Raw genomic sequence first — 57,671 nt, 5'->3', positions numbered from 1 at the left:
GACCATGTACATCGTGCTGGGCGTGCTCTACGAGAGCTACATCCACCCGATCACCATCCTTTCGACCTTACCCTCGGCCGCGGTCGGCGCGTTGCTGGCGCTGATTCTGAGCGGCAATGACCTGGGGATGATCGCGATCATCGGCATCATCTTGCTGATCGGTATCGTGAAGAAAAACGCGATCATGATGATCGACTTCGCCCTCGACGCTGAACGCAACCAGGGCATGGCCCCGCAAGACGCGATTTATCAGGCGGCCCTGCTGCGTTTTCGCCCGATTCTGATGACCACACTGGCGGCGCTGTTTGGTGCTGTGCCGCTGATGCTGGCGACAGGTTCCGGGGCTGAGCTGCGCCAACCACTGGGTCTGGTGATGGTTGGCGGCTTGTTGGTGAGTCAGGTATTGACCTTGTTTACGACCCCGGTGATCTACCTGTATTTCGACCGACTGGGCCGCCGCTGGCGGGGTGACAAGGCTCCGGCTGAGCAGGCTTCGGCATGAACCTGTCCGGCCCGTTCATTAAACGCCCGGTGGCGACCATGCTCCTGAGTCTGGCAATTATGTTGCTGGGCGGGGTGAGCTTTGGTTTGCTGCCGGTGTCGCCGCTGCCGCAAATGGACTTTCCGGTCATCGTGGTGTCGGCCAGTTTGCCGGGTGCCAGTCCCGAGGTCATGGCGTCTACCGTGGCCACGCCGCTGGAGCGATCTTTCGGTGCGATTGCCGGGGTCAACACCATGAGCAGCCGCTCAAGCCAGGGCTCGACGCGGGTGATTCTGCAATTCGATCAGGACCGCGACATCAACGGCGCGGCCCGCGAGGTGCAGGCCGCGATCAACGCGTCGCGCAATTTGCTGCCCAGTGGCATGCGCAGTATGCCGACCTATAAAAAGGTCAACCCGTCGCAAGCGCCGATCATGGTGCTGTCACTGACTTCCGATGTTCTGTCCAAGGGCGAGCTTTATGACCTGGCCTCGACCATCCTCTCGCAAAGCCTGTCGCAGGTGCCGGGGGTGGGCGAAGTGCAAATTGGTGGCAGTTCGTTGCCCGCCGTGCGTATCGAACTGGAGCCGCAACTGCTCAACCAGTACGGCGTGGCGCTGGACGATGTACGCAACACCATTGCCAACGCCAACGTGCGTCGACCCAAGGGCGCGGTGTCGGACGGTGATCGCAATTGGCAGATCCAAGCCAACGACCAACTGGAAAAGGCCAAGGACTACGAGTCGCTGATCATCCGTTATCAGGATGGAGCGGCCCTGCGTCTTAGCCACGTGGCCAAGGTCAACGACAGCGTTGAAGACCGTTACAACAGCGGTTTCTTCAACAACGACGCGGCCGTCCTGCTGGTGGTCAACCGCCAGGCCGGGGCCAACATTATCCAGACCGTGAACGCGATCAAGGCCCAGTTGCCTGCGTTGCAAGCGGTGCTGCCAGCCAGCGTCAAACTGAACCTGGCCATGGATCGCTCGCCGGTGATCAAGGCCACCTTGCACGAAGCCGAGATGACGTTGCTGATTGCTGTGGCGCTGGTGATTTTGGTGGTGTTCCTGTTTCTTGGTAATTTGCGCGCCTCGCTGATCCCGACCCTGGCGGTGCCGGTGTCGCTGGTGGGCACCTTTGCCATCATGTACCTGTATGGTTTCTCGCTCAATAACCTGTCGCTGATGGCGCTGATTCTGGCCACCGGGTTGGTGGTGGATGACGCCATCGTGGTGCTTGAAAACATCTCGCGCCATATCGATGCAGGGATTGCGCCGATGAAAGCGGCGTACCTGGGGGCCAAGGAAGTCGGTTTTACCTTGCTCTCCATGAACGTCTCGCTGGTGGCGGTATTTTTGTCGATCCTGTTTATGGGCGGGATTATCGAAAGCCTGTTCCGCGAATTCTCGATCACCCTGGCAGCCTCGATTGTGGTGTCGCTGGTGGTCTCGCTGACCCTGACTCCTATGCTTTGCGCGCGCTGGCTCAAACCGCATGTGCCGGGCACTGAAAACGCCATGCAACGCTGGAGCATACGGCTTAACGACCGCATGGTGCACGGCTATGCGCGCAGCCTGGACTGGGTTTTGCGCCACAAGCGCCTGACCCTGCTCAGCCTGCTGGTGACCATCGGCGTTAACGTGGCGTTGTACGTGGTCGTGCCGAAAACCTTTATGCCGCAACAAGACACTGGGCAACTGATTGGCTTCGTGCGCGGCGATGATGGCCTGTCGTTCAGCGTGATGCAGCCCAAGATGGACACCTTCCGCAAGGCGATACTCGCCGACCCGGCGGTGGATAGCGTGGCTGGTTTTATCGGCGGCAATGGCGGTACCAACAACGCGGTGATGATCGTGCGCCTCAAGCCGATCTCCGAGCGCAAGATTTCTGCGCAAAAAGTCATCGAGCGCCTGCGTGACAGCATGCCCAAAGTGCCAGGCGGGCGCTTGATGCTGATGGCGGATCAGGACCTGCAATTTGGCGGTGGCCGTGAGCAAACCAGCTCGCAGTATTCCTACATCCTGCAAAGTGGTGACCTTGGCGAACTGCGCACCTGGTACCCGAAAGTCGTGGCGGCCTTTAAAGCGCTGCCCGAACTGACGGCGATCGACGCCCGTGAAGGCCGTGGCGCGCAGCAAGTGACACTGGTGGTTGACCGTGACCAGGCCAAACGCCTGGGGGTCGACATGGACATGGTCACTGCCGTGCTCAACAACGCTTACAGCCAGCGGCAGATCTCGACCATCTACGACAGCCTGAACCAGTATCAGGTGGTCATGGAGGTTAACCCCAAATACGCCCAGGACCCCGAGACCCTCAATCAGGTGTACGTCATTGGTGCGCAGGGGCAACGGATTCCGTTATCCGCAATCGCTCATTACGAAAACAGCTTGCAGGACGACCGCGTCGAGCATGAAGGCCAGTTCGCTTCCCAGAGCATTTCGTTTGACCTGGCGCCTGGCGTGTCGCTGGAGCAGGGCACCGCTGCCATCGAGCGGGCCATTGCCAAACTCGGTCTGCCCGAAGACGTCATCGCCAAAATGGCCGGTACCGGCGACGCGTTTGCCGCCACTCAGAAAAGCCAGCCGTTCATGATCCTGGGGGCGTTGGTAGCGGTGTATCTGGTGCTCGGCATTCTCTACGAGAGCTACATCCACCCGCTGACGATCCTGTCGACCCTGCCATCGGCGGGGGTCGGCGCGCTGTTGAGCATCTACCTCACGGGGGGCGAGTTCAGCCTGATCTCTCTGCTGGGGCTGTTCTTGCTGATCGGCGTGGTGAAGAAAAACGCGATCTTGATGATCGACCTTGCGCTGCAATTGGAGCGGCATTCAGGAATGAGCCCGCAGGATTCGATTCGCAGTGCGTGCTTGCAACGTCTGCGGCCGATTCTGATGACCACCCTGGCGGCCATTCTGGGCGCCTTGCCGTTGATGCTGAGCCATGCCGAAGGGGCCGAAATGCGTCAGCCGCTGGGCCTGACCATCATTGGCGGGCTGATTTTCAGCCAGATCCTGACCCTTTACACCACCCCGGTGGTCTACCTCTATCTCGACCGTGCGCGCCATCGCTTCAACAAATGGCGTGGCGTGCGTACTGATGCTGCTCTGGAAACTCCGCTATGACCTCTCGTTTGCTTAACCTTGCCCCGGCACTGTCGTCCCAACGTTGGGCCCTTGCCCGTGGCTCGCGCCTGCTGGGCCTGGTACTGAGCGCGGTGTTGCTCAGCGCCTGTGCGGTGGGGCCGGACTACCAGCGCCCTGAGCTGACAGCGGCGCAGCAATTCAAAGAAGCGCAGGGCTGGACCCAGGCCAACCCCAGTGATGCGCTGGCGCGGGGGGCCTGGTGGGAGTTATACGGCGACCCGCAACTGAACGCGCTGGTGGCCCAACTCAACAGCAACAACCAGAGCGTTGCGCAATCAGAAGCCCAGTTTCGTCAGGCGCAGGCATTGGTGCGTAATGCACGGGCGGCGTTTTTGCCGAGCGCCGACCTGAGCGTTGGCAAAACCCGCTCCAGCCAGGGCACAGGCAGCTCAAACTCCAGCCTGACCAGTTCCAGCAGCGGCATCCGCGATACCTTGAACGCGCAGGTCGGCGTGAGTTGGGAGGCCGATGTCTGGGGCAAATTGCGTCGTGGCCTTGAAGCCAATGAAGCCAGCGCGCAAGCCAGCTTTGCCGACCTGGCCGCGATGCGCCTGAGCCAGCAATCGGAGCTGGTGCAAAACTACCTGCAACTGCGGGTGATCGACGAACAAAAACGCTTGCTGGAAGCGACTGTCGAGGCGTACCAGCGTTCGTTGAAAATGAGCGAAAACCAATACCGTGCAGGCATCTCGGGCAAAGACGCCGTGGCGCAAGCGCAAACCCAGTTGCGTAATACCCAGGCCAGCCTGATCGACCTGATCTGGCAGCGCGCTCAATTCGAAAACGCCATTGCCGTGCTGACGGGGCAGGCGCCTGCGAGCTTTAAACTGGCGCAAATCAAAGACATTCCCAAACTGCCGGCGATCCCGGTCAGCGTGCCGTCACAGCTGTTGGAACGCCGCCCGGATATCGCCTCGGCCGAGCGCTCGGTCATGGCAGCCAACGCCAACATCGGCGTGGCCAAAGCCGCGTACTACCCGGACTTTAGCCTGAGCCTGTCGGGCGGATACAGCAGCAGCCAGTACCAGGACTGGATCAGCGCGCCGAACCGATTCTGGTCGGTGGGGCCGAAAATCTCCTTGCCCTTGTTTGATGGGGGCCAGCGTTCGGCCGAGGTCGATCGAAACGAAGCGGTGTATGACCAGAGCGTTGCCAAATATCGCCAGACCGTACTGGATGGATTCCGCGAAGTGGAAAACTACATGGTGCAGTTGAAAGTGCTCGGGGACGAAACCGTGGTGCAGGAACAGGCACTGGAGTCGGCACGTGAGTCATTGCGCTTGACCAACAACCAGTACAAGGCTGGATTGATCGCCTACCTGGACGTTGTCACCGTGCAAACCACCGCATTGAGTACCGAGCGTAGCGTATTGAACCTGCTGCAAAGTCGGTTGATCGCCAGCGTGCAGCTTATTGCCGCGTTGGGCGGGGGATGGGATGGGAATACCGATTTGAGTGAGCGTTGATTTTTTGGGGGGGGCGGGTAGGCGGGCGTGTTAACTGATCCACTGAGTACATATCCGTTTTACGCGTTTAACTGAGCTATTTATTTCGCTCTTACAGCCAATCCCTTTTGGCAAACAGCCGCAAAAGGAACCAAAAGCTCTTTGCGCTACCGTCCGGCCGAGCTCGCCCAGGCTCACCCGGTGTCTTCACTCCGGCCCTGAGGTCAAAAAACAAAGCCGGAGTGTTTGACAAAAGTGAGCCCCCTCAGCCCATGTCCTGCGTATAAAACGTAAACCTGTCCTTGCCACTGTTCTTGGACACATATAGCGCCTTGTCTGCATTGGCCAGCGCCTGATTCAAGGTGTCATGGCCCTCAACCCGCGCCAGACCAATGCTGATGGTCACCGAGTGTTCATGCGGGTCTTCACGCACTCGACGACAGAGCGCGCTCATCAACGCTTCGACGTCGGCACGCTTTACTCCCGACAAGTACACCGCAAACTCTTCGCCGCCCAAACGCGCGTACTCATAGTCAGTCATCACGGCCTTGATGCTGGACGCAGTGCGCTTGAGCACTTCATCACCAATGTCATGCCCGAACAGATCATTAACTTTTTTGAAGTTATCGATGTCGATCATCGCCAGGTAATGGTCGTATTCCCGAGGCTGGGCCTGTAATACGTTACCCGCTTGGGTCATGAAAGAGCGTCGGTTGGGAATCTCGGTCAACGCGTCGATGTAGGCCTGGCTCACCAGTAGCATGGACATGGTGTAATTGTGTAGCTTGACCCGGCGCAATTTGAAAAAGCTGTAAATCGTCAAACTGCTGAGAAAGGCGTAATAGCACAGGATCATCGACCCTCGCAGGTCCATGACCGAGACGAAGGTCAACGCAAAGGGGTTGAGCATGAGTCCGGCAATGAGCGCAGCGGTGAGAAATGCCCAGCGGCTCAATGGCAAGATCGAGGCGCTGTAGAGGATGCTGGCCGTCGCCAGTACCAGCCAGACCGGTTGCGAGTCCTGAGGCAAGCCCATGATGATCAGGCGGATGCCCAAGGTAATCACGACCACAAAAATAACATTCAGCACATCGAAGTGCCGGTAATTGCGGATAAACCCCAGAACGAGGGTGATCGTCACCATCGTGGTCATAAACAGCATGGACAGGCCGGTGAAGCCCTGACCTCCCTTGGTGCTGATTATCACGTCAAATAACAGCCAGATGAAGATGCTGGCCGCGTAGGTCAAACGGCAAAAATTGCGCAGTTTTTCAAAATCATGTTGAGCAAATTCGGCTTGCAGGGCAGGGGGTGCGGCATGCTTTGAAATTTGATTTTCAATGATTTTGAGCATTGCGAGCCTTGATCACGCTCTGTTGACTGGACTCAGGACACGTGCCCGCGCATGGCAAGTGTTCTGTGAGTCTGGACGATCAAGTGCAGTGCAACAGCGGCCGCCCGGACCCTGCAGCAACAACCCTAGCAGCATCTGCCGCGCGGCGTTGTGATGGGTTCGCTAACGGGCCTGGTCGAACACTTCACCGACGCTGCGCCGACGTGCGTTGTGCTCGCTGGCACGCACCAGGGCTTCGAGGTCCTCGGGGGTGACGTCGATAAAGGCGTCCATTTGCTCAAGGGCTTTTTGCAGGTCTTGGGCAGTAATACCAGGGTCGCCAGCAACGCGCGGTTCCACTATAGGCGGGATCGGTTCGGCGATTTTTCTCGGGTAACGCACCCGCGTCAGGTTGTTGTAAGCCAAGGCGCTCAGCAACATGCACACGGCGCTGAGCATCACCGGGCCGAGCATGCCCCAGCCCAGGCGAGCGCTGTCCGGATCAGCCAGGACCACCAGCAAGGCCAGCGCACCGGCGGGGGGGTGCAGGCAGCGCAGCAAGCACATGAGCACCAGTGCCAGGCCAACTGCCAGACACGCGCTGTCCAGGTTGCGGCCAAAAAAGTGCACCACGGCCAATGACATCACGGTTGCGCAAAGATAACCGCCGAGAATCGACCAAGGTTGCGCCAGCGCGCCCGATGACACGGCAAACAGCAAAATGGCTGATGCCCCCAACGGGCCAATCAAATGCATGGCCACGGGCAGACCAAAGAACGCACTGCACACCCAGACGCACAGCAGTGTGCCCAGTGAGACGCCAATCGCCGCGCGACTCCATTCTGTGGGACGGGTGTTCGTGGCCGCAGGCAACAGGCGGCTGATCCAGCGGTTTTGCATGGTGGGAGAGTCCGGTTCTGGGCAATGAAGAGATAAAAAAAGGGCTGTGCGGGTTCCCGGCAAGCCCTTGAAAGTGTTCCTTCATTGGGGGAGGAACGTGCGCAGTGTGCCTAGCGCCGATGCAATCCGAAAATTCATAATAATGATGCTTGACTGCATTTAATTTGAATTAAAGGCTGTGCAGTCTTTGATGCCTGAACCTGTGCAAGTGTCGCTGCCGTGTCCGGCATGTCCGCAGTGAGTTTGCCCAGTACGCGTTCGTAAACGTCGTTGCTCAATAGTCGCTGTTCAATGGGGGTGCGCAAGCCGCCACTGTTGGCCAATGGCACCTTCAGCAACAGCAGGGCATCGCGCAGTCTGATCAGCCGGTCCAATGCGGGAAGGCACACTTCACGGTCGTAATCGCCCGCCGGAGCTGCGACTGACAGGCTTTGCTCAAGTACCGGCTTATTGTTGGCGAACAAGGAATAACTCATCACGTCGTGCCCCTATAGAAAGCCTATTGAATATCCAGCTGTGCAGACAACTGGGTTCAGCATCATCTGCGTAGTGATACGAGCAGTGACATATCGATTATTTACTTGGCTTGAGATTTGGGATTTGTGCCAGCAATTGTAAAGCGCGTAAACCGCGCAGTATTGTCAGGCAGAGCGTAAGTGACGATAAGATTTACGGAGAGATTCGTGGGATTTTTCAGAATGGAAAGCGGGAGTCATGTCGCGGCCAAGTCGTACCTAAATGGGGCTTGAAGTGCACAGTTGTCGACGCAAATCCTTACTGGCGTATACATCAGCGTAATAATGCGAAGTACTTTTGTAACCAGTCGGTAAGGGTTCAACGATTGGGCTAGTCGTCAATACCGACTTGTTCGTGGATGTCGTCCACTTTTAGTTCCAGCCGATAGGCCACGGCTATAAACAAGGCCTGACACAAGCACAAGGTTGCGCTCAATGAGCGGAACGCAAACGAGCTTCCTTCATTAACCAGCAACACGGTGCTGGCTTTTTTAGCCAGCGGCGACAGAGTGCTGTCGGTGATGATCAGGGTTTTGGCCTGATGCAACTGGGCAAGGCGCAAGCAATGCTGGGTTTCCTTGCCATAAGGGGTAAAGCTGATGGCAATCACCAGGTCATTGGCGCGAACGCTGCGCATTTGCTCGCGGTAGCTGCCGCCCAGGCCCGAAACCATGTGAATCCGCTTGTTGGTGTGCTGCAGGTTGTACACCAGGTAATCGGCGACCGCGAAAGAGCGGCGTACACCGACCACGTAGATATTGTCGGCGTTGACCACCAGGTCCACGGCTTTCTCGAAGGCCTGTTCGTCGAGTTCCAGCCTCAGCCGCTCAATGCCCGACAGCGTGGCATTAATGCACTCGCGGGCCAGATCGCCGCTGTTGGTTTTTTGCGATTTATCGGCAATCATGCTGCGAACACGCTGCTGATAGTTCTGAACCGGGGTTGCCTTGTCGGTGTACGCCTCGCGAAACAGCGCCTGCATTTCACTGAAGCCGCTAAAGCCAAAGCGTTGCGAAAAACGCACGATGGCCGAAGGGTGCACCTCACACTCGCGGGCAATGTCACTGATTCGGTCAACCATGATCCGGTCACTTTGCTGGGTCATATAACCGGCAATACGCTTGAGCTGGCGCGGCAGGCTCTCGTACTCCTCGGTAATGAGCTGCAACAAGCGCTCGGCATTGCCCGGCGGGCTGGCTTGTTCGCTCCCTGGCGTTTGGGCCGGCTGATGAGTGGCTGACATAAGTGTGTCCTTAAAGATGGCTCTTGCAGGGCAGGTAGCGGTTTGGCGAGCGCAGCCTATAGCGTAGGCGTTCAAAAAATCCTGGCCAGCCATTCAAGTGCCTGTTCGTTCAATCGATATTTCAGCTGCATCAGGGAATTTCTTGCTATAAACGCACTCCACTGACCCCTGTGAAACCCTTGTGAAGGCCGTTTTTCGTCCTTTTCCATGTTTTGCTGGACAAATAGCTGTCATTTCAGTTGCTGACTCGATAAGTCGGCCTTAGACTGCCGCCCCTCGTAAATTGAGTGCCGGGTGGCGCTTGAAATAGATGGCACCTAACTGGTTTGGATGAAGATCGGTCAGAACGCTCCCTAATTCGCCTTAATGCACGTATTTTTTATAGAGAAATCAATGACAAAGGATAAGTTGCTGGCCATGCCGGCGGATGACTACATGAATGCCGAGCAACTGGCTTTTTTCACTGAGCTGTTGCAAAAAATGAAGGTTGAGACCCACGAACGTATTGAGCAAAACCGCATTGCGATCGAAAGTCTGGACACTCCGGCTGATCCTGCGGACGCCGCTTCGGTTGAAGAGGAGCGCACCTGGCTGGTGAACTCCATCGATCGTGACCAACGCATGCTGCCTCAATTGGAACAAGCGCTGGATCGCATCAGAGAAGACAACTTTGGCTGGTGTGATGACAGCGGTGACGCGATTGGCCTCAAGCGCCTGCTGATTAGCCCGACCACCAAGTACTGCATCGAAGCTCAAGAGCGCCACGAGCAAATTGACAAGCACCAGCGTCAAGCCTGAATGCTTGCCTTGCCGGGGCCGCGCCAAGCGGTCCCGGTAGCGGTCGGGCCCTGCAAGCGTTCGCCTTGCTGCCCATTTTCCTAGTTGTAAAACCCCGTCTTACACTTTGCCAGCGTTGAGTTGGTGACTTCAGTTGAGCACCCTTATAGTTGCGCGGCATTTTTTTGCTGGGTCGATTGGATAGAGGGTGAAATACATGGGGGATTCGAGCAACACAGGACGCGTGTTGCGCGTGGGTGTTTTCTTTGATGGCACGGCCAATAATCAATTCAACAGCGCAGAAGGGCAGGTGCGCCAGGCACGCGGGCTGAGGGTTGACGCTGACAGCAGCTACGCCAATGTCACGACCAATATTGCGGTACTGCATCAGCACTACCCTGCGCAACAAGCGTTCGATGCGGATGGCTACGCTGTGACCTCGCTGTACATCAGTGGCATCGGCACCACTACGGGGGGCTCTGACACGCGCTTTCCTGCGCAGACTTACGGACGTGGCAGCAGCGGTGTACTGGGCAAGGCAGAACAGGCCTACGCCCAACTGGTTGAGTGCCTGACTCACTTTTTGCAAAGTGTGGCGCCATCGACCTTGTGTCGCTTGCAACTGGATATTTTTGGCTTCAGTCGCGGTGCAGCGGCGGCCCGGCACTTCGCCAATCGGATTAATAACACCTCTTTTGAATCACAATTTGCGCTGGCACCTGATTTTGAGTGCACGATCGGTTTTATCGGCTTGTTCGACACCGTCGCCGCCATGGGTGGACTGGCAGACCTGGGCGACGTCAGCGATGACATCAACCCCGGCCTCAATCTGTACCTAAGCCCTGACTGCGCACAACACGTGGTGCAACTGTCTGCGCGCGACGAGCAGCGGCGCAATTACTCATTGAGCCGCATTGCCCCGCAGTGGCCAATGGAGATCGCCGTGCCCGGCGTGCATGCTGACGTCGGCGGTGGGTATCCGACGCAAATGAGCGAGCAAGTGTTTTTGACCCGCTGGCAGACCAACCGGGTCAGCCCGTCCACGCCGCTCATTCTGACCCATGCCTGGCAAAGCGCTGGCGCAGCGCTTACGCATTGGCAAGCCAAGGACCTGCTGGACCCAAGTGACCCGCAGCGGCTGCTGGAAGTGCGCAGCGCTACCCGTCTGGAAGGTAGCCGCGAAGATCCGATGCAGCGGGTACAAGCGGCGGTCTATATGCAACGCCGCGTATTTGGCCAACTGTCGCGGGTCTACCTGCGCATCATGCATAGCCTGGCGTGTGAGCGGGGTGTCCCGTTCAGGGCATTGGCCGACGCAGATGCCGGTTTACCCGATGAACTTAAATCCATTGAGGCCCGGCTTCAGACCCAAGTGCGCGAAGGTGCAATAGCACTCAGCACGCAAGAAGAGCGTCTACTGCGCCAGCGTTACATCCATCAATCGGCAAACTGGAACGCTGCGGTGGGCGCAGGTGAGGGCGTGGTGGACCAGGCTTTTTTTAATCGCCCCCAAGAGGGTGGCCGCCTGATTTATGAGCAGCACGAGTCAGCCTTCGCATGAACGGCCCCACGGATTGTTACAAGCCATGCAACGCATCTATGCGGGACATAGCTTTTTCCGCGAGCCGTTAGCCACTAAGATAGCCAGCATCGTTAGGTGGCTAACTAAATGCGTGGAGTAAGCATCATGACCCATCAGGTTGATGTAGCAGTAATGATTGGCAGCGGTGTTCCTGAAAGCTTGCGCGCGATCGGCAAGAAGGCTTGCTGGGTCGTGCTGGTCAATGGCGAACAACGTGGCACGGCCTTTTCCAGTCGCGCAGAGGCTGAAGAGTGTCGTGCGGCATGGCTGGCGCAGCTAAGCGCCAACCGTTCAGCCGTGCGAATGCATGCTCAGCGCGCTTGATGCAGGAGCGTATTCAATTCGTCGATAACAATCGCCCAATTGTCATCCGCCAATAGTTTTTCTCTCAGTAACTGGGATTGAGCCTTCGTCCAAATGTCGGCATCGGCCAACTTGACGTCTTCAGGCAATCTGTTGGCGTCAATGAACGCGGTAATGGATGCCTGATCAGAGGATAATCCCAGTTGCTCAAACAGGCTTTGCAGGCTGATAGGTGTGTCGTCCATATTCATTTCCTTTAGTAAATGGGCCGGGTCTATGCATCTGAGGTCTTTGAACGCAAAGAGTTCGAGACCAGCCTAGTTCAATTGGAAACGAGACGATTGCCGTTAAATGTTAAGAGCGCCTGCATCGACGGCTTCTTTCAATTGCAGGGCGGACTCCATACCGGCAATTTTTGCCAGTTCTGATGTCTTGAACCAACGATCCTTTTCGACCTGGTGGTAGGTGACCTTGGTCAGGGGTGGTTTTGGCCGCATCACGATCACTGCCTGAAATTCTCCATCGACTTCTTTGAAGTCACCGCGGATGAAATACTCGCCAATATCAAATTCAGTCACGTGTCACTATCCCTTGCAAGTAATAGAGTCCAGCCAACCTGGCAGCATGGGCCAAGCCAAATTTTGCGCAAGTATGGCAGTAGTTGGCCGCTCGTGGCGCAGTTAACGCATCGACGCGACGAAAGCCCTGTTGAACACCGACGCAATCAGGCAGAAAATAAACCGTTTGCCTAATTGAACAGCGGATGTGTATACCCATCCTCGGGCATGAGTCGGTAGAATAGCGCGCCCGACTGTGTGTGAGCGGATCAACGCGAACACAGCCATGATTAATGTCCTTCAAGCCCTGGCGCTTGTTTGCCGGGATAGTTCAGACGGGAATCCATTATCTTGATGTCACATGCCACCCCCTGACTCGAGCAGTCAGGTCACCTTGTCGTACGCGGGTTTTTAACTGGTGGCTGAGACTTTTTTTCTGCTGCCTGTTTTTTGGCGGGCAGTTTAATTTTTTACTATCGAGGGCTTTTCGTTGGCAGTCAGCAATTTGGAGATGCATGCATTATTTGTGTTAGGTGACTTGCGGGCGCGGTTGGTCAAGATGTTCCAGTCTCGCTTTGTGTATGTCACCGAACAAACGGCAGAAGGTATTTACATCGCTGAAATCGACACCGAAACAGCGTTGGTGGTAGACGACAAGCCTGGTCTGAAGTTAAAAGTCGGCGATCATTTCAGCGCCGCGGTGATGCCGAGCCGTGAAGGCGGCAAGCTGGAGATCAAGTTTCGGGAAATCAAAATGACGGTGTACGGCATCGGGGACTATGCCTACGTCAGCTCGCCTTTGGGCGAAGGCATCGTCTTCAAGGAAGGCCAAACCGTGATGTTAGTGTTTGCGGCCAATGAGCAACTCGAGGGCGGGTTGAGCAAAACCTTGAAAGCAGTCACCACCAAAGCTGCCAAGTGGCGCAAGGGTGAACTCACGTTCAAGGCCAGCAAAGAGTGACCGTCACTCGTAGCGAGTTTCATCAGCAGCACCTTGCGCACGCCCAGGCCAAGGCTGCCGAATTATTTGGCCAACAGCCCGAACTCAAAGGCGCCTGGCTGACCTGGGTGGCGGGGCAGCTCTACGCCTTACGCCCCGCTGAATACGCAAGCATGGTTCGCCGCGAACTGCAGCGCCTGCAAGCGGGGACGCCGATAACTGCTTGAACGCCTGTGGGGGCGTGCTTGACAGGGTGCTTCAGATTAAGCGCGCGGCATGCCGCTCCCACAAGGAATCTGCAACTTCCCTCAAACAGCCTAGGCCTTTTGGACGATGTACACGCCCTGATCGGCCCTGATGATCGGTCGCACTTAGCTCGGCCGGGCTGAACAGACCCGCGCCGCGAATAATAAAAAGTGTGCGAGGGATCGTGAGCATGGGCGCAACCGTCTATTTATTCGCTGTGCGAGGTCGAAATGACCGACGCCCTTAAGCTCACCGCTACACAGCGCTTTGTGAATCGCTGCGCCGAGTTATTGATGGCTCGGCGCAAGGTGCTGCTCGGTCTCTTTATGCTGATCACCCTGGGGCTGGGTTACAGCGCCACCCATGTACGGCTCGACCCCGGCTTCAACAAACAGATCCCGGTGCGGCATGCCTACATGCTCAACTTTCTGGATTTCAGCCGAATCTTCACCGGCGCCAATCGCTTGCTGGTCAGCGTGCACTGGAAAGGCCAGGGCGACCTCTATAACCCTGAGTTTCTCCAGACCCTGCAACAGGTCACCGACGATGTGTTCTTTATCTCGGGCGTCAGTCGCCCCAGCGTGACCTCGCTGTTCACCCCTAACGTGCGCTATATCGAAATTACCGAAGACGGTTACGTTGGCGATCTGGTGGTGCCGCCGCAATACGCCGCCACCCCCGAAGACTTGCAGCAAGTGCGCAGCAACGCAGCGCGCTCCGGGCAGATCGGTCGGCTGCTGGCTAATGATCTGAAATCGGCAATGGTGCGTGCCGACCTGCAAGACACCGATCCCAAGACCGGGCAGCCGGTTAGCTATGTACAAATTGCCCAGCGTCTTGAAGACATTCGCGCTAAATACAGCAACGACGACATCGAGATAAATATCGTCGGTTTCGCCAAGCTGGTGGGTGATGTGGTCGAAGGACTGAACACGGTGATGGGCTTTTTCGCGGTTGCCTTCCTGATTACCGGTGCCTTGCTGTGGCTGTATTCGCGCTCGTTGCGCCTGACTCTGGTGGCGCTGTTTGTTGCCTTGCTCCCGGTGATCTGGTTACTCGGGCTGTTGCCCTTGCTGGGACTGGGGATCGATCCGATGTCGATTCTGGTGCCGTTCCTGATCTTCTCGATCGGCGTTTCCCACGCTGTGCAAATGACCAATGCCTGGAAGCAGGAAGTGCTGGCAGGCAGCGACTCGGTTAGCGCCGCGAAAGCGGCCTTCAGTAAAATCTTCATTCCCGGCGCGCTGGCGTTGCTGATGAACGCGCTGGGGTTTGGGGTGATCATGCTGATCGACATCCCCATCGTTCATGAGCTCGGCGTCACCGCTTGCATCGGCGTGATGCTGATGATCATCACCAATAAGATCATGCTGCCGTTGATCATCGCCCATCTGCCACTGGAGCCACGGCTGATGACGGCGCAGGCGCGTCTGGCAGAGACTCGTCACCCGTTATGGTGGCGCCTGTCCGCGCTGGCCACGCCGGGCCCGGCGCTCTGGGTGTTCGGGGTGAGTTTGGTGCTCTTGGCAGCGGGCGCCTACAAAGCGCGGGAACTGGCAGTCGGGGACATTGGTTCCGGTGCCCCGGAACTGCGGGCTGACTCGCGCTACAACCAGGACAACCAGCAGATCATCAGCAACTACTCCATTGGCCTGGATGTGCTGTCGGTGTTTCTGACCATCAGCGAGCGCAGTGAAGCGTGCCTTGACCCGGCGGTGATGCGGGCCGTAGAGACCTTCGATTTCAAGATGCGCGAAGTGCCCGGCGTGCAGTCGGTACAAAGTGTGGCCGGCATGAGCAAGCAAGTAATTGCCGGCAACAACGAGGGCAACCCGCGCTGGGCTGCGATCCCGGGTTCAGCTCAAGGCTTGCAACAAGGTGCCTATGCCTACTCGCCGGACTCGGGGCTGGTGACCGATGGCTGCCAGAAAATGCAGATCCTGGTGTTTTTGACCGATCACGAAGGCGCCACCGTGGCCCACGTGTTGAGTGAAGCCAAACGCATCATTGCCGGGATTCAGGTGCCGGGCGTGGCGTTCAAACTGGCGGGCGGCAATATTGGGGTGATGGCTGCGTCCAACGAAGCGGTGAAACAGGCCGAAGTGGTGATGCTGGCCGCGTTGTTTTTCTCCGTCGCGCTGTTCTGCTTGCTGACGTTTCGTTCAGTGCGCGCAGTGCTGTGCATTCTGGTGCCGCTGGCGATTGTCGCCGTGCTGTGCAATGCGCTGATGGCGCTGCTGGGCATCGGTCTCAAAGTCGCGACCTTGCCAGTCATGGCATTGGGCGTGGGGGTGGGCGTGGATTACGGGATCTACCTCTACGAGCGCATCGAACATGAAATGGCTCAAGGCCAGAATCTGCGCGAAGCCTTCTACCGCGCCATGTGCCAGCGTGGTACGGCGGCGGTGTTCACTGCCGTGACCATGTCGCTGGGGGTGTGCACCTGGGTCTTCGCGCCACTCAAGTTCCAGGCCGACATGGGCGTACTGCTGGCCTTTATGTTCATGGTCAACGTGCTGGGCGCGATCTTTCTGCTCCCGGCGTTGGCCGCGTGGTTCAACCTCGGCAAGCCGTTGGTCGCAATGCCAACCCCTTTACCTTCTGTGGGAGCGGGCTTGCCCGCGATGAAATCTGCGCGGTGAAACCGACACATTGCGGTGCAGCCATTTCTGGCAAGCCAGCGCCCACACAATTTTGCATGGCTAATAAAAAGGAGACCCTCATGCGACGTATCACTCAGATGGGCGGCTGGATGTCAGTCGTTCTGGCTTTGCACAGTTACAGCGGGCTGACCCAGGCCCAGGCCCCCGCCGATCAGATTGCCCGGCTGGGCAAGGACCTGACCTGCGTTGGCGCGCAAAAAGAAGGCAATGCCCAAGGCACCATCCCGGCTTACACCGGCCAATGGCTGGGCGCCGCACCGGGGATGAAGTTCGAGGGCACCGGTAAGCATCCGCTCGACCCGTATCCCAACGAAAAGCCTCTGTTTGTAATCACCGCGCAAAACCTGGATCAATATTCGGCGCACTTGTCCGAAGGGCAAAAAGCCCTGTTCAAGCTCTACCCGCAAACCTTCCGCATGCCGATTTACACGTCGCACCGCGACTTCCGTTTCTCGGACACGGTGTGCAAAGCCTCCTTGGAAAACGCCGCGAATGCCAAGCTGGTCGACGAAGGTGAAGGCGTTGTGGCACGCACTGGCGGGGTAGCCTTTCCGATTCCGCAAAACGGCATTGAACTGCTGAAAAATGCCTCGCTGTTTACCGTGCGGGCCTGGACCGAGGAGTACACCTCGGACAACGCCTACGTGCTAAAGGACGGCAACATCAACTGGGGCCGTGTGCACTCGCGCAACATGGCGCCGGGGCTTGCGCCGGGCAAGATCGGCGACACCACTGGCAACTCTTCGTTCTACCTCAACGAAACCCTGCTGCCCCAGCGTGACAAGGGTGAAATCAACACCGGCACCGAGTACTGGAACGACAAGACCGAGCCGCGCCAAAGCTGGCGCTACGACCCCGGCACCCGTCGTGTGCGGCAGTCGCCAGGGTATGGTTTCGACATGGCGTTTCCGGGCTCCGGCGGCTCGATCACGGTGGACGAAGTGCGCATCTTCAACGGCTCGGCGCAGCGCTATAACTGGAACATCGTCGGCAAAAAAGAAGTGTATATCCCCTACAACACGGCGCGCCTGCACGCCAATGATCTCAAGTACGCAAACCTTCTGACCCCTGGCCACATCAACCCCGACAACATGCGTTACGAACTGCACCGCGTGTGGGTCTTGGAAGGGGTGCTCAAGCCCGGTAACCGCCACTTGTACGCCAAGCGCACGATGTACATCGACGAAGACACCTGGTTCCCGATCATGGGTGACAACTACGACAACCGTGGTGAGCTGTGGCGCACCTCGATGGTCAACTACTTCTACGCCCCGGAAACCCAGACCTGGCAGGCCGGTGTCGGCCTGTACCACGACTTGAACGCCGGCAGTTACCTGGCCTTTAACCTGATCAACGAACAGCGCAACGGTTATGTGTTGAACAAAGGCGGCTTTGCTCCCGGCGACTTTGGCCCGGAAGCCGCACGTCGCGCCGGTAAATAAACCTGTAACGCCTGACACCGCCCATCGTTATCTGCCACAGGCCAGGCCTGTGCGCAGAACGCTGTGGGCTGCAAAAAAATAATAAAATGGAGCACCACATGTTTAAGCACTGCACACGTTTTGTGGGGACCGGATTACTCTCAGGCCTGAGCAGCCTGGCACTGGCGGCGCCGACCATCGAGCTGGGTGAAAACACCACCCTTGACTCCTCGTTGACCGTCAACTACACCGCTTCCATGCGAACGGAAAAACCGGATCACGAGTACCTCAACAACATCAACTACGACGACGCCACGCGTAACTTCAAACGCGGCTCGCTGATCAATAATCGGGTCAGTGTGTTTGGCGAACTGATGCTCAAACATGACAACCTCGGCGCCGTACTGCGCGGCAGCCACTTCTATGACGAGGTGTACCACCGCAGTAACGACAACGACTCGCCCGACACCGTCAACAAAACGGGAAGCTACAACGACTTCAGCCGCGACACGCGCAAACTCAGCGGCAGCAAGGCGCGCTTGCTGGATGCCTACGTGTATGGCGACTTCACCGTCAATGACGACCAGTACCTGTCGCTCAAGGCCGGGCGGCATTTGGTGGCATGGGGCGAGAGCCTGTTCTGGCCCAACATCAGCCAAGGGCAGGCGCCGGTCGATTCAACCAAATTCAACGTGCCGGGCACCGAGGCCAAAGACGCCTATTTGCCGGTTGGACAAATCTCCGGTTCGTGGTCGATCAATGAAGACCTGGCCTTGCTCGGCTTCTACCAATACAAATGGGAAGAAACCCAGCTCAACCCGGTGGGCGACTACTTCGGCAGTGACACCTTTGGGCCGGGCGCCGAGTTCTATCGACTGGCGCCGGGGATCGTCAACAGCTTGCCCGCAGGCCAGGCCGTCGGCTATGCCGGCTCGGTCAAACCGGGCGACAGTGGCGAGTGGGGCGTTGGTACGCGTTACCGGTTGACGCAAAACACCGAGATCGGCCTGTTCCACTATCGCTACCACGACCGCGTGCCGGCCCTGTTTTTCGACTTCACCGGCCAGACTCACTACTCCTCCCTGAACAAAGTGGGCGGCAATGGCGGGGGGCCGAGCTATCAACTGGGTTATTTCGACAACATCAAACTGACCGGTGTCAGCTTCACCACCAAAGTCGGTGACTCCGTGCAATTTGCCGGAGACCTGAGCTACCGCGACGGCGCGGCGGTGTACCTGAGCAACGGTGCTCCGGCGCGTGGCGAACTGTGGCAGGGCAACCTGAACGCGGTGTACATCATCGGACCGACCTTCATGGCCCAACAAACCACCCTGATGACCGAAGTGGTGCACCAGCGGATTCAAGGTGTGGACGACCTGACCATCACCGGGGGCGGGGCAGGCGTCGATGGCACGTTCAACAAATACGTGTACGACGGCCAGACCCGTGGTTCGAGCCTGTTGGGCATTGGCGCGTACTTCGATCACCCGAGCGTGTTTGATGGCTGGGACCTGACCACCAAAGCCACCTGGACCCAAAACATCGACGGCAGCGCCTACTCAGGACTGGGCCGTGCGGAAAAGCGCCTGACGTTGGGGGGCGACTTCAAATATCTGGGTAACTTCCAGGTCGGCTTAACCTACGTCGCCTACCTGAGCTCGGCAGACATCGCCCAAGGCCGAACCATGGCCGACCGCGACTACGTGTCGTTCAACGGCAAGTATACGTTTTGACCGCCCTGTGAATAACCCTGTGGAAGTTACCGAAGACAGCGATCTTTTGAGATCAAAAGATCGCGACACAAGCTCGCTCCTCCGGTGGGCGAGTGGTTGCACAGAAACCGGTCAGCTCTAAGGCTGTCGCGCTTTGATCTGGCTTTTGATCTGGGCGCCCGGTTAAACCACGCTGCTCGAACGCAGGTAGTGGGCCGTGGCAAACCCGGCAGGACGCCGGGTTAGCCGCGACACGGCTATGGATGGTTGATGGCGGCGGCCCACGCAACAATGCCCGGCGTAATGCCGCAACCCTGAGCCGCCGTTACGGCAGCAATGGATATGTACACTGCTTCTACCGCACCTCGCGCGGCATCCCCAGCGCCCGTTCGGCAATGATGTTGCGCTGGATCTCGTTGCTGCCGCCGTAAATAGTGTCAGCCCGGGTGAACAGAAAGAGGGCCTGCAACCGCGTCAGTTGATACGGTCCGCTCTCCAGTAGTTCCGCTTGCGGCCCCAGCACGTCCATCGCTAATTTGCCCAACTCCGCATGCCAGGTCGACCACGCCAGTTTGTAGATGGTCGCTTCTGGCCGCAGGCTGCCATCCTGTGTGCCCGACAACATACGCAACGAGTTGTAGCGCAGCACCCGCAGCCCGCTCCAGGCATGGGCAATGCGTTGGCGCAACACCGGATCTTGTGCCGCGCCATTACCCTTGGCGATGCGCACGACTTCGTCCAGTTCGTTCTGAAACTGCATCTGTTGGCCCAGGGTCGAAACCCCACGTTCAAAGCCGAGCAAGGCCATGGCGATTTTCCAGCCATCACCCGGCTTGCCAATCAAGTTGTCAGCCGAGGTCTGCGCCTGATCGAAAAACACTTCGTTGAACTCACTGGTGCCGGTCAGCTGCCGGATCGGTTGCACGCGGATGTTCGGCTGGTTCATGGGCACCAGTAAGAACGACAAACCGCGATGGCCGACACTGCCCGGCTCGGTGCGCGCCAGCACAAAGCACCAGTCCGACTCATGGGCCAAAGAGGTCCAGACTTTCTGCCCGCTGATCAACCACTGGCCACTGCTTTCATCAAGGCTGGCGCGGGTTTTGATGTTGGCCAGGTCCGAGCCGGCACTTGGTTCAGAGTACCCCTGACACCAAAAGTGCTGGCCCGCCAGAATCCCTGGCAAAAACCGCTGCTGTTGCTCTGGTGTGCCAAACGCGGCCAAGGTCGGCCCCACCAAACCCTCACCAATATGGCCCATGCGGCCAGGCCCGCCAGCGCGGGCGTACTCTTCAAAAAAGATCACCTGCTGAGTAATGCTCAGCCCCCGACCTCCGTGTTCTCTGGCCCAGCCCGCGCCCACCCAATTGCCTTTGGCCAGTTCCTGTTCCCAGGCTTTGCGTAGGGCGGGGGCAAAGTCTTCATCGCCGGGGCCGCCGCGAAAACGCAAAACCGCAAATTCGCCTGCAAGGTGACGCTGCATCCACTCGGCAACGTGCTGGCGAAACTGCTCATCTGCTGCGCTAAAGCCAATTTTCATGACCTTTCTCCGAATATCTGTTTCGCCAGTTGCTCACGATGAAATGTGGGACTGCCCAGCAATTGTTCGCTGGCCCGTGCTCGTTTGAAGTACAGGTGCGGGTCGTACTCCCAGGTGAAACCGACCCCGCCGTGCAACTGGATAGACTCGCTGGCGCAACGAAAAAAACCTTCGCTGGCATGAATTTTTGCGGTCGCCGCGGTCTCGGCCAGTTGGCTTTGAATACTCGGGTCGCCGTCGATGTTCAGGCACTCGTCGGCAATGCAGGCTGCGTAGTAACTGGCCGAACGGGCGCATTCAACGGCCAGCATCAGGTCGGCACAGCGATGCTTGATCGCCTGGAAACTGGCGATGCTGCGTCCAAACTGCTCTCGGCCATTGATATAGCCCAGTGTCAGATCCAGCACCTGTTGGGCGCCGCCGGTCTGTTCCGCCGCCAGGCCAATGCAGGCAATGTTCAGCACATCGCGCAGCATCGGCCAGCCAAGGCCCGGCTCACTGAGCAATTGCTCGTCAGTCACGACCACGTTGTTCAGGGTGATGGTTGCCAGGCGCCGGGTCTGATCCATGCCCGGCTGGTACTGACGCTGCACGCCAGGGGTGTCGGCGGGCAGGGCGAACAGGCGAATACCCGCTTCACCGACGCTGCCGGGTGTGCGGGTGGCAATGATCAACAGATCGCACGCGGCGCCGTCGATCACATACAAGTAGTGGCCATTGAGGCGATAACCTTCCGCGCAACGCTGTGCATAGACTTGCACTGCACTGTCATCCCACTGCTGGGTGCTGGTGTAGGCCACACTGGCGCTGATTTCGCCTGCCGCAATCAACGGCAGCCACTGTTCCTTGAGCGGCTGATTTCGGCTCAGCAGCAACGCTGGCGTGGCCAGGCAACTGGTGGCATAGAACGGCGAGGGCAGCAGGCAGCGCCCCAGTTGTTCCTGCAACAGACACACCTCGGCAAAGCCCAGGCCGAGTCCGCCGTAGGCCTCGGGAATCGCCAACGCCGGCCAATACAGCTCGCGGGCGATGCGGGCCCAGGTGTCGCGGTCATGCCCGGTTTCGCTGGCCATTGCCTGGCGCACGGCACTGGAGCTGCCGGCCTGGGCCAGAAAGCGTTCGGCAGACTGCACAATCATTCGCTGCTCGTCAGTCAGGGCAAGCTCCATAAGGTTCCTCGTCGTCAATTTAAACCCAAGATCCAAGCATGAAAGGGTGCCATGCGGGTGCAATCCTTGAGCCGGACTAGTCCGTTTGGCGGTGTTATCAAGGGGAGTGTGCTTCTTGGCGCAATGGCACAGGGCTGAAGGAGCCGCCTGGCAGAAAACCGCCTTGAGATTTGGCTGCGGCGATCATCGCGCTTTTGAGGATTGACCTCGCGGGTCTTTAGTCTCAACGGACGATGATCCACCGGCGACCGCTTCCCATACTCCCCCCAAGACTTTGCCAACCCAGGAGCACCTGTGAGCAGCGCAACCCCTACCGCATTTCACACCACTATCGACGCCGGTGTCGCTGAGCTGGTAATCGACCGTCCGCCGGTCAATGCACTTAACAGTCAGGAGTGGCTCGATCTGGCCCATACCCTTGACGCGCTGGGCCAGAACCCCGAGGTTCGGGTGATCGTGATCCGTGCCGAAGGCCGTGGTTTCTGCGCCGGGGTCGACATCAAGGAACTCGACGCCCACCCCGAACTTATCGTCAAGGTCAACGAGGGCAATTACGCAACCTTCAAGGCCGTACACCGCAATCCGGTGCCGGTGATTGTGGCCGTACACGGCTTCGTCCTCGGCGGCGGCATCGGCATCACCGGCGCCGCCGATATTGTCGTTGCATCCGATTGCGCCACCTTTGCCTTGCCCGAAGTGGATCGCGGGGCCATGGGCGGCGGTGCGCATTTGCAACGTTTGTTCCCGGTGCAAAAGGTCCGCTACCTGTTCTTTACCGGGGACAAGATCGATGCCCATGAAGCCCAGCAATACGGCTTTATCGAACGTGTCGTGCCGCGCGAGCAACTGCGTGAAGCCGCGCTGCAAATTGCCCACAAAATTGCCAGCAAAAGCCCGGTCATGATCCGCATCGCCAAAGAAGCGCTCAACGGAATCGAAGACGGCAATCTGGAAGACAAATACCGCTGGGAGCAGGGCTTGACGTTGCAGGCCTACAACGCTGCCGACTCTGCGGAAACCCGGCGCGCATTCGTTGAAAAACGCGACGCCAAGTTCTGAGGCTCTGACGATGGAACTGACTTACTCCCCGCAACAAAAGGCCTTTCGCCAGGAAGTCCGGCAATGGCTGGCGGCGAATCAACCTTCTACACCTTTGGCCAGTTACGACACCCGCGAAGGCTTTGAGCAACACCGCCAATGGGAAGCCAAATTGTTCGAAAGCCGCCTGTCGATGGTGATGTGGCCGACCGAGCTTGGCGGGCGCGGCTGTGACCTGATCGAGTGGCTGATTTTCGAAGAGGAGTATTACGGCGCCGGCGCGCCGATGCGGATCAATCAGAACGGCCAGCTACTGCTTGGCCCCACCCTGATGGAGTTCGGCACCGAGGCGCAGAAAAAGCGTTTCTTGCCACGCATGGCCGCCAGTACCGACATGTGGGCGCAGGGCTGGTCGGAGCCGAATGCCGGCTCCGACATGGCCGCGATCACCAGCAAGGCTACCCGCGACGGCGACGGCTACGTGCTCAATGGCCAGAAAACCTGGTCGAGCCGGGCGATCTATGCCGACTGGCTGTTCGGATTGTTCCGCAGCGATCCGGGGTCCAGCCGTCATCACGGCCTGTCATTCGTGATGGTGCCGCTCAACGCGCCGGGTGTCACGGTACGCCCGATCAAGGCACTCAATGGCAAGAATGCCTTTGCCGAAGTGTTCTTCGATGACGTGCGTATCCCGCTGGAAAACCGCATCGGCGATGAGGGGCAGGGCTGGCATGTGGCAATGGCCACCGCCGGTTTTGAACGCGGCTTGCTGCTGCGCTCACCGGCGCGCTTTCAATACACCGTGCGCAAGCTGGTCGAGTTGTATCAGGCCAACCGCGCCAGCGCAGACCGCGACCCAACCCTGGGCGATGCCGTGTGCAAGGCCTGGTCGGATGCGCAAGCCTACGCCTTGTCGGCCTATCACACGGTGGGGCGCTTGAGCCGGGGCGCGCAAATTGGCGCCGAGTCGAGCACCAACAAAATCATCTGGTCGGAACTGGACCTGCGCATGCACGAAATCGCCATGCGCATTCTGGGCGCCAGTGGTGAATTGACCGGCAAGTCGGTGGATGGCTACAGCTGGCTGGAGGGCTTCCTGTTTGCCCAGGCCGGGCCGATCTACGCCGGGACCAACGAGATTCAGCGCAACATCATTGCCGAGCGCATGCTCGGACTGCCGAAGTGAGGCCGGGTATGGACTTTACCTTTACCGATGACCAGCAGACATTCCGCGAGGCCATCAGCCGTTTTTTGATGACCGAAGCCGCGCCGGAAATGCTCCGTGAAATCTGGGAAACCGATGTCGGCCGCTCGCCGGACTTGCGTAACAAAATTGCCGAACAAGGCCTGACTGCACTGTCCGTGCCTGAAGCCTTTGGCGGGCTGGGCATGGACGATGTGGCCTGGGCGCTGATGACCCAGGAACTGGGGTATTACGCGATTCCCGACTCATTGGGCGACACCGCCTATGTGGCCTGCGCGTTGATCAGCGGTTTGCCGGACAGCGTGGCGCAACGTGCGCAATGGCTCGAAGGCATTGCCGATGGCAGCTTGCGGATTGCCATTGGCCACCCGGTTAACCCATTGGTGGCCGATGCGGCCCACGCCGACTGGTTGTTGTTGCCCCACGGCGATGAAGTGCACGCCGTACCGCGCAGCCAGGTCGACGTGCAAGCACACAGCAGCATTGATGCCTCGCGGCGCCTGGCGACAGTCAGCTGGCAGCCGAGCGCGGCCACGTTGGTTGCCGATGCGCAATCAGGCCGCGACTTGTGGGCACAAGCCCTCAATCGGGGCGCCTTGTCGGTGGCCGGGCAATTGTTAGGGCTGGCGCAGCGCATGCTTGACCTGTCGGTGGACTACGCCGCCCAGCGCAAACAGTTTGGCAAGCCGATTGGCAGCTTTCAGGCGGTCAAGCATCACCTGGCTGATGTCGCCACCCAACTCGAATTCGCCAAGCCGGTGCTGTACCGCGCCGCCTATGCCTTGGCCCATCACGAACCGAATGCCGGGGTGTGGGTTTCACAGGCGCGAATTGCCTGCTGCGAAGCCAGCTGGCTGGCGGCCCGACACGGTATTCAGGTGCACGGGGCCATGGGATACACCTGGGAAGTCGACCTGCAAATGTTCATGAAACGGGCCTGGGCGCTGGACAACGCCTGGGGTGATCGCGCCTTGCACAAAACCCGCGTGGCCGAGCATGTACTCAGTGGCACGACGCCTTTAGGCCCCGGCCATACGTTCGAGGATTGATAAATGCCCCAAGCCTATATTGTTGACGCCCTGCGCAGCCCTACCGGCAAGCGCAAGGGCGGTCTGGCCCATGTTCACGCGATTGATCTGGGAGCCCATGTGCTCAAGGCGCTGGTGGAGCGCAACCAGATTCCGGCGGATGAATACGACGACGTGATTTTTGGCTGCGTCGATACCATCGGCTCGCAAGCCGGTGACATTGCCCGCACCAGTTGGCTGGCGGCCGGTTTGCCGCTCAACGTGCCTGGCACCACCATTGACCGTCAGTGCGGCTCGTCGCAGCAGGCGCTGCACTTTGCTGCGCAAGCGGTGATGAGCGGTACCCAGGACGTGATCGCGGTCGGCGGTGTGCAAACCATGACCCAAATTCCGATTTCGTCGGCCATGCTGGCCGGACAGCCGTTGGGTTTCAGCGACCCGTTTTCCGGCAGCAAAGGCTGGCAGGCGCGTTTTGGCACGCAGCCGGTCAACCAGTTTTACGCCGCGCAACGAATTGCCGATCACTGGCAAATTACCCGCCAGCACATGGAAGCCTATGCGCTGCAAAGCCATCAGCGGGCGCTGGACGCGATTGCCGGGCGGCGTTTTGTGAACGAGATCGTGCCATGCGAAGGGGTGTGGGACGACGAAACCCCGCGGCACACCACCTTGGCCAAAATGGCTGAGCTGGAACCGGTATTTGCCGAATATCCGTCAATCACGGCAGCGGTTTCCAGCTCCACCTGTGATGCCTCGGCGGCGCTGCTGGTGGTCTCTGAGGCCGCCCTCAAACGCTACTACCTGACGCCACGAGCGCGTATCCATCACCTTTCGGTGCTGGGCGACGACCCGATCTGGCACCTCACGGCACCGATTGCCGCCACCCGTGCTGCGCTGAAAAAAGCCGGCATGAGCATCAACGACATCGACCTGGTCGAGATCAACGAAGCCTTTGCCTCGGTGGTCATGGCCTGGGCCAAAGAGCTGGATTACGACCCGGCCAAGACCAACGCCAATGGCGGGGCGATTGCCCTGGGCCATCCGCTGGGCGCCAGCGGTGCACGGCTGATGACCAGCTTGCTCAACCAGCTTGAGCAAAGCGGCGGCCGTTATGGCCTGCAAACCATGTGCGAAGGCGGCGGGCAGGCCAACGTGACGATTATCGAGCGCCTCTGACAGGAGCACTGACATGGCAATTTGTGAAGGACGTACCGTCATTATTACTGGCGCGGGCGGCGGCTTGGGCCGGGCCTACGCATTGGCATTCGCGGCACAAGGCGCGAATGTGGTGGTTAACGATATTCGTCGTGAAGCGGCCGAAGGGGTGGTTGCACAGATCCGTGACGCGGGCGGCCAGGCCATCGCCAACGATGACGACATCACGACGACAGCCACCGCCCAACGCATCGTCGATGCCGCATTGGCTGCATTTGGCGACGTGCACGTGGTGGTCAACAACGCAGGCATCTTGCGCGACCGGATGTTTATCAGCCTGAGCGAAGAAGATTGGGATGCAGTGATGCGCGTGCACCTCAAGGGGCATTTTTGCCTGGCCAACATCCTGGGCAAACGCTGGCGCGATCAGGCCAAGGCCGGGCAGCCGGTGGATGCGCGCATCATCAACACCAGCTCCGGCGCGGGCTTGCAGGGTTCGGTGGGGCAGTCCAACTACAGCGCGGCCAAAGGTGGGATTGCCGCGTTGACCCTGGTGCAAGCAGCAGAGCTGGCGCGTTATGGCGTGACTGCCAATGCGCTGGCCCCGGCGGCGCGTACCTCAATGACCGAAAGCGCGATGCCGGACATGGTGAAAAAGCCCGAAGATGGCGGATTTGATGCCTGGGCGCCGGAAAACGTTGCGCCGCTGGTGGTGTGGCTGGGCAGCAGCCTGTCGCGCGATGTGACCGGGCAAATCATTGAAAGCCAGGGCGGGCGACTGTCGTTGGGCGATGGCTGGCGCACCGGTGTCACCCGCGACAAAGGCGCGCAGTGGACGCCTGAAGAAGTGGGGGTGGCCATGCGTGAAATATTGGCCGAAGCGCCCAAGCCGCAACGGGTGTGGGGGAGCTGAGCTCTGCTGTTGACATCGCAATTAACGGTGTGAGCAGGCTTGCCAGCGATAGGGGCGCTTCAGTTTTGCAATCTGAGCGCGTTGTCTGCATTGCTGGCAAGCCAGCTCCCACAGAGATTGTGTGTGCTGTTTGGTTATAACAAGAGAATTCAACCATGAGACAAGCGCCTCCTTACGTTCCCGGCCACCAGCTACTGGCCGGAAAGTCGATTTTGATCACCGCCGCCGCGGGTGCAGGCATCGGTTATGCCGCCGCCAAACGCTGCGCCGAAGAAGGCTGTCGTGCCTTGATGATTTCCGACATTCACCCGCGTCGCCTCGAAGAAGCAGTGGAACGTCTCAAGGCCGAAACCGGCCTGCAAGCGGTCTACGGGCAACTGTGCAACGTCACCGTCGAAGCTGACGTACAAGCGCTGGTCGCCGCTGCCGAGGACGCCTTGGGCGGGGTCGACGTGCTGATTAACAACGCCGGTCTGGGCGGTCAGGTTCGTCTCACTGAAATGACCGACCAGCAATGGTCGTCGGTGCTCGACATCACCCTGACCGGCACCATGCGCATGACCCGCGCCATGCTCCCGCACATGGAGCGGCGTGGCGCCGGGGCCATCGTCAACAATGCCTCGGTACTTGGCTGGCGCGCCCAAAAAGAGCAGGCCCATTACGCCGCCGCCAAAGCCGGGGTGATGGCCCTGACCCGTTGCAGCGCGCTGGAAGCCGCTGAAAGCGGAGTGCGGATCAACGCCGTGGCGCCCTCGATTGCCTTGCACGACTTTCTCAAAAAGGCCTCCAGCAGCCAATTGCTGGAACAACTGGCCAGCCGCGAAGCCTTTGGCCGTGCCGCCGAAGTCTGGGAAGTGGCCAACGTGATGGTGTTCCTGGCCAGCGACTACGCCTCATACATGGTCGGCGAAGTGCTGCCCGTCAGTTCGCAACAGGCTTGAGGACAACCCATGAGCACGCTATTCAGCAGCGCCGAACAGTTACTGGCCGCGCAAGGCCAGGACCTGGGCCGCACCGATTGGCTGGTGATCACCCAGGAGCGCATCAACCTGTTTGCCGAAGCGACCGGTGATCATCAGTGGATTCATGTCGACCCGGTGCGTGCAGCCACAGGCCCGTTCGGCGCCTGCATTGCCCACGGTTATCTGACGTTGTCCTTGGCCAACCTGTTTATGCCGCAACTGATGCAATTCGCCAATCTGGCCATGGGCATTAACTACGGCAGTGATCGCTTGCGCTTTCCGGCAGCGGTAAAAGTCGGCTCGCGGGTACGTGGGCATGGCGAAATCCTGCGCGTGGAAAACCTCGGCCAAGCCCTGCAAGCGGTGGTACGCATGAGCGTCGAAATCGAGGGCAGCGATCGCCCTGGCTGCGTGGTGGACACCATCAGCCGCTACACCTTCAACCCTCTTCAGAAGTGAGCCGGAACATGAATTTGAATGACGTTGTGATTGTCTCCACAGCCCGGACCGCGCTGACCAAATCCTTCCGTGGTTCGTTTAACGACACCGAAGCCCCCGTGTTGGGCGGGCATGTGGTGCGGGCCGTGGTGGAGCGTGCCGGTATCGAGCCGGGTTCGGTCGAAGACGTGATCATGGGGGCCGCAGCGCAACAGGGCACTCAGAGCTACAACCTTGGTCGCTTGTGCGCTTACACCGGTGGTCTGCCCGACACGGTGCCGGGCATGGCCATTGACCGCATGTGCGCCTCGGGCCTGATGAGCATCGGCCTGGCTGCCAAAGGCATCCTGACCGGCGAAATGTCGATTGCAGTGGCGGGCGGGGTCGAGTCGCTGTCGCTGACCCAGAATAAATATAAAAATACGTATCGGGCGCAGTCTGAAGCCGTGCTGGAATGCATGCCGACCGCCTACATCCCGATGCTCGAAACGGCTGAAATCGTCTCGCGTCGCTATGGCATCAGTCGCGAAGCACAGGATCAGTATTCCCTGCAAAGCCAGCAGCGCACAGCGGCGGCGCAAGCGGGTGGTTTGTTCAGCGACGAAATCGTGCCCTTGGCTGCCCGCAAACTGCTCTTCGACAAAGAAGGCCAGCCGAGCGGTCACCAAGACGTGATCGCCGATCGTGACGAATGCAATCGCCCCTCTACCACCCTTGAAGACCTGGCTGCGCTGAAACCGGTGTGGAAAGACGGCAAGTGGGTGCAGCAAGGTGAGTTCATCACCGCGGGCAACGCCTCGCAGTTCTCGGACGGCGCCTCGGCGGTCTTGCTGATGAGCCGTGCGCAAGCCAAAGCGCGTGGGATCGAGGCCTTGGGTGTGTATCGCGGGATCGCCGTGAGCGGCTGTGCGCCGGATGAAATGGGCATCGGGCCGGTGTTTGCGATTCCTAAATTGCTCAAGCGTTTTGGCCTGACCGTGTCTGACATTGACCTGTGGGAAATCAACGAAGCGTTTGCCTGCCAAGTGCTGTACTGCCGCGATTTTCTGGAAATACCCAATGACCGTCTGAACGTGAATGGTGGGGCAATTTCCATTGGTCACCCGTTTGGCATGTCGGGTGCGCGGATGGTCGGCCACAGCCTGCTCGAAGGTCGGCGTCGTGGAGCGCGATTTGTCGTGGTTGCCATGTGCATAGGCGGCGGCATGGGCGCGGCAGGTTTGTTTGAACTGAACTGAGTGCGTGCTGTGGGGTTGCTCGTGTCGCCGCCTCTGTTGGGCAGATGACCCGCAGCTGGCGTGGGAGCGGCTGCAGGCTGCGATCTTTTAAAGATCAAAAGATCGCAGCCTGCGGCCACTCCCACGCGAGCGTGCGCTGACCGCCGAGTTTTTGATGTTGATGCCTTAAATGACGTGTCAGGTTGCGACCACGAACCGCGGAATCGGTTTGCGCATCAGCGTTCCTACCACTAACGCCCCCAACAACCCCAACCAACCGGCTACCCACAGCAGGCGACTGAAACCTGTCATAAACGCCTGAGTCGCCAGCAGCTGGACGTGGGCTTGTACCGCCTGCGGCAACTGACTGAGCGCTCCCTGCATATCCCCGGCCACCACGCGTGAGGCAATAAAGTGGCTTTGCCCCAGCCATTGATTGGCTTGTTGCGCAAGGCTGGCGTGCAGATTCTGCTCGGTGTGGCCGCCCAGCAGCGCGCCGTATACGCCGATGGCCAGCACGATGGCACTAAAGCGCATGGTGGTGCTCATGCCGGAGGCCATGCCTACCCGATCTCGCGGAACACACGCCATGATGTTTTTTTGCGTGTCGCCATTCAGTAATCCAGCGCCAGCACCCGTCACGGCAGTGGCCAGGGCAAAGCTCAGGTAACCGCCATGGTCGACCGCCAAGGCGCAGAGCAAGTTGCCGCAACCGACCAGGGTCAAACCCGCGGCCATCATGCTCGCCGGGCTGAATTGCGACGCCAGGCGCGCGCCGATGCGCGGGCAGATCAGCAGGGTCAGGGCAAAGGGCAGCATGCCCAGCCCCGAAAAAATGGCGCTGAAACCCAAGCCGTTTTGCAGGTAAAACGGCAGCAGCGTCATCATCACCTGGGCGCAACCGGCATAGGCAAACATACCCAGCAGGGCGCCGATAAAGCGGGGATGACGAAACAGTTGCAGGTCGATCATCGGCCGTTGTTGCACAGACTCAACCCACACAAACAGGGCCAGCAGCAATGCACCGCCGCACAGGCGAGCGTAAGTCAGCGGGTTGTCCCAGCCAATGCGATTGGCTTCGATCAACCCCCAGATCAGGCACAGCAAGCTGGCGCTGAAGGCCAGGCTGCCCCACGGGTCGAGCCGTGCCGATTGCGGATCACGGGACTCGCTAATGGCATGCCGGACCAGCGCCAGCAGCACTAAACCGACCGGCAGGTTGAGGTAGAAAATCCAGCGCCACCCCAGGTATTGGGTGATCAGCCCGCCCAAGGTCGGCGCAGCGGTCATGGCCACGCCCATGCAGGCGCCCCAAAAAGCCCAGGCCTTGGCGCGTTCGACTTCGTCATGAAAGGCATGCCCGATGGAGGCCAGTGCAGAGGTCAGCAACAATGCCGCGCCGACCCCTTTGACGGCACGGGCGATTTCCAGTAGCAGGCTATTGGGGGCGGCGCCGCAGCCGAGTGAGGCGAGCATGAAAATGCACAGGCCCCAGATCAGGGTAGTTTTACGCCCGATACGGTCGGCAATGCTCCCCGCGGGCAGCAGCAGGGCGGCAAACGCCAGCATATAGGCGCTGACCACCCATTCGATGTCGACAAAGTTGGCCCCCAGATCGCGGGCGATGGTGGGCAAGGTGACCGCAACGATGTTGGTGTCGAGCACGATCAGTGAGCAAACCCCGCTGGCAGTGAGCAGGGTCAGGCGCGGGCTGACTGTTTTCATGGGAGCAGCCCTGCGCCAGAAAAGGGTATTACTTTGTAAGTAATCAGGTTGACGGACATGTTCGGGGCTCTCTAGTGTGGCGGTCCTGACAGGGTAACGCTGCGCTGGCCGAGGTGCGTTAGCTGACTGCCCGAACTTCATTACCTTTGAGCTAACGCGGCTATGGATATACGTCACTTTCGCTACTTTCTGGCGGTTGCACAGCACTGCAATTTCACCCGTGCTGCCCAAGTGCTGGGCATTGCGCCGCCCACCTTGAGCCGGCAAATTCAGGACCTTGAAAACGCCCTTGGGGTGCGCCTTTTTGTGCGCGAGCAGCGTCAGGTCAGCCTGACCGAGGCCGGTCGGGCGTTGCTGCCGGAGGCCGATGCAACGGTGCGTCAGTTCGAGCGGGCACAGCGCCACGCGCAACGTGCCGGACGCGGGGAAACCGGGCATATCGAATTGGGCTATGTAGCCTCGGCGGTGTATTCAGGCGTGTTGCAGCGCCAGGTACACGCCTACCTGCACGAGTCGCCGCAGGTCAGCCTCAGCGTGCGTGAAGCGCCGATGGCCAGCTTGCCGACACAGGTTGTCGAAGGGCGTTTCGACCTGGGCTACGTGCGTTGCCCGATGGCGCTGCCCCCGGAACTGGAAGCCATTCGTCTGGATGGGGAAGGGTTTGTCCTGGCACTGGCGGCCGATACCTGGCTGACACGCCTCAAGCACATCCACGCCGAGCATTTGCAGCACGAGACGTTCATTCTGCCCGAGCAAATCAGCGGCACTTTGCACGTCGCGGCACAGGGCGGTTATGCGCCGAAACTGGGCGCGCAGCCGGGCGGGCTGGTGGCAGTGATTGCGCTGGTGTCCTTGAATCAGGGTGTGGCAGTCGTTCCGGCTTCAGTGCTGGGGCATATCTGCCTGCCGAATGTGGTGTATCGAACCATTGAAGGCAGTGACGCAACATCCTGGTTGTCTTTGATCTATCGTCGCTTTGAGAAATCGTCTGCAGTGGTGCGCTATATCGAGAACATCAGGCGCGATATTCGACCCCCTGCGCCCTGATTGATGACAAGTCTTGGCATGAACGTGCGTTCGCCTGAGGAAGCAGTACAATCGCGCATCGGGTATGGATGCTGTTCGGATTAGCTCAAGAGAAGGCCCATGGTTGTTGCAACGTACTCTCCCGCGCTGGTGTTTATTTCCCTTTGTGTTGCGATTCTGGCGTCGTATACCGCGCTTGACCTCACCGCACGGATCGCGAGTTCGCGGGGTCGTACGGCCTACCTGTGGATGACAGGTGGGGCGCTGGCCATGGGCTTTGGCGTCTGGTCCATGCACTTTATCGGGATGCTGGCGCTGGAGTTGCCGCTAGAGCTGGGGTATGACGTGGGGCTTACGCTGTGGTCGTTGCTGGTGGCGATTTTGTCCTGCGGGTTTGCCTTGTGGTTGGTCAGCCAGCCGAGCTTGCCTGTGCTGCAATTGCTGTTCGGTGCCTTGATCATGGGCGCCGGGATCAGCGCCATGCACTACAGCGGCATGGCCGCCTTGCGCATGCAGCCGGGCATTGATTACGACCCGACCCTGTTTGGGTTGTCGCTGGTGATCGCCGCCGGGGCTTCGGCGGCCGCGCTGTCGATAGCGTTTCGCTTGCGCAAGCAAACCCCTTACGTGCGTCTGGCGCGGGCTGGGGCATCGGTCATCATGGGCCTGGCGATTGTTGGCATGCACTACACCGGTATGGCGGCGGCGAGCTTTCCAATTGGCAGTTACTGCGGCGCGCTTGCAACCGGTTTGAGCGTCAAAGGTCTCGACAACCTGGTGCTGGTGTCCAGCCTGGCAGTGTTGGTGATTGCCCTGCTGACCTCGATTTTCGATGCGCGGCTGGATGCCCGTACGGCGGCACTGGCGGACTCACTGACCCTGGCCAACGAGGAACTCACCCGACTTGCCCTGCATGACACCCTGACCGGGTTGCCGAACCGCATCCTGCTGGCTGACCGGATCGGGCAGGCCATGGGCAAAGTCACGGAGCAGGGCGGTTGTTTCTCGTTGATGTTCATTGACCTGGACGGTTTCAAGCCGGTCAACGATGCCTTTGGCCACCATTTGGGTGATCTATTGCTGCGTGAAGTGGCCATGCGTTTGCGCGAACAGTTGCGCAGCCAGGACACCCTGGCACGCATTGGTGGCGATGAATTTGTGCTGCTGGTGCGCTTGGCCGAACCCGACGATGCGCCAGGGGTTGCCGCGCGTCAGGTCAGCCTGCTGTCGAAGGGATTCCGGGTGGCGGAGCATGATCTACAGATCTCTGCCAGCGTCGGCATTGCCTTGTACCCCGGCAATGGCCAGACCGCCGAAGAGCTGTTGATGAATGCGGACGCGGCGATGTACCACGCCAAAGGCAGCGGCAAAAACAGCTACAGCTTCTTTGACGTCTCGATGAATACCAACGCCCGCAAACAATTGCAATTGTTGCAAGACCTGCGTCAGGCACTGGAGCACAACCAGTTTCGCCTGCACTACCAGCCCAAGTTCGACGCCAGCAATGGCCAGCCCGTAGGCGCCGAAGCCTTGTTGCGCTGGGAGCATCCGCAGCACGGTTTATTGCTGCCCGAAGACTTTATCGAACTGGCGGAAAAGACCGGGCTGATCATCCCGATGGGTGAATGGGTGCTCAACGAAGCGTGCCGGCAAATGCGCGTCTGGTTTGACGAGGGTTACAGCCATTGGCGCATCGCGGTCAACTTGTCGGCATTGCAGTTTTGCTATTGCGGGCTGGTCGACAGCGTGCTCTCGGCGCTCGAACGGCACCAGCTACCGGCCAATAGCCTGACCCTGGAAATCACTGAAACCACGGCCATGAGCGATGCTGACGCGAGCATGAACGTGCTGCAACAGTTGTCGCAGATAGGCGTAGACCTGTCCATTGATGACTTTGGTACGGGCTACTCAAGCCTGATGTACCTCAAGCGGCTGCCGGCCAATGAGCTGAAAATCGACCGTGGATTTGTGCGTGACCTGGAGCATGACAGCGACGATGCCGCGATTGTCTCGGCAATTGTGGCGCTGGGCCAGGCATTGGGTTTGCGAATCGTGGCCGAAGGCGTGGAGACCGATACCCAGCAAAGTTTCTTGACCACCCTGGGCTGTGACTCTTTGCAAGGCTTTCTGCTGGGGCAGCCGTTGCCGGCCGATCAGTTCATGGTGGACATTCATCGTGCCAAATACCCTGTTTGCGACAAACCCACACGGGCCTGACAAACCCCTCCCATCGCGGTTACTCTGGCGTTCTCATTGACACCGTTGAGAGTGGGAGCGCGTATTTATGGACAAAGTCATCGTGATCACCGGTGGTGGGCGCGGGATCGGAGCGGCTACGGCGCTATTGGCCGCGCAACAGGGCTACCGGATTTGCATCAACTACCAGTCTGACGACGTATCGGCCCACGAAGTGCTGGAAGAAGTCCGCGCCCTTGGCGCACAAGCGATCGCCGTGCAGGCGGACGTGAGCGACGAGGACGAAGTCATCAGCCTGTTCGCCAGGGTTGACCGGGAGTTGGGGGCCGTCACGGCGCTGGTCAACAACGCAGGCACCGTGGGGCAAAAGTCCCGGCTCGACGAAATGTCGGAGATCCGTATTCTGCACACCCTGAAAACCAATGTATTGGGCCCCATCCTGTGTGCCAAACACGCGGTGCTGCGCATGTCGCCGCGCTATGGCGGGCAGGGTGGCAACATCGTCAACGTCTCATCGGTTGCCGCGCGTCTTGGCTCACCGGGCGAATACGTGGACTACGCCGCCTCCAAAGGCGCCCTCGACACCTTCACCCTGGGCTTGTCCAAAGAACTGGCCGGCGAGGGTATACGGGTCAACGCCGTGCGACCGGGCTACATCTTCACCGACTTCCATGCCCTGAGCGGCGATCCGGGGCGCGTCAGCAGGCTTGAGCCGATTATCCCGATGGGCCGAGGCGGTCGCCCGGAAGAAGTCGCCGAAGCAATTATCTGGCTGCTGTCGGACAAAGCGTCCTACACCACCGGCACCTTCCTTGATTTGGGGGGCGGGCGTTAAACCCTAAAAGCGGGGCCGCTGCGCAGCCCATCGCAGGTTTCGGCAGCGGCTAGAGGGTGTGGAGCGATAAGGTCTCTGTAGCCGCTGAGAAGCGAAGCGAGGCTGCGATCGAGGACGCATCCTTCGCAGCTCCTGACATATCCCCCGACTAACCCCATTGCAATTCCTGCTGATCTGCCGATAATGCGACTTATTGCTATTTGAGTCTGGTTATCTATCGTGTCATCTCATCTGGATCCCAAAGCCCTGCTGGCAAGCCTGTATCACGACAACCACACGTGGCTGCGCGGCTGGCTGTCGCGACAGGTGCGTTGCCCGCAGGATGCGGCGGATCTGACTCAAGACACATTCTTGCGCGCCTTTGACGCGCAACAACTGGACCGCATCCAGGAACCCCGCGCCTACCTCAGCACCGTAGCCCGACGCATGCTGTGTTCGCTGTGGCGCCGACGCAAACTGGAACAATCGTACCTGGAGCAACTGGCCGACCTGCCGCAAGACTGCGCACCCTCGGCTGAAGACATCGCGTTGGTGCGCGAAGCCATCGAAGCCATTGACCGTGTGCTCGAAGGCCTGCCGCAGCGGGTCAAACGGGCTTTTTTGCTGAGTCGCCTCGAGGGTCTGCCGCAACAAGCCATCGCCGATCAATTAGGTGTCTCGCTGGCCACGGTGGAACGTGATTTACGCCGCGCCTTTGTTCATTGCTTGTCTCAAACGGCACAGGCGTTATGAGCAAAACCAAGGTCGATCCCATCACCCGTGCCGCCATTGACTGGATACTGCGCCTCGAATCCGGCCATGCGTGCCCCTCGCAGCGTCAGGTGTTTAAAGCCTGGCTGGCCGAAAACCCCGAACACATGGCCGCCTGGCAGCGCGTTGCCGGGCTGCTGAAAAATCCGCTGACCGATTTGCAGTCGGTTGACCGCCGCAGCCCCGGGCAGTTGCAAGCCGCTCGCAAGGCACTGCTGGAAACAACGTCGCCCTCACGCAAAAAAGCCCTGCAAGGCGGCGTATTGCTGGTGCTGCTCGGGTTGGGTGCTGCGGGTGTGGTTGATCGCATCACGCCGCTGGCGGGCTTGATGGCCGATCAACACACCGGCACCGGTGAACGCAAAACCCTTGAATTGGCCGACGGCAGCCGTCTGACCCTGAACGCCCGCAGCGCGGTCGATATTGAGTTCAGCGCCGGGCAGCGCCGCGTGCGGCTGCGCGAAGGCGAACTGCAGGTCGATGTTGCCGCCGACGCCCGGCGCCCGTTTGTGGTCGCAACCGCGCAAGGCCAGGTCAAAGCCTTGGGCACGCGCTTTATGGTCCGCCAAGGTACAGACGAAAGTCTGGCCAGCGTGCAACAGCACAGCGTTCAACTCGATACCTTGGGCGGTTTGCAGCGGCGCATTGAAACCGGTCAGGTCGTATCGTTCACCTCCCACCAGATTGACCCACAAACGCCAACGTCGGGGAGTCAGGCCGATTGGCTCGAAGGGCGGGTCGAATTGCACGATGAGCCGTTGTCGGCGCTGGTCGATGCGCTGCGCCCTTATCAGACCGGCATGTTGCGCATCAGTCCCGAAGCAGCGCGGGTCCGGGTGTTTGGGGTGTTCCCGCTGGATAACACCGCGCACACCTTGAGTGCACTGGCGCAAACCCTGCCGATCAAGGTCACACGCTACGGGCCGTGGCTGACGACGATTGACGTACGCCGTTAAAAAACCAGCCAATAAGAATTATTTGCAAACAGTGTGAGGGGAAGTTTCTGCTCGTTGGTCAAGGTTACAACTGCCAACACTACAACGAGAAAGGCCCCCCATGTCGTACGCCTCGCTAAGCCCGTGCCTGCTGGCACTGACCATTACCCTGACCATTGCTGACCACCCGTTGAGTGCAATGGCCGAGTCGCTGCCCCACGAACAAGACGCCATTCGTGCCTACGCTCTGCCAGCCGCTCCGATGGGCGTGACCCTGAGCCGGATTGCTCGCGACAGCAACCTGACTCTGTCGATCTCGCCAGCGTTGTTGCAAGGCAAGACGTCGGCTCCGGTGCACGGCAGGTTCACCCCGCAGCAGGCAGCCGAACGTGCCTTGGCCGGCAGCGGCCTGGGCTTGAGCGTGACTGACAATGGCGCGTTGAGTGTTTACCCGCTGGTTGAAACCGGCGCATTGAATTTGGGTGCGACCACGGTTTCGGCGCATCAGGTTGAAGATGGCCGTGGCCCGGTGGACGGCTTTGTGGCGACCCGTTCGGCCACCGCGACCAAGACCGACACGCCAATCCTGGAGATCCCGCAGACCATCAACGTGGTCACGGCTGACCAAGTGCAAGTGCAGGGCGCTCGCGACCTGACCCAGGCCTTGCGTTACACGCCGGGTCTCAACACCAATGGTTATACCGATCGCAACACCATTGCTGACGAGATCACCAGCCGCGGATTTGCCCCGACGTTGTTGTACCTCGACGGGGCGTATTTGCCCTCGGCAGGCAGCTTGGGCGGTACTCCGCAAATCGACCCGTACACCCTGGAGCGTATCGAAGTGCTCAAGGGGCCGTCTTCGGTGCTGTACGGGCAAAATCAGCCAGGCGGTATGATCAACCTAGTGTCCAAGCGGCCCAGCGCCCAAGCCAAGCAGCAGATCAAGGTCGGCACTGGCAGTTTTGATCGCTACAACCTGGCCTTTGATTTCACCGGGCCGCTGGACGAGGCCAATACTCTGAGCTACCGACTGATCGGTGTCGGCAACACGGGGGGGGAGCAGGTGGATCACACCAAAGACTCACGCAAGCTGCTGGCGCCAAGCGTTAGCTGGACACCCAATGACAGCACCGAGCTGACTGTTTACGCGCAATTGCAGCGCGATGATGGCCTGGCCGATTATCAGGCGCTGCCGGCCGTGGGCAGCCTGTACCGCAACTCCCAGGGCAACAGGATTGATCGTGATACGTTTTTGGGCGACTCGAAATGGAACGACTACAGGCGCGATCAGTATGTGCTTGGTTATCAGTTTTCCCATGCCTTCAATGACGTCATGACGTATCGCCAGAGCTTGAGCTACATCGACGTCAATGACCGCTACAAAGGGTTTTACCTCAACCGCTTTGTCACAGTAGACGGCGTCGCCGACACCCACGCCAGCCGCACCAAGCTCGACTGGCGTCAGCAAAACAGCTCGTACACTTTCGACAACCATCTGCAAAGCGACTTCGCCACCGGGGATATACAGCACACCTTGCTGGTGGGGCTCGACTACCGTCAGTTCACCCGCAAGTATCAGGGCTACAACCTGTATGGCAGTGAGGTCATCGACCTCTACAACCCGACGAACTACCGCACCACCGGCGTGCCGACGCTGACCACTAAATGGGATAACCGCAGCAAGCAAATAGGGTTGTACGTGCAGGACCAGATCAAACTGGACAACGTTATCCTGACCATTGGCGGTCGCCAGGATTGGGCCAAGGTTGAAAACAATGACTTGCTCGCCAACCTCCGTGTGCCGCAAAACGACAACAAATTCACCGCACGGGTGGGCCTGACCTACATCACCTCATTTGGCTTGGCCCCTTACATCAGCTACACCGAATCGTTCTTGCCGTCGGTGGGCACGACGGCTCCGGAACGTGGAAGCAAGGCATTCGTGCCGGTGACCGGAAAGCAATACGAAGTAGGGGTTAAATATCAGCCCAATGCCAGCACGTTGCTCACGGCGTCGGTGTTCGATATCAAGCAACAAAACGTGCTGACCGGTGACTTGCAGAACCAGCAATATCAGGTCCAGGACGCTGAGATAAGCTCGCGCGGGGTTGAACTGGAAGCCAAGAGCAGCTTCGGTCATATCGACCTGATTGCATCGTTGTCGTATCTGGACTCTTTCTACAGCAAGACTAACTACAGCAACCAAGGTAACCGAAGCGAAGCTCAGGCGCCGTGGGCTGCCAGTATTTGGACTGACTACCATTTCACCGGCAAAGCGCTGCAAGGTGTCACGTTGGGCGGCGGTGCGCGTTACACCGGCAAAGGCTATGGCGACTCGGCCAACACCTTTAAAACCCCGTCTTTCGTGGTGTACGACGCCACGCTCAGTTATGACCTGGCCGCACTCGACCCCAGTTTCAAAGGCGTCAGTACCAGCCTGAACGTGCAAAACCTGTTTGACCGCGAGTACGTGTCGTCGTGTAACTACAGCTTCGGCTGCTACTACGGCCAGCAACGTACGGCGGCGCTGGAAGTTAAATACGACTGGTGATAAGCGCGCTGGCTGGTTTGCGATGACTTTGTCGCCGCTCGCAGCCTGCGCCAGCGGCTACGGGTTTAGTTCGGCATCGATCTTCAGCGGCGCAGTTTGAGCGCGCTGGCCAGGCTGATCGCCAGCGGCAAGCGTGGCAATAAAGTGGCCTGGTAAGCATGGTAAAGATCCGGCTTGCCGGGCCAGATGTTTTCAGAGGGCAGATTGTCCGGGCCCAGTTCGTGGTGCCAACTGCCGTCCTGACGGTCTATCAGGTGCAGGTCGATGTAATCCCAGAAACGTTGATACCACTCGTCATATTCAGGTTCGGCGGTACGTTGCACCAACGCCGCGGCCGCCGCAGCCGCTTCGGCCAGAGTCCAGTGCAAGCGCTCGCGCACCACCGGCTGATGGTTCCAGTCCAGGGTGTAGACAATGCCTGCCTCACCATCGACGTTCCAGCCATGGCGGCAAGCGCTGTGGAACAGTTGCCGGGCATCTTCCAGCAGCCAGTCAGGGCTCGGCATGCCGCGTTGTTTGCGCGCGGCCTCAAGGTGCAACAACAGGCGCGCCCATTCGAATGCATGGCCCGGGGTTTTGCCGTAAGGCCGAAAAGGGTCCGCCGGATTGTCGCGGTTGTAGTCGGGCAGCGGCTGCCACTGTGCATCGAAGTGTTCAATGGGTAAAAAGTCGGACTGCGCAGCGTGTTGATGAATCACCCGTTCAGCGATGCGCAGCGCGCGGTCGAGCCACAGGTCCTCGTCGAGTACATCCGCCAGTACCAGAAAGGTTTCGGTGCCATGCATATTGCTGTTGGCGCCGCGATAGGCTTCGCAGTCGCTCCAGTCTTCGGCAAAGCTTTCCAGCAATGCCCCTTCGTCTTCTGACCAGAAATGGCGCTCAAGAACCCCCACCGCTTCGGCCAGTAACTCGGCCGCGCCCTGGCGCCCGGCAACCACGGCAGAGCTGGCGGCCAACGCGACAAAGGCATGCAGGTAGGCGGCTTTACGGCGATTGCCGTCTTGCGCATTGGGGGTAGCGAACCAGCCGCCGTGGGTGGCATCGCGTAACGCGCCGGTCAGGGCCGCGAGGCCGTGATCAATCAGCGGTGCACAGCCCGGCAGGCCCTGAATATGGGCGAGGGCGAAGCTGTGAACCATGCGTGCAGTGGTCACGGTGTCTGTCTGTGCATCGTTCGGGCGTTTGCCAAAGCGATCGAGGCTGGCAAAACCGAACGGAATACGGGCGGCTTTGGCGAAATCCAACAGCGCCTGGCCTTGATCGTGCAGCCACAGTTGATGGGAAGCGGAGGTCAACCAGCTGTCGCTGGCACGCGTGAGATCGGTCATGGGCTACCTGTGGGGTTCTTGTTATCAAGCGTTCGCAGACTAAGGGATTGGCCTAAAAGCTGAAAGCTTTCATCCATGCACAAATGTTAAATTTCCGGGCCCCAGCGCTGCGACCAGTCGCCATCTTCCTCAACCTGTTCGCGCAGCAGTTCGATGGCGTGCTGCAAGGCTGCACTGTCGCGCTCGCGTGAATAGACCAGATAGGTCGGGTAGTTGAATTCGGGGGCTTTGGGCACGCGTTCCAGTGCGCCGCTGTCCAGGTAGCTTTTGACCACCCGGGTGCGGAAATAACCGCTGCCACCATTCTCCAGAATGTAATGCAACGCCACGGGGCCCAGGTTAAAGCTGATGGGCGCTCGGGCCTTGTCGGGCAGGGCTGCGTCGTGCTGGCGGCGGAAGTCTTCGCCCCAGTCTACGTACACATAAGGATCGGGCAACGCGGGGCGGCGAATCTGGATCAGTTTTTCTTCGAGCAACTGCTCCACTTGCAGCCCCGGCCAATACGCCGGTTGATACACCAGCGCGGCATCCATCAAGCCCATTTCGATTTGGCGCAACAGATGCTCGCCGTCGCGAATCTGGATCCGCAAGGCGTGCGTGGTGAGGTGTTGGCGCAGGGCTTTGGCCCAGCTCAGAATCAGCGGATTACACAGGCTGACTTCACCACCGAAGTGAAGCATTTTGTGCAGGCCTTCGGGGCGCGGCACATCGCGACGGGCGGCTTCCCAGGTGTGCAGCAGTTGGTTGGCATAGACCACGAAAGCTTCGCCGTCGGGGGTCAATCTGGCCCCGGCGCGATTACGCACAAACAGGCTTGTCCCGAGCAGGCTTTCGAGTTTTTGCACCCTGGCGGTGACGGCGGTCTGGGTGATGTGAAGTTGTTCGGCCGCTGCTGCAAGGCTGCCGTAGCGAACGATTTCGAGGAAGGTACGTGCCAGGTCGAGGTCCATGATCGCGCCAGTGTGTCAGGGGCGATCAGTGTAAGGGTATTGCACGAAAAGCACAGGGGCGCGCTTGCCTCGCGATCTTTTAAACGATCATGAGACAAGCTCACACCTGTAGGGGAAGGTCAGAACGTGTACTTGGTAGTCAGCGTCAGGCTGCGGGGTTCGCCGTAGTAAACGGTGCTGAAGTTGCCCAGGCCCGACAGGTATTTTTTGTCGAATACGTTGTTGGCGTTGAGGTTGAAGGTCAGGTGTTCGTTGTACTCATAGCGAGTCATCAGGTTAACCAGTGCGTACTTGCCCTGTTCGATGATGTCGTAATCCCCCTTGGAGTCGTTGTAGATCTTGCCGTAGAACGGGCTCTGCCAGTTCACGCCACCGCCCACGGTCACTTTGTTCAGCCCACCCGGCAGGCGGTAAGTGGTGAACATCCGTGCGACGTTTTCCGGCTTGGTGGTTTCCAGTGGGTAGCCATAGAGACGTTTGCCATCATCGGTTTTGGTTTGGGCATAGGTGTAACCGGCCATGACGTTCCAGTCCGGCATCAACTCACCTGCCAGTTCAAACTCGATGCCTTTGGTCTTGGCACCGTCAACTGACTCGTAGTAGGTATTGCCGGCCGTATCGATACCCGCATAGATCGGCAGTTTTTTCTGTTCGGTGCGGAACACCGCCGCGCTGGCATTCAAGCGACCGCCGAAGTACTCACCTTTCAGGCCGATTTCGTAGCTGTTGCCTTCTGTCGGGGCCAGGGCGCTGCCGGACCGGCTTTTCTCGGTAACAGGCTTATAGATCGAGGTGTAGCTGGCGTAGGTCGAGTAGGTGTCGTTCAGGTCATACACCACGCCGGCGTATGGCGTGACCTTGCCGTGTTGCTTGGAGCGGGTTCTGTTGTCGCTGAACGTCGGCGACTGCACGTAGTACTTGTAGGTGTCGTTGTATTGGAAGTCGCTGACGCGGCTGCCGAGAATCACCGCCAGGTCATCCACGGGCTTGAAGCGTGCAGCGATGTAGGCACTGTTCTGATTCGTGTTTTCTTCGTATTTGCCGTTTTTCGGGAAATCGGGTTTCGGGTATTTGCCGTTCCAGTCGAAGATGCTGCCGGGTACCAGACCGAATTGGCTGCCGTCAAAGGTAGCGCCGGTTTGTCTTGAGGACTGCGACGTGGCGCCGACGACCAGCTCATGTTCGCGGCCGAACAGGCTGAACGGGCCGGAGGCGTTGATGTCTGTGGTGTTTTGGACGCGATGGCCTTCCCACTTGCCCCAGTAGAAAAACATGCCTTCACCGGTGACTGGGTTCGGATTGCCGCCACTGGCTGAGCCCAGTTGGGTGTCGTGGTCGTTGGTTTGCTGATTCAGGGTGCCCTTGATTTTCCATTCGTTGGCAAAGCGGTGTTCGAGGGAGGCGAAGACCGTCTGTGCCGTAACATCGCGCCGGCTCCAGTCAGTGGCCGGGTTGAACGAGCGGCTGAAGTCGGTCTTGCTGTAGTCCGAGAAGTAGTACGGGTTACCGGTCCAGGACGAGCCGCGTGGCTTGATCTTCTGGTAGTCCATGCCGAAGGTCAGCAGGGTATCCGGCGTGAGGTCGGCCTCGATGATGCCGTAGAACACGTCGTTCTTTTTGGAGTAGTGGTCCAGGTACGAATCAGCGTCCTGATAAACCCCCACCAAGCGCCCGCGCACGCTGCCATCGTCATTCAGCGGGCCGGAAATATCGCCTTCGGTGCGGTAGTTGTCCCATGAGCCTACGCTGCCGGTGACCGATGCTTTGAATTCACGGGTCGGTTTCTTGCGGATCAGGTTGACCGTTGCCGACGGTTCGCCCGAGCCGGACAGCAGGCCGGTAGCGCCTTTGACGATGTCGACGCGGTCGTACAACGCCATGTCGACCTTGGTTGCGCCTTCATCGAAAACGCCATCGTATTGGCTGTTAACCCCGTCGTACTGGAAGTTGGTGATGGCGTAGCCGCGCGCCGAGTACTCCATCCGGTCACTGTCGTAGGCCTGGGTGGAAATCCCCGGTGCGTTGCGCAGCACATCGCCAATGCTCTGGGCGGCCTGATCGTCCATTAACTGGCGGGTGATCACCGTCACGGTTTGCGGCGTTTCGCGAATCGACAGCGGCAGTTTGGTCGAGCTGGCCGTGGCACCGGTGGTATAGGAGCCGGAGTCTTCGGTGACCAGCGTGTTGCCCAGGGTCTGGCCGGAAATGGTGGTGGCGCCCAACTCCAGACCTTTGCCCTGATGCGCGTTGATAATCACCGTGTCGCCGTTGAGCTGGTACGACACGCCACTGCCTTGCAGCAGGGCTTCGAGCGCCTTGACCGGCTCCAGCAAACCAGTGACAGACTGCGACTTGATGCCTTGCACCTGATCTGGGCTGTAGAGAATTTGCAGATTGGCTTGTTTGCCAAACTCATTCAGCGCGCTGGCCAGTGACTGTGCCGCAATATCCAACGCCACGGGAGCGGCCAGAACCATGGAAGAGCCCAGTAAAACCGAAGCCACAAGGGCGCTGGACAACAGGGTACGGCGAACAGTCAGACCCTGGGTAGCGATCGAAAGAGGGGTCCGGCTCAAGTTTGGTCGTAGCATTGCGTGCCTAGGCTCCGTAAGAAATTTCGTTCTTGTTAATGGGAATAGTTATTAGACGCAGCGCGATTGAGAAACCAGAAAGACGTTCCTGAAAAAAACTGAAATTTATTGTCCGAATGGGTCAGCCCCCCCTGTAGGAGCGTGCCTCGTCAGGCGACCTTCAGGTCTGTGCTGACCTTGCCGCTCTCCATGCGCACCAATTGGTCGGCGATGTCGAAATAACGGTCGTCGTGGGAGATCACGATGATGGTTTTGCCCAGGCGCTTAAGGTCGGGCAGCAGTTCGGTGTAGAAAATGCGCCGGAAGGTCGGGTCCTGATCGGCCGCCCACTCGTCAAACACCAGCACCGGGCGTTCTTCGAGCCAGGCGTTGACCAGTGCCAGACGCTTGCGCTGGCCGGTTGAAAGGTCGGTGGTGCTGAACTGGCCGTCAGTGATGCTGACCTTGTGCGAGATTTCCAGGCGTTTGAGGTACTGCTCGGCATCCTGCGGGATGTGCATGTCGCCTTGGACCACGTCGTCAAACAGGTAGTAGTCGGCAAAAATGGTGGTGAACAATTGACGATAGTCATCGCGACTTTCCGCCGTCACCGGCTGGCCGTTGAGGCGGATTTCGCCGTGTTGCGGGGGGTACAGGCCCAGTAGCAACTTGATCAGGGTGGTTTTGCCGCAGCCGTTTTCACCGACGATAAACACAATATCGCCTTGCTTGATGGACAGGTTCACCGGGCCCAGGCGGAAGGGCGCATTGCCGTCCACGGGCGCGAAGCTGTAAATGACGTCCAGCAGTTCCAGGCTGTTGACGGTGTTGTCCTGCGCGCCATGTTCGTTGAGCAGCAGGTGTGGTTCGGGCGAGTTGAATTGTTCGGACAAGTCGGCAATACGCCGGAAGGCAATTTGTGCGCGGCTGATGATTGGCAGGGTGCTGATCAAATGTTCCAGCGGGCCTTTCATGTACAACAGCACCAGCACGAAGCCGCTGATCACGCCGGGGTTGTTGCTGGGCCACAACGACTGCATGGCCAGCGCCAGGCCAATGACCACGAAAAACAGCATCGAGCCAAGGCTTTTGGCGATGACGAAGGTGTTGATTGAGCGGACCTGAATGTCACAGATCTTTTGTGCGGTACGTTGGATCCCCGAAACGAACATGCGCTGGCGTCGCGGGCGATGGATACGCAGCTCCTTGGCTCCCTCGGCTATGGCGTTGTAATGCTTTTGCAGGTCATCTTCGGCTTCACGGGCTTGGGCAAAGCCATTAAGGCCATAGCCGCGAGCGATGTACTGAATCACCGTGCCGATGGCAATCGCCACCAGCATCATCAAAAACATCGGCCACGAGAGCATGGCCAGATACCCCATGCAGCCCAGGGTCACGGTCAGGGAAATAGCCAGTGGAGCAAAGGCGAAAGCGAAATCGCTGATGGTGTCGATATCGTGGGTCAGCACTGGAATCAGCCGATGGCTGCGATAGCGTTCGATGTGCGCAATGGGCGCCGAGAGCACCTTTTCGCCGAGTTCTTTACGCAGCGTGGCGATGATGTGCTGGCCAACATAATTGCTGGCGATGTCAGAGCCAATGCTGCTGATCAGCGCCAGCACGCACAGCGCTGCAAACAGCGCGACCACCTGTTGGGTCAGTCCGTTTTCGGCGTGCAGGGCGCTGTTGATGGTGGCCAGCAGCACCGTGACGCTTAATCCGCCGAGCATGCCCAGCAACACCGAGAGGCTGACCCCCAGCCGGAACGGTTTGAGCAGGATCAACATTTCTCGAAAGACCCCCGGGGACCTTTGGGGCGAAGCGGGCTGGCTCATAAACAAGAGTTCCTTGGATCAAGGGGAGGGCAGTCTCTTGTGAACGAGTGATTGAAGGGGGGATTTAGCTTTCATTGCGCCGTCGGCGCGAGCGTGCTCGTGGCTACGGCGTTCACGGCGCTTAAAGGCCGCGCTCAACCCGAAAGCCAATCCAGTCGCCTCGGGTCTGCGGGTAAATGTCATTGCGATTGCCCGAGCGTGAAAACACCGGTGCTTCACCCCAGTCGTTACCGCGAATTTGCATCAGTTCACCGGCGCAATCAGTCACCCACGCGCTGCCATCGCTCGGCGCGCCCACATAGTTGTTGTGTTTGCAGTCCGCCAGCCATTCGTACACGTTGCCATGCATGTCATACACGCCAAAAGCATTGGCCGGGTAGCTGCCCACAGGCGAGGAGTAGCTGTAGCCATCCGCCGGGCCATAGGTGTTGGCGTGTTTGGCGATGCTGTAGTCCTTGCCTGCGTCCATCGGGAACGGAAAAGGCCCGGTCGACCCGGCACGTGCCGCGTATTCGCGAGTGGCTTCGCTGACCATGCGGTAGGGCTTGCCGGTCTTTTTCGCCAGCCAGGTAACGTAATGTTTAACGTCTTCAAAGTCCATGCACACCGCAGGCTGTCGAGGCCCTTGCGGATAGCTCGGCTTGCTGGCGATGCATGTGCGTCCCGGCCGATCATCACCGTCGGCAATCTTGACCCCGGTTTCCTTTATGTAAGCGTCGAATTCGGCCGCCGTTACCTGAAAGCGACTGATGGCAACCGGCTTGCTGAACGTCACGGTGTGTATCGGGCCTTCATCGGGCTCGCGGCCGACTTCATCGGCAGGCGTACCCATGGCGAAACTGCCGGTGGGCAGCACCACCATTTGCGGGCAGGTTTTGCAGTCTTTGAACACAGTGCCCGGCTCGGCCGCATGACTTGGTGAGGCCCAGATCAGGGCAACGAATGGCAGGGAATGCAACAGTTTTAGGGGCGGCATGGTCGATGAATTCACTTAGAGGGTGGGTTTGGCGGCTTTTTGGACGGTGTCCCACACACGCAGGAAGTTAGCGCCCCAGAGCTTGGCGATATCAGCCTCCGAGTAGCCGCGTTGCAGCAGTTCGGCGGTCACGTTGCGGGTTTCGCTCACGTCCTTCCAGCCATCCAGCCCGCCGCCATCGTTGAAGTCGGAGCTGATGCCGACATGGTCGATGCCGATTTTCTTCACGGCGTAGTCAATGGCATCGCCAAAATCTTTGAGGGTGGCTTTGGGCTCTTGCTCGACGATGCCGTAAAGGGCACTGGCGTACTGGCCGAAACGCTGCTCAGGCCACACGGTAATGATCGCGTCACCCGGCATCAGGGCCATTTCCAAATTAGCCAAGGGCGGCAAGTCGAACTGCCTGCGCAGGGTGTTGAGCTTGTCTTGGCTGGCCTGGCTGAGCGGCCGCAAGTAGGTTGAGAAACCGACAATTTGCACCACGCCGCCGCTGTTTTTAATCAGCTGCATTTCCCGGTCGCTGAGGTTGCGCGGGATGTCTACCAGTGCCCGAGGCGCCGAATGAGAGGCGACCATTGGCGTGCGGCTAAGCTGGCTGACTTGCTCCAGCGCTTTGCTCGACATTTGCGATACGTCGATGATCACGCCCAGATCATTTAAGCGCTGCACGGCCTGCTTGCCGGTCTCGGACAGGCCATTGAGCGCATCAGCGGTGTCATTGAAAAACGGCAGCGGCCTTGAAGAGTCGGCCCAGTCGTTGTTGCCGACATAACTGAAACCAAACATGCGCATGCCGCGCGCGGCCCATTTGTCGAGCTGGTCCAGGTCGTTACCCAGCGGATAGGCGTTAAGCATGCTGATGAAAATCGCAAACTTGCCTTCGCCGTGCAGGCGCCGAAAGTCATCCGGGGTGTAGGCAATGGCCACCTGATTGGGAAAGTCTCGAACCATGGCGCTGATGATTTGGTAGCGCACTTGCTGCTCATTGCGCGCCGCTTCGACAAAACCGGCGGTTGGGCGGTGCGGGGCGTTGGGGCCGTTCCAGATTTCGGGCCAGCCGAAAATCGTCAGGGCCGCGCCGCCAAGACGACCTTTGGCCGCCTTGGCCAGGTCAAACTGGCCGGGGCCCTCTTTATCAGCCTCATAACCCGCGCTGCCCAGTTCCAGCGGCACGGTGATATGGCTATCGAATGACAGCAGACGGTCTTGCAGCTCATCAGCTTGCTTGACGATGTTCAACGGGTAGCCTGCATGCCTCTTGAAAAACGTGTTCCAGACCAGAAATCCGCCACCGATGGCCACGGTCAGCGCGAGAGGAATACCGATCAACAGGGCTTTTTTAGTGCGTGGTTTAGTCATCGCCATCTCAGTAGAAATTCGCCGGTGTACGGCCGTTGCTATCAGGAGAGGACGAGGGACAAAGGCGATAATTTAAGTGTGCCAAGTGTAGGAGCGGCTTTGCTCGCGATCTTTTGATGTTTAAAAGATCGCGAGCACGCTCGCGCCTACAGGGTGAAGATTGTTCTATCTATGGAACGCTGAGATTTGTAAATGCCATCTAGTCATACAGGTGGTGCGAATCTAGACTTGTCACCCGGCATGACAGGAGGTGCAACATGAAAAACATTTTGGGTATCTACACCGCCCCACGAGGTCATTGGGTCGGCGATGGTTTCCCGGTGCGCACGTTGTTTTCCTACGACAACATGGGCGAACACGTCAGCCCGTTTCTTTTACTCGATTACGCGGGTCCTGCCCAATTCTCCCCGACCACTGAGCGTCGCGGTGTAGGGCAGCACCCGCATCGCGGGTTCGAGACCGTGACCATTGTCTACCAAGGTGAAGTTGAACACCGTGACTCAACCGGCAATGGCGGGGTGATTGGTCCTGGCGATGTGCAGTGGATGACCGCCGCGTCGGGCATCCTGCATGAAGAGTTCCACTCTGAGGCCTTTGCCCGCCGGGGTGGCATGCTGGAAATGGTTCAGTTGTGGGTCAACTTGCCGGCCAAAGACAAAATGGCCGAGCCGGGCTATCAAGGCATCCTTGACCGTGACATTCCTGCACTGGCGCTTAAAGACGATGCGGGCACTTTGCGTTTGATCGCCGGTGAGTTCGACGGTAAACGTGGCCCGGCGCGCACGTTTACCGGCATCGACGTGTGGGACATTCGCTTGAGCGCGGGCAAGTCGGCAGTCTTCGATCTGCACCAGGGCCGTAACACCGCGTTGGTGGTGCTGCGTGGCGCGGTGGAGGTCAACGGCAAGGAAGTGGTTCGCGAAGGGCAATTGGCATTGTTCAAACGTGATGGCTCACAGGTACGCCTTGAAGCCAGTAACGACGCGATGCTGTTGATCCTCAGCGGCGAACCGATTGACGAGCCTATCGTGGGGCACGGCCCGTTTGTGATGAGCACCGAAGCCGAGATTCATCAGGCGTTCGTTGACTTCCAGTCGGGTAAGTTCGGCCAGATGTAACACCTGAATTTCCTGTGGGAACCTGGTTTGCCAGCGCTGCAGACGACTCGCTCTTGTCGATGCTATCGCTGGCAAGCCCGCTCTCACGGATTCATGCCCCCCTGTTGCAGCAACACCCGAAATTGCGCCAAAGGCACTGGCCGACTGTACAGGTAGCCTTGGTACAAATGACAGTCCAGCGTCTGCAAAAACTTCAATTGCGCGGCTTGCTCAACCCCTTCAGCCACCACCGTCAGGCCCAGACTGTGCGCCATGGCGACAATCGCACGGATGATTTCAGCGTCGTTGGGGTCATGAATGGCGTCCCGCACGAACGATTGATCAATCTTCAATGTATCGACGGGCAAGCGCTTGAGGTGTGTGAGCGAAGAATACCCGGTGCCAAAATCGTCCATCGCAAAGCTCAGGCCCAGGGCAATCAAGTGATGCATTTTGTCGATGGTGTCTTCCAGGTTCTGGATCACGATGCCTTCGGTGACTTCAAGCTTGAGCATCGAGTAGGGCAGGTGGTAGTGCAGCAAGCTGCGTTGAATCCGCTCCGCGAAGTCGCTTTGCAGAAACTGGCGCGGGCTGATATTGACGCACAGGCTGAAGTCCTGTGGGTCGATCAGGCCTTCACGCAGTAACTCACTGAACGCGCGGCAGGCTTGATCGAGAATCCAGGTCCCGACTTCCAGAATCAAGCCACTTTCCTCCAGGATTTTGATGAACTCCCCCGGCGACTGCGGCCCCAATTGCGGATGCTGCCAGCGCAGCAAAGCTTCGGCGCCGACGATGCGGTTGGTACGGGCGTCGATTTGCGGTTGAAAGTGCAGCGTGAACTCATCGCGTGCCAGGGCTGTGCGCAGATCGCTCTCCATGCGCATTCGTTCGCTGGCCGCAGTCTGCATATCCACGTGAAACAGTTGCGTGGTGTTGCGTCCCGAGTCTTTGGCCCGGTAGAGCGCAATGTCCGCGCGCTTGAGCAGGTCAGCCGGGGTTGAGCCGTGATCTGGAATCAGGGCGATGCCAATACTTGGGGTGACTTGCAGGCGCTGGCCATCGAGAAACATCGGTTCGGTCAGCAACTCTCGCATGGTGTCGGCGATGTTGCACACTGCTTGTGTAACGTCTTCCAGCGAGCCTTTAAGACCGGTCAGCAACACCACAAACTCGTCACCGCCCAGGCGTGCCACGGTGTCTTCACTGCGCACGCTGGCTTCCAGGCGTGCGGTGATGATGCGCAATACCGAGTCCCCCACCGGATGCCCCAGTGAGTCGTTGATGTGTTTGAAGTGGTCCAGATCCAGAAACAACAACGCGCCGCGCAGATCATGGCGCTTAAGCAGCGAGGTTTGTTGGCTGAGGCGGTCCATGAGCAGGGCGCGGTTGGGTAGATTGGTCAACGGGTCGTGGTAGGCCAGATGCCTGACCTGGGCCTGTGCTGTTTTCAGCTGGCTAATATCGCGCGCGGTCAACAGCAGGCAAGGCGTGGTGTTGAGGGTTATGAGTTCGATTGAAATCTCGACATTGAGTATGTCCCCGCGTTTGGAGCGGCCGAGCACTTCCCGGTTGCTGATACGGCCTTTTTCCCGCAGTTCATCGAGCAGTGCGTCGCGCCCTGAACTGTCTCCCCAAATCCCCAGTTCATAAGGGCTGCGGCCAATGACTTCGGCGCTGCTATAGCCCGTCAACCGGGTGAACCCATGATTGACCTCCAAGTAACGGCCACTGGCGAGTTCGCTGATGGTGATGGCGTCGGGGCTGGAGTGGAAGGCCTTGGCGAATTTCTCTTCACTGATTTTAAGCGCCGCTTCAGCGCGCTGTTGCTGGGTGATGTCGCGCAAGGTAGTGACGACGCACGGTTGGCCGTCGACTTCAATGTGGCGTCTGGACAACACACAGGTCAGTGGTTGGCCGTTTTTGTGGTGCAAGCTGATGGCGGTATTGTTCTGCGCCGGAGCACGAATAATGCGCTGCAACTGGCGTAAATGATGGGCGCTGGCGTCGCGCAAGGTGCTGCTGGTGTCGGCGTAGTCTTGCAAGTCGGCCACTGTCCAGCCAAAGGTCTGGGTGAAGCTGGTGTTGATTTCGATGAACTGCGCACTGTCTGCCAGCATCACGCAAATAGGGTCGGGGCTGGTCTGGAACACACTGGCGAATTTTTCTTCGGACGCGCTCAGGCGTTGCTCGCGTTCTACCTGGTCGGTGATGTCGAGCAAGGTCCCGGCCATGCGCAAGGGCGCGCCGGCCTCGTCGCGGTAGAGTCGGGCGCGGCTTTCAAGGTAGCGCGAGGTGCCGTTTGGCAATGGCACGCGGTACGTCAGTTGGTAATTGCCAGCGGGCCCTTCGCGCAATGAGCGGTAGGTGTCGCGCATTCTTAAACGCCCTTCTTTGGGTACGCCTTCAAAAAAAGCTTCGAAAGATTCGTTGAATGGCTCGGGCGCCAAGCCATGCAATTGCGCGGCGCGCGCCGAGCCGTAGAGGCGGCCGCTGGGAATGTGCCAGTCCCAGGTGCCCAACTGGGCGGAGTCGAGTGCCAGGTCCAGGCGCTCCTGGCTGTCGATCAGTGCTTGTTCAGCCTCCTTGCGACTGCTGTTGTCAACGAAGGTGCTGAGCAGATAGGCCTCACCTTCCAGTTCGACTTTTTGTGCGCTGAGGATGCCGTCATGCAGTCGGCCGTCGCGCCCTGCCAATTGAACCTGCATGTTGACGGGTGTGGTGTGTTTGTTAATCGCATCGATAAATTGCAGGCGTTGCTCAGGATCAGGCCAAAGCCCCAGTTCTACGGTGGTGCGGCCAATGGCTTCAGCGGCAGTCCAGCCCAGCAGCTTTTCGAAGAAATGGTTGGCCTCACTGATCAGTCCGTCTTCGATGCGCACCAGCAACACCATGTGCGGCGATAACTGAAAGAGCGTGGCAAAGCGTTGTTCAGAGTTGTTGAGCGCTTGCTGGCGCTGGCGCTGTTGGGTGACTTCGCGGATCACTCCCATCATCCGTGGCTTGGCGTTTTCGTCGGGAATCAAGCTGCCGCGAATTTCCAGCCAGTGCAGGCTGCCATCGGGCCAGCGCACGCGGTGATGGATGAGTTTTTGCATCGGGGCACCGTTGATGATCGCCTCAAAGACCCGCTGGGCTTTGGGCCAGTCGTCAAAGGGGAGGGTGCCCAAGTGCTCGATGTGGGTGGGTAGCGCTTGTGGCGAGTCAAGCCCGAACAGACTGTGCACGCCACTCGACCAGTGTATGTCGCCACTCTCCAGTTCCCAGCACCATGCCCCCAGTTGCGCGGCGTTCAGCGCCTCAAGCAAATGTGTGGCATTCAGCCAGTCATGCGCCTGCGTTTGCATGGCGGTCGTTGCCAAACCTGTAAGGGGTAACACAGCGTCTGTGGTGTTTGCCATGAACTGCGATCCTTCAGCTGAGATCTTGAGAGCTGTCCGTGTTTTAGCCTTTGTTTTCAGGGTTGATCAGTGTGGAGCGTGTCGTCCTGAGCATCGAGCAGTGTCATGAAAGCGTGTGCGGCATTCGACACCGTTCGTTCGGTGTGCACGATATAGCCTAGCTGGCGCGTCAGCTGAATGCCCGGCAAGGCGATCGATGCCACTTGTTCGTCGAGCATGGTGCGTGGCAGCACGCTCCAGGCCAGGCCGATGGAAACCATCATTTTGATGGTTTCCAGGTAGTTGGTGCTCATGGCGATGTTGGGCGTCAGGCCCTGGCCTTCAAACAGGCGCTGCACAATATGATGGGTGAAGGTGTTGCCGCCCGGAAACACGGCCGGGTGGTGCGCAATGTCCGCCATGCTGACGGCGGCCTGGCGGGTCAGGCTGTGCTCGGGTGCGACCACGAAATCCAGCGGGTCATTCCACACCGGTACCGCGCGAATCAGCGAGTGCGGCTCCGGAGCCAAGGTAATAACCGCCAGTTCGGCGCGGCCGTGGAGAATTTCTTCGTAGGCAACTTCTGAATCCAGGAACTGAATATCGAGCGCGACCTTGGGGTAAGTGCGAGTGAACTCGCGCAACAGCGGCGGCAGACGGTGCAAGCCAATATGGTGACTGGTGGCCAGCGTGAGGCGCCCGCTCACCTCGCCGTTGAGGTTGTTCAGTGCCCGCCGGGTGTCATCCAGCACGTTGATAATTTGGTACGCCCGTGGCAATAACGCCCGGCCTGCCTCGGTCAAGCTGACTTCGCGGCCCAATCGGTCAAACAGTCGAAGCTTGAGTTGCTGCTCGATGCTGGCGATGCGTTTACTGATTGCAGGCTGGGTCAAAAACAACCGTTCGGCAGCCCCGGAGAAGCTTCCGGTCTCGGCAATGGCGATGAAGGCGTTGAGATTCGCGAGATCCATCTATTCGAATTCCTGTTGGTTATCCAAAGCATAAAAATTATGAATTTGAGTTATTAACTGTAACCTCATAGGATCGACCTCACAAGCCAAGTGGTTATTGGCGCAGAAAGTAGCTGATGAGGAAACCGTCTGATGGCCGGCAAAACGCTCTACGACAAGCTCTGGGATTCGCATTTGGTCAAACAGCGCGACGATGGTTCGGCGCTGATCTACATCGACCGTCATATCATTCACGAAGTGACGTCGCCGCAAGCCTTCGAAGGCCTGCGACTGGCAGGGCGCAAGCCTTGGCGCATCGATGCCAACATTGCGACCCCGGACCACAACGTACCGACCACGCCAGAGCGTAAAGGCGGGATCGAAGCGATTGCTGACCAGGTGTCTCGTTTGCAGGTGCAAACCCTCGACGATAACTGTGATGAGTACGGCATCACCGAATTCAAGATGAACGACGTGCGCCAAGGCATCGTTCACGTGATTGGCCCGGAGCAGGGCGCGACCTTGCCAGGCATGACGGTGGTCTGCGGCGACTCGCACACCTCTACCCACGGCGCGTTTGGTGCCCTGGCTCACGGCATCGGCACCTCTGAGGTTGAGCACGTGCTCGCCACGCAGTGCCTGGTGGCCAAGAAAATGAAAAACATGCTGGTTTTGGTCGAAGGTCAATTGCCGTTCGGCGTGACCGCCAAGGACATCGTATTGGCCGTGATCGGCAAAATCGGCACGGCGGGCGGCAATGGCCACGCCATCGAGTTCGCCGGTAGTGCGATTCGCGAATTGTCGGTCGAAGGCCGCATGACTATCTGCAACATGTCGATCGAAGCCGGTGCCCGTGTGGGGCTGGTGGCGGCTGATGAGAAGACCGTGGCTTACGTCAAGGGCCGTCCGTTTGCACCCAAAGGCGCGGAATGGGACTTGGCTGTAGAAGCCTGGAAAGATCTGGTGTCGGATGCCGACGCGCAGTTCGACACCGTGGTTGAACTGGATGCCGCGCAGATCAAGCCACAAGTCAGCTGGGGCACCTCGCCTGAAATGGTCTTGGCGGTGGATCAGAACGTGCCGGATCCGGCGCAGGAAGCTGACCTGGTCAAGCGTGGCTCGATTGAACGTGCTTTGAAGTATATGGGGTTGAGCGCCAATCAAGCGATCACCGATATTCAACTGGACCGTGTGTTCATTGGTTCGTGCACCAACTCGCGGATCGAAGACCTGCGTGCGGCGGCCGTGATTGCCAAGGGTCGCAAAGTGGCGTCGACCATCAAGCAGGCGATTGTGGTGCCGGGTTCGGGTCTGGTTAAGGCGCAGGCCGAGTCGGAAGGTCTGGACAAGATCTTTTTGGAAGCCGGTTTTGAATGGCGTGAGCCAGGCTGCTCCATGTGTCTGGCAATGAACCCGGACCGCCTGGAGTCGGGCGAGCACTGTGCATCGACCTCCAACCGCAACTTCGAAGGGCGTCAGGGGGCCGGTGGTCGTACTCACCTGGTAAGCCCGGCCATGGCCGCCGCCGCCGCTGTAAACGGTCGTTTCATCGACGTCCGTGAATTGATCTAAGGAGCGCAGCATGAAAGCTTTTACCCAGCACACCGGGCTTGTCGCACCTTTGGATCGCGCCAACGTCGACACCGACCAGATCATCCCCAAGCAGTTCTTGAAGTCGATCAAGCGCACCGGTTTTGGCCCGAATCTGTTTGATGAGTGGCGTTATCTGGACGTGGGTCAGCCGTACCAGGACAACTCCAAGCGTCCGCTGAACAAAGACTTTGTACTCAACGCCGAGCGCTATCAGGGCGCCAGTGTGTTGCTGGCCCGTGAGAACTTCGGCTGTGGTTCCAGCCGTGAACACGCCCCTTGGGCGCTGGAGGAGTATGGCTTTCGCAGCATTATCGCGCCGAGCTATGCCGACATCTTCTTCAACAACAGCTTCAAGAACGGCTTGTTGCCGATCATCTTGAGCGATGCCGAAGTCGATGAGCTGTTCGCCCAGGTCGAGGCCGAGCCGGGTTACCAGCTCAACATTGACCTTGAAGCGCAAACCGTGACCCGTCCGGACGGCAAGGTGTTGAGCTTTGAAATCGATGCGTTTCGCAAGCACTGCCTGCTCAACGGTCTCGACGACATTGGCTTGACCTTGCAAGACGGCGATGCAATTGCAGCGTTTGAAAGCAAGCACCGCGCAAGCCAGCCTTGGTTGTTTCGCGACGCGTAAATAACAGATGGAGGTGCTGGTGCTGGCTGCGATCTTTTAGACGATCAAAAGATCGCAGCCTACGCCAGCTCCCACGGAACGTCAGTGGACTAAAAGGACCTCTCATGACCCGCACCGCCCAGCACAGTCAGGTTGTACAAAAGCAATTCGGTGAACAGGCTGCGGCCTATTTGAGCAGCGCCGTGCACGCGCAAGGCACTGAATTCGGCCTGTTAAAGGCCGAACTGGCCGATAAATCTGCTGCGCGTGTGCTTGACCTGGGCTGCGGTGCGGGTCATGTCAGTTTTCATGTCGCGGCGCTGGTTAAAGAGGTGGTCGCATACGACCTGTCGCAGCAAATGCTCGATGTGGTCAGTTCGGCCGCCGCTGATCGAGGGCTGAACAACATCAGTACCGTGTGCGGCGCCGCCGAGCGTTTACCGTTTGCCGATGGCGAGTTCGACTACGTGCTCAGCCGTTATTCGGCGCACCACTGGAGCGACCTCGGTCAGGCCCTGCGAGAAGTGCGCCGCGTGCTCAAGCCGGGCGGTGTAGCCGCCTTTATTGATGTCTTGTCGCCGGGTAGCCCGTTGTTCGACACCTACTTGCAGAGTGTTGAAGTGCTGCGTGACACCAGTCACGTGCGTGATTATTCGGCGGGCGAGTGGCTGCGTCAGGTCAATGAGTCCGGTTTGCAAGTGCGCAGCACACAGCGCCAGCGTTTGCGTTTAGAGTTCACCTCCTGGATCGAGCGTATGCGTACGCCACCGGTGATGAGCGCGGCCATTCGCGAGCTGCAACAGTCGATGGGCTCCGAAGTGCGCGAGTACTTTGAAATTGCCGCCGATGGCTCGTTCAGCACCGATGTGCTGGTGCTGTGGGCTGAGAAGTAATCCCGATCAGTCACTCAGAAAAATTTCAGGATGCGCCCATGGGGGCATCAACCGACAAGAAAGAGGAACACATGAGCAAGCAGATTCTGATTCTCCCAGGCGATGGTATTGGTCCAGAAATCATGGCTCAAGCGGTCAAGGTGCTTGAGCTGGCCAATGACAAGTTCCAGCTTGACCT

General features: G+C 59.0%; 47 protein-coding genes (2 of these 47 cut by a window edge). 30 read left to right on the top strand and 17 right to left on the bottom strand.

Features of this window, described 5'->3' with window-relative positions:
* The 3 genes in view from ACIQYF_RS11640 to ACIQYF_RS11630 are tightly spaced (each overlapping or abutting the next) and all read left to right on the top strand, a layout consistent with a single transcriptional unit that may run on beyond the window.
* Positions 1–502, top strand: the final stretch of a protein-coding gene (locus ACIQYF_RS11640; RefSeq protein WP_402861162.1) for an MdtB/MuxB family multidrug efflux RND transporter permease subunit. Its footprint begins 2,600 nt before the window's first position; 502 of the gene's 3,102 nt are visible here — the last part of the coding sequence; the start codon falls outside the window, past its left edge; the stop codon is at positions 500–502.
* On the top strand, positions 499–3,606 hold the full coding sequence (locus ACIQYF_RS11635; protein WP_402861159.1) for an efflux RND transporter permease subunit: 3,108 nt from the start codon (positions 499–501) through the stop codon (positions 3,604–3,606). The genes ACIQYF_RS11640 and ACIQYF_RS11635 overlap by 4 nt, the downstream gene beginning before the upstream one ends.
* The gene (locus tag ACIQYF_RS11630; RefSeq protein ID WP_402861156.1) at positions 3,603–5,093 is read left to right on the top strand and encodes an efflux transporter outer membrane subunit; all 1,491 of its coding nucleotides are present in this window, start codon (positions 3,603–3,605) and stop codon (positions 5,091–5,093) included. The genes ACIQYF_RS11635 and ACIQYF_RS11630 overlap by 4 nt, the downstream gene beginning before the upstream one ends.
* A 244-nt stretch (positions 5,094–5,337) precedes the next feature.
* Here ACIQYF_RS11630 and ACIQYF_RS11625 read toward each other — a convergent pair whose 3' ends face one another.
* The 4 genes from ACIQYF_RS11625 to ACIQYF_RS11610 form a co-directional block, all read right to left on the bottom strand.
* A complete protein-coding gene (locus tag ACIQYF_RS11625; RefSeq protein WP_402861153.1) occupies positions 5,338–6,426 on the bottom strand; it encodes a GGDEF domain-containing protein in 1,089 nt (362 codons plus the stop codon).
* A gap of 162 nt (positions 6,427–6,588) precedes the next feature.
* Positions 6,589–7,305, bottom strand: a complete 717-nt coding sequence (locus ACIQYF_RS11620) for an HPP family protein (RefSeq protein ID WP_402861150.1) — start codon at positions 7,303–7,305, stop codon at positions 6,589–6,591.
* 134 nt (positions 7,306–7,439) lie between these two features.
* Complete coding sequence (locus tag ACIQYF_RS11615; RefSeq protein WP_402861147.1) at positions 7,440–7,781, bottom strand: hypothetical protein; 342 nt, start codon at positions 7,779–7,781, stop codon at positions 7,440–7,442.
* Between the two features lie 370 nt (positions 7,782–8,151).
* Positions 8,152–9,063, bottom strand: a complete 912-nt coding sequence (locus ACIQYF_RS11610; protein WP_402861144.1) for a MurR/RpiR family transcriptional regulator — start codon at positions 9,061–9,063, stop codon at positions 8,152–8,154.
* Positions 9,064–9,456: 393 nt separating this feature from the next.
* Between ACIQYF_RS11610 and ACIQYF_RS11605 the strand changes: the two genes are divergently transcribed.
* The 3 genes from ACIQYF_RS11605 to ACIQYF_RS11595 all read left to right on the top strand — a co-directional run bounded on the left by ACIQYF_RS11605 (position 9,457) and on the right by ACIQYF_RS11595 (position 11,746).
* Positions 9,457–9,861, top strand: coding sequence for a TraR/DksA family transcriptional regulator (locus ACIQYF_RS11605; RefSeq protein WP_402861141.1), 405 nt, complete (start codon positions 9,457–9,459; stop codon positions 9,859–9,861).
* A gap of 196 nt (positions 9,862–10,057) precedes the next feature.
* Positions 10,058–11,401 carry a T6SS phospholipase effector Tle1-like catalytic domain-containing protein gene (locus ACIQYF_RS11600; RefSeq protein WP_402861138.1) on the top strand — a complete coding sequence of 448 codons (1,344 nt, stop codon included), beginning with the start codon at positions 10,058–10,060 and terminating at the stop codon, positions 11,399–11,401.
* A gap of 126 nt (positions 11,402–11,527) precedes the next feature.
* Positions 11,528–11,746, top strand: coding sequence for a hypothetical protein (locus ACIQYF_RS11595; protein WP_402861135.1), 219 nt, complete (start codon positions 11,528–11,530; stop codon positions 11,744–11,746).
* On the opposite strand, the gene ACIQYF_RS11590 is transcribed toward ACIQYF_RS11595, so the two are convergent.
* Positions 11,734–11,970, bottom strand: a complete 237-nt coding sequence (locus ACIQYF_RS11590; protein WP_402861132.1) for a DUF2789 family protein — start codon at positions 11,968–11,970, stop codon at positions 11,734–11,736. The genes ACIQYF_RS11595 and ACIQYF_RS11590 overlap by 13 nt on opposite strands.
* Positions 11,971–12,072: 102 nt before the next feature.
* A complete protein-coding gene (locus tag ACIQYF_RS11585; protein WP_402861129.1) occupies positions 12,073–12,303 on the bottom strand; it encodes a hypothetical protein in 231 nt (76 codons plus the stop codon).
* 469 nt (positions 12,304–12,772) lie between these two features.
* Here ACIQYF_RS11585 and ACIQYF_RS11580 point away from each other — a divergent pair, with 469 nt between their 5' ends.
* From ACIQYF_RS11580 to ACIQYF_RS11560, 5 genes are all read left to right on the top strand, one after another.
* Complete coding sequence (locus tag ACIQYF_RS11580) at positions 12,773–13,243, top strand: hypothetical protein (protein WP_402861126.1); 471 nt, start codon at positions 12,773–12,775, stop codon at positions 13,241–13,243.
* Positions 13,240–13,449, top strand: a complete 210-nt coding sequence (locus ACIQYF_RS11575) for a hypothetical protein (protein ID WP_402861123.1) — start codon at positions 13,240–13,242, stop codon at positions 13,447–13,449. Before ACIQYF_RS11580 ends, ACIQYF_RS11575 begins: the two co-directional genes overlap by 4 nt.
* 249 nt (positions 13,450–13,698) lie before the next feature.
* Positions 13,699–16,110 (top strand): RND family transporter, encoded by a 2,412-nt coding sequence (locus tag ACIQYF_RS11570; RefSeq protein WP_402861120.1) that lies wholly within the window; start codon positions 13,699–13,701, stop codon positions 16,108–16,110.
* An 80-nt stretch (positions 16,111–16,190) separates the two neighbouring features.
* Entirely contained in the window at positions 16,191–17,573 is a 1,383-nt protein-coding gene (locus ACIQYF_RS11565; RefSeq protein WP_402861117.1) for a DUF1329 domain-containing protein, read from the top strand.
* Positions 17,574–17,671: 98 nt separating this feature from the next.
* Complete coding sequence (locus ACIQYF_RS11560) at positions 17,672–19,285, top strand: DUF1302 domain-containing protein (protein WP_402861114.1); 1,614 nt, start codon at positions 17,672–17,674, stop codon at positions 19,283–19,285.
* A gap of 334 nt (positions 19,286–19,619) precedes the next feature.
* Here the strand turns inward: ACIQYF_RS11560 and ACIQYF_RS11555 are convergent, their stop codons facing one another.
* Together ACIQYF_RS11555 and ACIQYF_RS11550 are read right to left on the bottom strand one after the other, a co-directional pair.
* Positions 19,620–20,804 carry an acyl-CoA dehydrogenase family protein gene (locus ACIQYF_RS11555; protein ID WP_402861111.1) on the bottom strand — a complete coding sequence of 395 codons (1,185 nt, stop codon included), beginning with the start codon at positions 20,802–20,804 and terminating at the stop codon, positions 19,620–19,622.
* Positions 20,801–21,973 carry an acyl-CoA dehydrogenase family protein gene (locus ACIQYF_RS11550; RefSeq protein WP_402861108.1) on the bottom strand — a complete coding sequence of 391 codons (1,173 nt, stop codon included), beginning with the start codon at positions 21,971–21,973 and terminating at the stop codon, positions 20,801–20,803. The genes ACIQYF_RS11555 and ACIQYF_RS11550 overlap by 4 nt, the downstream gene beginning before the upstream one ends.
* Before the next feature lie 294 nt (positions 21,974–22,267).
* Between ACIQYF_RS11550 and ACIQYF_RS11545 the strand changes: the two genes are divergently transcribed.
* From ACIQYF_RS11545 to ACIQYF_RS11510, 8 genes are all read left to right on the top strand, one after another.
* Positions 22,268–23,032: an enoyl-CoA hydratase family protein gene (locus tag ACIQYF_RS11545; protein ID WP_402861105.1), complete on the top strand. Its 765-nt coding sequence runs from the start codon at positions 22,268–22,270 to the stop codon at positions 23,030–23,032.
* A gap of 10 nt (positions 23,033–23,042) precedes the next feature.
* Complete coding sequence (locus ACIQYF_RS11540) at positions 23,043–24,197, top strand: acyl-CoA dehydrogenase family protein (protein WP_402861102.1); 1,155 nt, start codon at positions 23,043–23,045, stop codon at positions 24,195–24,197.
* Positions 24,198–24,205: 8 nt separating this feature from the next.
* A complete protein-coding gene (locus tag ACIQYF_RS11535) occupies positions 24,206–25,264 on the top strand; it encodes an acyl-CoA dehydrogenase family protein (RefSeq protein ID WP_402861099.1) in 1,059 nt (352 codons plus the stop codon).
* Between the two features lie 3 nt (positions 25,265–25,267).
* On the top strand, positions 25,268–26,419 hold the full coding sequence (locus tag ACIQYF_RS11530) for an acetyl-CoA C-acetyltransferase (protein ID WP_402861096.1): 1,152 nt from the start codon (positions 25,268–25,270) through the stop codon (positions 26,417–26,419).
* A gap of 13 nt (positions 26,420–26,432) precedes the next feature.
* On the top strand, positions 26,433–27,311 hold the full coding sequence (locus ACIQYF_RS11525; RefSeq protein ID WP_402861093.1) for an SDR family oxidoreductase: 879 nt from the start codon (positions 26,433–26,435) through the stop codon (positions 27,309–27,311).
* Between the two features lie 155 nt (positions 27,312–27,466).
* Positions 27,467–28,252 carry an SDR family oxidoreductase gene (locus tag ACIQYF_RS11520; protein WP_402861090.1) on the top strand — a complete coding sequence of 262 codons (786 nt, stop codon included), beginning with the start codon at positions 27,467–27,469 and terminating at the stop codon, positions 28,250–28,252.
* Between the two features lie 9 nt (positions 28,253–28,261).
* Positions 28,262–28,732, top strand: a complete 471-nt coding sequence (locus ACIQYF_RS11515) for a MaoC family dehydratase (RefSeq protein ID WP_402861087.1) — start codon at positions 28,262–28,264, stop codon at positions 28,730–28,732.
* A gap of 8 nt (positions 28,733–28,740) precedes the next feature.
* A complete protein-coding gene (locus tag ACIQYF_RS11510) occupies positions 28,741–29,949 on the top strand; it encodes an acetyl-CoA C-acyltransferase (RefSeq protein ID WP_402861084.1) in 1,209 nt (402 codons plus the stop codon).
* Positions 29,950–30,126: 177 nt separating this feature from the next.
* Here ACIQYF_RS11510 and ACIQYF_RS11505 read toward each other — a convergent pair whose 3' ends face one another.
* Positions 30,127–31,653 (bottom strand): MFS transporter, encoded by a 1,527-nt coding sequence (locus tag ACIQYF_RS11505; RefSeq protein ID WP_402861081.1) that lies wholly within the window; start codon positions 31,651–31,653, stop codon positions 30,127–30,129.
* Positions 31,654–31,815: 162 nt separating this feature from the next.
* Here ACIQYF_RS11505 and ACIQYF_RS11500 point away from each other — a divergent pair, with 162 nt between their 5' ends.
* The 6 genes from ACIQYF_RS11500 to ACIQYF_RS11475 all read left to right on the top strand — a co-directional run bounded on the left by ACIQYF_RS11500 (position 31,816) and on the right by ACIQYF_RS11475 (position 39,949).
* Complete coding sequence (locus tag ACIQYF_RS11500) at positions 31,816–32,700, top strand: LysR family transcriptional regulator (protein WP_402861078.1); 885 nt, start codon at positions 31,816–31,818, stop codon at positions 32,698–32,700.
* A gap of 99 nt (positions 32,701–32,799) precedes the next feature.
* Positions 32,800–34,896 carry a putative bifunctional diguanylate cyclase/phosphodiesterase gene (locus ACIQYF_RS11495; RefSeq protein WP_402861075.1) on the top strand — a complete coding sequence of 699 codons (2,097 nt, stop codon included), beginning with the start codon at positions 32,800–32,802 and terminating at the stop codon, positions 34,894–34,896.
* A 67-nt stretch (positions 34,897–34,963) separates the two neighbouring features.
* Positions 34,964–35,710, top strand: coding sequence for an SDR family oxidoreductase (locus tag ACIQYF_RS11490; RefSeq protein WP_402861072.1), 747 nt, complete (start codon positions 34,964–34,966; stop codon positions 35,708–35,710).
* A 231-nt stretch (positions 35,711–35,941) separates the two neighbouring features.
* Positions 35,942–36,442, top strand: coding sequence for a sigma-70 family RNA polymerase sigma factor (locus ACIQYF_RS11485; protein ID WP_402861346.1), 501 nt, complete (start codon positions 35,942–35,944; stop codon positions 36,440–36,442).
* The gene (locus ACIQYF_RS11480) at positions 36,439–37,416 is read left to right on the top strand and encodes a FecR domain-containing protein (RefSeq protein WP_402861069.1); all 978 of its coding nucleotides are present in this window, start codon (positions 36,439–36,441) and stop codon (positions 37,414–37,416) included. Before ACIQYF_RS11485 ends, ACIQYF_RS11480 begins: the two co-directional genes overlap by 4 nt.
* 100 nt (positions 37,417–37,516) lie before the next feature.
* Positions 37,517–39,949 carry a TonB-dependent siderophore receptor gene (locus tag ACIQYF_RS11475; RefSeq protein ID WP_402861066.1) on the top strand — a complete coding sequence of 811 codons (2,433 nt, stop codon included), beginning with the start codon at positions 37,517–37,519 and terminating at the stop codon, positions 39,947–39,949.
* Between the two features lie 83 nt (positions 39,950–40,032).
* Here ACIQYF_RS11475 and ACIQYF_RS11470 read toward each other — a convergent pair whose 3' ends face one another.
* The 6 genes from ACIQYF_RS11470 to pvdM form a co-directional block, all read right to left on the bottom strand.
* Positions 40,033–41,277 carry an AGE family epimerase/isomerase gene (locus ACIQYF_RS11470; RefSeq protein WP_402861063.1) on the bottom strand — a complete coding sequence of 415 codons (1,245 nt, stop codon included), beginning with the start codon at positions 41,275–41,277 and terminating at the stop codon, positions 40,033–40,035.
* Positions 41,278–41,363: 86 nt separating this feature from the next.
* Positions 41,364–42,227, bottom strand: coding sequence for a LysR family transcriptional regulator (locus tag ACIQYF_RS11465; protein ID WP_402861060.1), 864 nt, complete (start codon positions 42,225–42,227; stop codon positions 41,364–41,366).
* A gap of 119 nt (positions 42,228–42,346) precedes the next feature.
* Positions 42,347–44,818, bottom strand: coding sequence for a TonB-dependent siderophore receptor (locus tag ACIQYF_RS11460; RefSeq protein ID WP_402861057.1), 2,472 nt, complete (start codon positions 44,816–44,818; stop codon positions 42,347–42,349).
* Between the two features lie 149 nt (positions 44,819–44,967).
* Positions 44,968–46,632 (bottom strand): cyclic peptide export ABC transporter, encoded by a 1,665-nt coding sequence (locus tag ACIQYF_RS11455; RefSeq protein ID WP_402861054.1) that lies wholly within the window; start codon positions 46,630–46,632, stop codon positions 44,968–44,970.
* A 121-nt stretch (positions 46,633–46,753) separates the two neighbouring features.
* Positions 46,754–47,608, bottom strand: coding sequence for a formylglycine-generating enzyme family protein (locus ACIQYF_RS11450; RefSeq protein WP_402861051.1), 855 nt, complete (start codon positions 47,606–47,608; stop codon positions 46,754–46,756).
* Positions 47,609–47,623: 15 nt separating this feature from the next.
* Complete coding sequence (pvdM, locus tag ACIQYF_RS11445) at positions 47,624–48,967, bottom strand: pyoverdine-tailoring dipeptidase-like protein PvdM (protein WP_402861048.1); 1,344 nt, start codon at positions 48,965–48,967, stop codon at positions 47,624–47,626.
* Between the two features lie 257 nt (positions 48,968–49,224).
* Here pvdM and ACIQYF_RS11440 point away from each other — a divergent pair, with 257 nt between their 5' ends.
* A complete protein-coding gene (locus ACIQYF_RS11440; protein WP_402861045.1) occupies positions 49,225–50,085 on the top strand; it encodes a pirin family protein in 861 nt (286 codons plus the stop codon).
* Positions 50,086–50,168: 83 nt separating this feature from the next.
* Here the strand turns inward: ACIQYF_RS11440 and ACIQYF_RS11435 are convergent, their stop codons facing one another.
* The gene (locus ACIQYF_RS11435) at positions 50,169–53,465 is read right to left on the bottom strand and encodes an EAL domain-containing protein (protein WP_402861042.1); all 3,297 of its coding nucleotides are present in this window, start codon (positions 53,463–53,465) and stop codon (positions 50,169–50,171) included.
* Positions 53,466–53,521: 56 nt separating this feature from the next.
* Entirely contained in the window at positions 53,522–54,415 is an 894-nt protein-coding gene (locus tag ACIQYF_RS11430) for a LysR family transcriptional regulator (protein ID WP_402861039.1), read from the bottom strand.
* Between the two features lie 132 nt (positions 54,416–54,547).
* Between ACIQYF_RS11430 and leuC the strand changes: the two genes are divergently transcribed.
* From leuC to leuB, 4 genes are all read left to right on the top strand, one after another.
* Positions 54,548–55,966: a 3-isopropylmalate dehydratase large subunit gene (gene leuC / locus ACIQYF_RS11425; RefSeq protein WP_402861036.1), complete on the top strand. Its 1,419-nt coding sequence runs from the start codon at positions 54,548–54,550 to the stop codon at positions 55,964–55,966.
* 10 nt (positions 55,967–55,976) lie between these two features.
* Entirely contained in the window at positions 55,977–56,621 is a 645-nt protein-coding gene (gene leuD / locus ACIQYF_RS11420; RefSeq protein ID WP_402861033.1) for a 3-isopropylmalate dehydratase small subunit, read from the top strand.
* 104 nt (positions 56,622–56,725) lie between these two features.
* Positions 56,726–57,493 (top strand): class I SAM-dependent methyltransferase, encoded by a 768-nt coding sequence (locus ACIQYF_RS11415; protein WP_402861030.1) that lies wholly within the window; start codon positions 56,726–56,728, stop codon positions 57,491–57,493.
* Positions 57,494–57,564: 71 nt separating this feature from the next.
* A protein-coding gene (gene leuB, locus ACIQYF_RS11410; protein WP_402861343.1) for a 3-isopropylmalate dehydrogenase crosses the window boundary here: on the top strand, positions 57,565–57,671 show its beginning. The gene runs 976 nt beyond the window's last position; the window shows 107 of its 1,083 coding nt (coding positions 1–107); the start codon lies at positions 57,565–57,567; the stop codon falls past the right edge of the window.

This window comes from Pseudomonas sp. NPDC096917 (assembly GCF_044762555.1).
GTDB lineage: Bacteria > Pseudomonadota > Gammaproteobacteria > Pseudomonadales > Pseudomonadaceae > Aquipseudomonas.
Note: the sequence above shows the minus strand (reverse complement) of the source record. Positions and strands in the feature narration are given on the sequence as shown.

Excerpts from the sequence above, each read along its gene's own strand:
- ACIQYF_RS11635 (WP_402861159.1), top strand. The coding sequence starts at position 499 with ATGAACCTGTCCGGCCCGTTCATTAAACGCCCGGTGGCGACCATGCTC.
- ACIQYF_RS11630 (WP_402861156.1), top strand. The coding sequence starts at position 3,603 with ATGACCTCTCGTTTGCTTAACCTTGCCCCGGCACTGTCGTCCCAACGT.
- ACIQYF_RS11625 (WP_402861153.1), bottom strand. The coding sequence starts at position 6,426 with ATGCTCAAAATCATTGAAAATCAAATTTCAAAGCATGCCGCACCCCCT.
- ACIQYF_RS11620 (WP_402861150.1), bottom strand. The coding sequence starts at position 7,305 with ATGCAAAACCGCTGGATCAGCCGCCTGTTGCCTGCGGCCACGAACACC.
- ACIQYF_RS11615 (WP_402861147.1), bottom strand. The coding sequence starts at position 7,781 with ATGAGTTATTCCTTGTTCGCCAACAATAAGCCGGTACTTGAGCAAAGC.
- ACIQYF_RS11610 (WP_402861144.1), bottom strand. The coding sequence starts at position 9,063 with ATGTCAGCCACTCATCAGCCGGCCCAAACGCCAGGGAGCGAACAAGCC.
- ACIQYF_RS11605 (WP_402861141.1), top strand. The coding sequence starts at position 9,457 with ATGACAAAGGATAAGTTGCTGGCCATGCCGGCGGATGACTACATGAAT.
- ACIQYF_RS11600 (WP_402861138.1), top strand. The coding sequence starts at position 10,058 with ATGGGGGATTCGAGCAACACAGGACGCGTGTTGCGCGTGGGTGTTTTC.
- ACIQYF_RS11595 (WP_402861135.1), top strand. The coding sequence starts at position 11,528 with ATGACCCATCAGGTTGATGTAGCAGTAATGATTGGCAGCGGTGTTCCT.
- ACIQYF_RS11590 (WP_402861132.1), bottom strand. The coding sequence starts at position 11,970 with ATGGACGACACACCTATCAGCCTGCAAAGCCTGTTTGAGCAACTGGGA.
- ACIQYF_RS11570 (WP_402861120.1), top strand. The coding sequence starts at position 13,699 with ATGACCGACGCCCTTAAGCTCACCGCTACACAGCGCTTTGTGAATCGC.
- ACIQYF_RS11565 (WP_402861117.1), top strand. The coding sequence starts at position 16,191 with ATGCGACGTATCACTCAGATGGGCGGCTGGATGTCAGTCGTTCTGGCT.
- ACIQYF_RS11560 (WP_402861114.1), top strand. The coding sequence starts at position 17,672 with ATGTTTAAGCACTGCACACGTTTTGTGGGGACCGGATTACTCTCAGGC.
- ACIQYF_RS11555 (WP_402861111.1), bottom strand. The coding sequence starts at position 20,804 with ATGAAAATTGGCTTTAGCGCAGCAGATGAGCAGTTTCGCCAGCACGTT.
- ACIQYF_RS11550 (WP_402861108.1), bottom strand. The coding sequence starts at position 21,973 with ATGGAGCTTGCCCTGACTGACGAGCAGCGAATGATTGTGCAGTCTGCC.
- ACIQYF_RS11540 (WP_402861102.1), top strand. The coding sequence starts at position 23,043 with ATGGAACTGACTTACTCCCCGCAACAAAAGGCCTTTCGCCAGGAAGTC.
- ACIQYF_RS11535 (WP_402861099.1), top strand. The coding sequence starts at position 24,206 with ATGGACTTTACCTTTACCGATGACCAGCAGACATTCCGCGAGGCCATC.
- ACIQYF_RS11530 (WP_402861096.1), top strand. The coding sequence starts at position 25,268 with ATGCCCCAAGCCTATATTGTTGACGCCCTGCGCAGCCCTACCGGCAAG.
- ACIQYF_RS11525 (WP_402861093.1), top strand. The coding sequence starts at position 26,433 with ATGGCAATTTGTGAAGGACGTACCGTCATTATTACTGGCGCGGGCGGC.
- ACIQYF_RS11520 (WP_402861090.1), top strand. The coding sequence starts at position 27,467 with ATGAGACAAGCGCCTCCTTACGTTCCCGGCCACCAGCTACTGGCCGGA.
- ACIQYF_RS11515 (WP_402861087.1), top strand. The coding sequence starts at position 28,262 with ATGAGCACGCTATTCAGCAGCGCCGAACAGTTACTGGCCGCGCAAGGC.
- ACIQYF_RS11510 (WP_402861084.1), top strand. The coding sequence starts at position 28,741 with ATGAATTTGAATGACGTTGTGATTGTCTCCACAGCCCGGACCGCGCTG.
- ACIQYF_RS11505 (WP_402861081.1), bottom strand. The coding sequence starts at position 31,653 with ATGAAAACAGTCAGCCCGCGCCTGACCCTGCTCACTGCCAGCGGGGTT.
- ACIQYF_RS11500 (WP_402861078.1), top strand. The coding sequence starts at position 31,816 with ATGGATATACGTCACTTTCGCTACTTTCTGGCGGTTGCACAGCACTGC.
- ACIQYF_RS11495 (WP_402861075.1), top strand. The coding sequence starts at position 32,800 with ATGGTTGTTGCAACGTACTCTCCCGCGCTGGTGTTTATTTCCCTTTGT.
- ACIQYF_RS11490 (WP_402861072.1), top strand. The coding sequence starts at position 34,964 with ATGGACAAAGTCATCGTGATCACCGGTGGTGGGCGCGGGATCGGAGCG.
- ACIQYF_RS11480 (WP_402861069.1), top strand. The coding sequence starts at position 36,439 with ATGAGCAAAACCAAGGTCGATCCCATCACCCGTGCCGCCATTGACTGG.
- ACIQYF_RS11475 (WP_402861066.1), top strand. The coding sequence starts at position 37,517 with ATGTCGTACGCCTCGCTAAGCCCGTGCCTGCTGGCACTGACCATTACC.
- ACIQYF_RS11470 (WP_402861063.1), bottom strand. The coding sequence starts at position 41,277 with ATGACCGATCTCACGCGTGCCAGCGACAGCTGGTTGACCTCCGCTTCC.
- ACIQYF_RS11465 (WP_402861060.1), bottom strand. The coding sequence starts at position 42,227 with ATGGACCTCGACCTGGCACGTACCTTCCTCGAAATCGTTCGCTACGGC.
- ACIQYF_RS11460 (WP_402861057.1), bottom strand. The coding sequence starts at position 44,818 with ATGCTACGACCAAACTTGAGCCGGACCCCTCTTTCGATCGCTACCCAG.
- ACIQYF_RS11455 (WP_402861054.1), bottom strand. The coding sequence starts at position 46,632 with ATGAGCCAGCCCGCTTCGCCCCAAAGGTCCCCGGGGGTCTTTCGAGAA.
- ACIQYF_RS11450 (WP_402861051.1), bottom strand. The coding sequence starts at position 47,608 with ATGCCGCCCCTAAAACTGTTGCATTCCCTGCCATTCGTTGCCCTGATC.
- pvdM (WP_402861048.1), bottom strand. The coding sequence starts at position 48,967 with ATGACTAAACCACGCACTAAAAAAGCCCTGTTGATCGGTATTCCTCTC.
- ACIQYF_RS11440 (WP_402861045.1), top strand. The coding sequence starts at position 49,225 with ATGAAAAACATTTTGGGTATCTACACCGCCCCACGAGGTCATTGGGTC.
- ACIQYF_RS11435 (WP_402861042.1), bottom strand. The coding sequence starts at position 53,465 with ATGGCAAACACCACAGACGCTGTGTTACCCCTTACAGGTTTGGCAACG.
- ACIQYF_RS11430 (WP_402861039.1), bottom strand. The coding sequence starts at position 54,415 with ATGGATCTCGCGAATCTCAACGCCTTCATCGCCATTGCCGAGACCGGA.
- leuC (WP_402861036.1), top strand. The coding sequence starts at position 54,548 with ATGGCCGGCAAAACGCTCTACGACAAGCTCTGGGATTCGCATTTGGTC.
- leuD (WP_402861033.1), top strand. The coding sequence starts at position 55,977 with ATGAAAGCTTTTACCCAGCACACCGGGCTTGTCGCACCTTTGGATCGC.
- ACIQYF_RS11415 (WP_402861030.1), top strand. The coding sequence starts at position 56,726 with ATGACCCGCACCGCCCAGCACAGTCAGGTTGTACAAAAGCAATTCGGT.